This is a genomic window from Pedobacter sp. PACM 27299 (assembly GCF_001412655.1).
Taxonomy (GTDB): domain Bacteria; phylum Bacteroidota; class Bacteroidia; order Sphingobacteriales; family Sphingobacteriaceae; genus Pedobacter.
On record NZ_CP012996.1, the window covers coordinates 2,825,904 to 2,883,574 of the forward strand.

Consider the following 57,671-nt stretch of genomic DNA (forward strand, 5'->3'; position numbering starts at 1 on the left):
TCTTTCTGTTCACTGTTAATTTACCTTTGATATAAACGATGTTATAACTGCTTAAACCTGTTCCAACAGCTGCTGAAGCAACAATGTCATAATCAGAGCCTGCAACACTTGCATTTGCGGCTGCACCAAGGCTGTTTAGGCTTACTGAGGTAATGACGTCTCCATTAATCAGACCATTAGCTGTAAATTCAGTACCAGTAAATACAGGTAAATCACCATAGGCTTTACTCAGATTTGAAGCGGTGATGGTCAGTGCTTTCTGTGTAATGGTCAGTGTGCCATCCGGATTATTAACTGTATAATTAGCTAACCTGTTATCCGGATCGATTAATGTGGCAACAGTTGGATATGTACCTGTTGCAGCGGCTGCCGGTGCACCAAGACTATTCCTGGTAATGGTGATATTGTCACCGTTTTGAATTCCGGTAATCGTTCCTGTGAAGTCAAGACCGTTGAGTACATCACCATAGACTTTAGAACGGTTATTGTTCACAATCGTCAGCGTTGCAGTATTTACGGTTAATGTTTGCTGCACATTTGCTGCTGCATTAAAGATGGTATTACCAGGCTGACTTGCAGTAATCGTTGTACTTCCTGATTTCAATATAGTGGCCATATTGCCTGTAATTGATACAATGGAAGGGTCAGTCGCAGTGTAGATCACTGGAAGACCGGCTGATGAATTTAGATTTCCAAGGCTGAAGACGATGTCTCCGTAAGTTTTTGCAGCAATCGCATTGAAAGTAATGCTTTGATTGCCTCTTGGAACCTGTGAAACATCTGTGCTTAATGCACTTGAATTACCAGCCTGATCGACTGCCTGAATGCGGTAATAGTAAGTGGTGCCGTTTGTTAACCCAATATTGGTGTAGTTAGTTGTACCTGCAGGTATATCGGCGAGCAGTGTGGTTGGCGCAGCACTTGTGCCATAAAAGATACGGTATTTAGCCAGGTCACTTTCCGTATTTGCAGCCCAGTTCAATATGATTTGTGTATCACCGGAAACTGCTGCAAGGTTGGCCGGGATGGCCGGTGCGGTTCTGTCTAATGTTACCGAACCCGTACCTGTAGAAACCGGGGTTCCTGCATTTCCTGCCAGATCACTAAAGCTGATGTTATAAGCCACTAAGCCATCCGGATCTGCGGCAGTGAAAGTGTAAGTTGCCGTCCAGTTGCTTCCTGAAGCAGTTGGCACCACAGCATGACCTCCAATAGTCACAACCGGAGTTTGCAACACTTCACTTGCTGTAAAGGTTAATGTAGCCGTGTTTCCTGCCTTTGCAATTGTAGGAATGGCATTGTCAGACAGGATGTTGACATTAGTTAAAGTAGGCAAAACTTTATCTAAAGTTACCGAGCCTGAACCTGTAGAAACCGGGGTTCCAACATTACCAATCAAATCCTGGAAGCTGATCTGGTAAGGCACCAAACCTTCTGGATCTGCCGCTGTAAAAGTGTAAGTTGCAGTCCAGTTATTTCCAGATGCAACAGGTGTTACACTATGACCAGCGATCGTCACTACCGGAGTTTGGATGGTCTCACTGGAAGTAAAGGTTAAAGTTGCAGTGTTGCCAACTTGTGCGAAGACCGGATTGCTGTTATCGGATATAATATTTACTCCGGCTAAAGTAGGTATGCTATGGTCAAAGGTGTAAAAATCACCAGTGAAACCTGCTGCAATACTATTTCCGGCAACATCGGTAATTCCTGTTCCAGTGTTGTTCAGGTTCAGTCCGATTGTTCCGTCTCCGGTGATGGAATTCACCGTTACACTGAAAACTCTGTTGTCAGAATGGGCAATGTTTGCAATTGTTCCTGTAGTACCTGAAAGTACAGTCGCAAAATCATTTACATCCACATTAAACACGTCTTTAGTGAAAGTTACCGTATAGTTTACACTTGTTGCCAGTGTCGGGTTAGGATCTGCAAGCGCGATACTAATTACAGTTGGAATTGTGGTGTTAATGGTGATTATTAATCCTGATGAAACTATACTGCTGTTACTAGCTGCATCTGTTGCTTTTGCGGTGATGGTATGTACACCTTCAGTTAAAGTACTTGTAGTAATAGACCAGTTTCCACCAGTAGCAACACCGGTTCCAAGTACAGTTGTACCATCGGTATCGTAAAGTGTGACTGTTGATCCTGCTTCTGCAGTACCTGTAAGTACAGGTGTAGTTACATTGGTTAGGTTATCGCTGTTAGATACCCCGCTGTCACTTGCTGCTGCCAGAACCGGAGCAGATGGTGCGTTAGGCGCAGAAGTATCAAAGTTCAATAACGGAGTTGTGCCTGCACCTCCGTTGTTACCTGCCGCATCTGTATAAGTAGCTGCTGCTACAGTGATGCTTGCTATACCTGCATTTGTTCCTGCAGTTGGCGTAAAAGTTGCCGTACGTGTTAGTCCTGAACCTGAAATTGCGGCTAATGTACCTCCCGTTACCACCACATCTCCGGTTGTTCCGTCCCATGCAAATGTGGTTCCCGGATCTTCAGAGAAAGTAAAGGTAATGGTAGCTGTTTCATCAGATTTCAATTGCGCTGCATTACTGGTAATGGCCAGGGTAGGCGAAGTCAGATCAATCGTGATGGCAAGGCCAGTAGAAGCTAAACTGGTATTACCAGCGGCGTCTGTTGCTTTTGCGGTGATGGTATGTATTCCTTCAGCCAATGTGCTTGCAGTAATCGACCAGATTCCTCCAGTAGCAACACCCGTTCCAAGCACATTGGTGCCGTCGGTATCGTAAAGGGTTACTGTTGATCCTGCTTCTGCAGTACCTGTAAATACAGGTGTAGTTACATTGGTTAGGTTGTCACTATTCGAAAACCCACTGTCACTTGCTGTTGCCAGAACAGGAGCAGATGGTGCATTAGGCGCAGAAGTATCAAAGTTCAATACCGGAGTTGTGCCTGCGCCGCCGTTGTTACCTGCTGCATCTGTATAAGTAGCTGCTGCTACAGTGATGCTTGCTGTTCCTGCATTTGTTCCTGCAGTTGGCGTAAAAATAGCCGTACGTGTTAGTCCTGAACCAGAAATTGCAGCTAGTGTACCTCCAGTTACCACTACATCTCCGGTTGTTCCGTTCCATGCAAATGTGGTTCCCGGATCTTCAGAGAAAGTAAAGGTAATGGTGGCTGTTTCACCAGATTTCAATTGCGCTACATTACTGGTAATGGCCAGGGTAGGGGAAGTCAAATCAATCGTGATGGCAAGACCGGTAGAAGCTACACTGGTATTGCCAGCGGCGTCTGTTGTTTTTGCGGTGATGGTATGTATTCCTTCAGCCAATGTGCTTGCAGTAATTGACCAGTTTCCACCAGTAGCAACACCCGTTCCAAGCACAGTGGTGCCGTCGGTATCGTAAAGCGTAACTGTTGATCCTGCTTCTGCAGTACCTGTAAATACAGGTGTAGTTACATTGGTCAGGTTATCGCTGTTAGATACCCCACTGTCACTTGCTGCTGCCAGAACTGGAGCAGATGGTGCGTTAGGCGTAGAAGTATCATAGTTCAATACCGGAGTTGTGCCTGCACCGCCGTTGTTACCTGCTGCATCTGTATAAGTAGCTGCTGCTACAGTGATGCCTGCTGTACCTGCATTTGTTCCTGCAGTTGGCGTAAAAGTTGCCGTACGTGTTAGTCCTGAACCTGAAATTGCGGCTAATGTACCTCCCGTTACCACCACATCTCCGGTTGTTCCGTCCCATGCAAATGTGGTTCCCGGATCTTCAGAGAAAGTAAAGGTAATGGTAGCATTTTCACCAGATTTCAATTGCGCTGCATTACTGGTAATGGCCAGGGTAGGCGAAGTCAAATCAATCGTGATGGCAAGACCAGTAGAAGCTACACTGGTATTCCCAGCGGCATCTGTTGTTTTTGCAGTGATGGTATGTATTCCTTCAGCCAATGTGCTTGCAGTAATCGACCAGTTTCCTCCAGTAGCAACACCCGTTCCAAGCACAGTGGTGCCGTCGGTGTCGTAAAGGGTTACTGTTGATCCTGCTTCTGCAGTACCTGTAAATACAGGTGAAGTTACATTGGTCATGTTATCGCTGTTAGATACCCCACTGTCACTTGCTGCTGCCAGAACTGGAGCAGATGGTGCGTTAGGCGCAGAAGTATCAAAGTTCAATACCGGAGTTGTGCCTGCACCGCCGTTGTTACCTGCCGCATCTGTATAAGTAGCTGCTGCTACAGTGATGCCTGCTGTACCTGCATTTGTTCCTGCAGTTGGCGTAAAAGTTGCCGTACGTGTTAGTCCTGAACCTGAAGTTGCAGCTAAAGTTCCACCTGTCACCACCACATCTCCGGTTGTTCCGTTCCATGCAAATGTGGTTCCCGGATCTTCAGAAAAAGTAAAGGTAATGGTGGCTGTTTCACCAGATTTCAATTGCGCTACATTACTGGTAATGGCCAGGGTAGGGGAAGTCAAATCAATCGTGATGGCAAGACCGGTAGAAGCTAAACTGGTATTGCCAGCGGCGTCTGTTGTTTTTGCGGTGATGGTATGTATTCCTTCAGCCAATGTGCTTAAAGTAATTGACCAGTTTCCACCAGTAGCAACACCCGTTCCAAGTACAGTGGTGCCGTCGGTATCGTAAAGCGTAACTGTTGATCCTGCTTCTGCAGTACCTGTAAATACAGGTGTAGTTACATTGGTCAGGTTATCGCTGTTAGATACCCCGCTGTCACTTGCTGCTGCCAGAACTGGAGCAGATGGTGCGTTAGGCGCAGAAGTATCAAAGTTCAATACCGGAGTTGTTCCTGCACCGCCGTTGTTACCTGCCGCATCTGTATAAGTAGCTGCTGCTACAGTGATGCTTGCTGCACCTGCATTTGTTCCTGCAGTTGGCGTAAAAGTTGCCGTACGTGTTAGTCCTGAACCTGAAATTGCAGCTAAAGTTCCACCTGTCACCACCACATCTCCGGTTGTTCCGTCCCATGCAAATGTGGTTCCCGGATCTTCAGAAAAAGTAAAGGTAATGGTGGCTGTTTCACCAGATTTCAATTGCGCTACATTACTGGTAATGGCCAGGGTAGGGGAAGTCAAATCAATCGTGATGGCAAGGCCGCTAGAAGCTAAACTGGTATTACCAGCGGCGTCTGTTGCTTTTGCGGTGATGGTATGTATTCCTTCAGCCAATGTGCTTGCGGTAATTGACCAGTTTCCTCCAGTAGCAGCACCCGTTCCAAGCACAGTTGTACCATCGGTATCGTAAAGGGTTACTGTTGATCCTGCTTCTGCAGTACCTGTAAATACAGGTGTAGTGACGTTGGTCAGGTTATCGCTGTTAGATACCCCGCTGTCACTTGCTGCTGCCAGAACTGGAGCAGATGGTGCGTTAGGCGTAGAAGTATCAAAGTTCAATAACGGAGTTGTGCCTGCACCGCCGTTGTTACCTGCCGCATCTGTATAAGTAGCTGCTGCTACAGTGATGCTTGCTGTACCTGCATTTGTTGCTGCAGCTGGGGTAAAAGTTGCCGTACGTGTTAGTCCTGAACCTGAAATTGCGGCTAAAGTTCCACCTGTCACCACCACATCTCCGGTTGTTCCATCCCATGCAAATGTAGTTCCCGGATCTTCAGAGAAAGTAAAGGTAATGGTGGCTGTTTCACCAGATTTCAATTGCGCTGCATTACTGGTAATGGCCAGGGTAGGCGAAGTCAAATCAATCGTGATGGCAAGGCCAGTAGAAGCTAAACTGGTATTCCCAGCGGCGTCTGTTGCTTTTGCGGTGATGGTATGTACACCTTCCGTTAAAGTGCTTGCGGTAATCGACCAGTTTCCTCCAGTAGCAGCACCCGTTCCAAGCACAGTGGTGCCGTCGGTATCGTAAAGCGTAACTGTTGATCCTGCCTCCGCAGTACCAGTAAGTACAGGGGTAGTGACATTGGTAACGTTGTCACTATTCGATATCCCACTGTCACTTGCTGCTGCTAAATCAGGAGTCGATGGTGAAACAGGAGGGAAGGTATCGTAAGTCAGCGAAGGCGTCGTACCTGCACCACCATTGTTACCTGCCAGATCTGTATACGTACCTGCTGCTACGGTGATACTTGCTGTACCTCCGTTTACCAGTGATGTTGGCGTAAAAGTTGCCGTACGTGTTAATCCTGAACCAGAAATTGCAGCTAGTGTACCTCCCGTTACCACCACATCTCCGGTTGTTCCGTCCCATGCAAATGTGGTTCCCGGATCTTCAGAGAAAGTAAAGGTAATGGTGGCTGTTTCACTGGCTTTCAATGTTGCTACATTGCTGGTGATGACCAACGTAGGTGAAGTCAGATCTATGGTAACTGGAAGCCCGGTTGAAGCAAGACCTGTATTCCCGGCTGCATCTGTTGCATTTGCAGTAATGGTATGCACACCTTCGGTTAAGGTGCTTGCGGTAATTGACCAGTTTCCTCCAGTGGCAACACCAGTTCCAAGCACAGTTGTACCATCGGTATCGTAAAGGGTTACTGTTGATCCTGCTTCTGCAGTACCTGTAAATACTGGAGTAGTGACATTGGTAATGTGATCGCTATTGGATGGACCGCTGTCACTTAGTGTAGCTAAAGAAGGCGTTGATGGTGCTGCTGGGGCTGTAGTATCGATAACGAAATCTTTATTTCCCCCTAATGAGCCTGCGGTACCCGGTACTGGTAAAGTCAGGGGAGCGGCCGCACCAAGGCTATTCTGAATGGTTCCGCCTGCAAGGGTAAGTGAGCCGATCGCGGCATAATCTAAATCAGCGGAAGTTTCTCCAGGGCCAACGGTGTAATTAAAGGTAAGTGTCGTAGTCCCAGATCCAGTGGTATATAACCCTTTTCCACCACTATTTAAAGCGAGTTCTGGGGTTCCTGTTACGAAGACTGGCTGATTAAACGTAACCGTTATGGGGATGACAGCTCCTGCTTTATAAAGCGTAACTGTATTTGGAGAGTTCACATCAATTATTGAAAAAAACAATAAAGTTTGATGTAAGCCCTGCGTAAATACGGGGTTTGAGCCTATTGTCTCAATGACCGGCTCCCCAATCGTGAAGTTTATAGTGTTCCCACCAGGCAACGGGAAGGTGCCGCCACTGGAACTAATCGTATGGCTATTTGCAGACTGAGCATTTGCAGTTAAGCTAGCTAAAATCGCAACCCATAACAATATAATTGTTTTAAGGTATCTCATGATAATAAGTTTAATGATCTGCTTAACTGATTTATTCAATGCTAAGTCCGGCACTGGCATAACCTACTACCGTATTGAGTAGACTTAATCCTGACGCTGTAGCCGAAAACACCAATATATAGCGTGTTTGAGCCGTTACTGGGATACTCAATCCAGTTGTGATTCCATTAGCTGTTGTACCTAAAGAAATGATACCCGTTAATGGAGGGGCTAAAGTCACTAAAGCACCAGGCACAGCGGTGAAAGAATTATTAGGTGTGGTGCTTTGATAAAGTTGTGCGTTGATGGATACCGTTGTACCAATTAATGATAAAGCAGCTGTAGTACTAAAAAAAGCGGACATACTTTTTATTGTACCGGATCTCGGCGCAGAAAAGGCAAAGTTTAAAAGCGTTCCCGCTGCACCTGTCAAATCAATAGTTCCACTGAGCAGATTTACACCACTGGCACTACTTCCAAAGCCAACAACACCGGTTGTACCAACCAGTCCTCCTGCAATTGTAGTCATAGTCAATGGTAAGCCAGAAGCAAATGGAATAATGGCCCCACCATTTACAGGAGCAGAGCTATCATTGGCATCGGTAAGTCTTACCCAGGCTCCTGTTTTAGAATAATAAAATCCTTTAGGTGCAGTCGTCTGATAAACCAGCAAACCGTCACTTGGAGTAGCGATTGATGAAGCTAAACTTACCCTTGGAATCAAAATCCCTTTGGTACTTGACCAGATATCCAATACCGCGTCATTTGCAGGAAAAGTTCCTGTTCCAGCGCCAATTCCGACACCTCCCGTATTGTTGTTTAAGATATTGGCGCCGGTAAGTGCCCATCGGTTATCCTTGCTTGTTTCTGCACTTAAAGAGTTTAAAGCATAAGGGACACTGACCAGTTCGACTGTACCAACCACAGTGTATGTCGATCCACCTGTGATGTCCGCTTCAATCTTAAGGTATTTACTTCCTGTGGTCCATGGAATGGTAGCAAATGTACCGGTAACTACACTTCCTGTTCCTATTTGTAGATTTACAAGTCCGTATGCATTGGTTGTAGGTGTTTGTGTTTCTGAATATAATGCAGCACCGACGGGCCCATTTTGAACGGTCAGCCTCATGCCCACAGCCTGGTTGGGTACAGGCTGACCGGTCGCATTTCGAATGACGGCCTGATAGTTTATTTTTTGTGGGGTTTGTGCAAAACTGTTGAACACAATTAGTAATAATACCAGTAAAGTAGTAGTTGCTTTTTTCATAACAAATGGATAAGAGTAATTAATTTATATGATGATTATACGTTTTTCAGCGCTTATTCAGATTTCATTAATTACTTTGAATTAATGATTTATCATTTGTTTTGATACTTGATGTTGTATAAAATTATTTAGTTTAATATAATAAAATGCTATTTTTACGTTCTAGTTGTCTAACTATTGAATAGTTAGAAATCATTATATGCTTTTAAGAGACCTTTTTTTGAGCGAAATAAACGGTTGGCATTAACCCAGTTTCTTTCTTGAATGCATTATAAAACGTAGCAGTACTTTTAAATCCGCATTCCCTGGCAATAGACCCAATTTTCATTCTTTCTGCCTTAATTGGATATTGATCCATAAAAAACTGAATCCTGTATTCATTGATCCATTCTCTGAAATTTTTACCTACGAGGTTATTGAGGATAAATGAACAATGGTGTACAGGAATATTGAGTTTTCCAGCCAGGTCTATGATTTGAAAATCTTCCATCAGGTAAGGTTTCTCGATGTCCATTACTTCCCGCATTGCATTTGAATACTGCAGCAACTGATCAGGTAAGAGGCTGATTTTTTTTAGTTGAATTGTCTCTGGTTTTGCTGTTTTAACTTTTTCTTCTCGCTCAATTTCTAATTCCTCGTTAATTTTCGCTTCTGCTGTTTCTTTCCGAACAGGTATTACAGTATCCAGGCTCACCGACACAAAAAGATAGCCATAAAGCAATTTTGGATGGTGGAAGATGAAAATCATAATGCTCAAGAAGACCACGCCACTCATCAGCATAAATGATCTGCTAATGTCAGGCTGGGACATATTCCAGAATAAGAGCGGGAGAAAACTAATCAGTTGAAAAAAAGTACCCACCATTAGAAAAAACAACAACCATTTTTTACGGGGACAGTTCTGGTCTGTATGGAAGATTTTTGATTTTAACACTACATACCAGGTCAATATTAAATAAATGATGGTTAACGCTGGTTTGCCCAGGTAGTAAAAAGCTGCAGAGAAAAGCCCGGTACTTTCGGTGATGAAAAGCTGTTTTTTTCCTTCAATCTGAATTGCAACAGAACTCCAGTTTGTAGTGGTGTTTTGTCCCCAGGGGAACACATGTACAATTGCAAAAACGGCCGGAACTAAATGTAACCATTGGACTTTCGACAACCTTGAGTTTTCATGAATGAAGCTGGTCGTATATAAATAAAAGCACGCAGGGCTAATGTACCAAAATGGTGTAAAAAACTGGTATAAGTTTGGGAACAGCTGCTGTTGTTCTGAATGGATCAATAAGGAGATGAATACTTGACCGAATTTGGAGAATAAAAGGATGGCAAGCAAGTAGTTTAAAAGCTTATTTCCCTGTTTAGCGAGAAAAAGGTGCATTGAAAACAGCAGAAAGAAGAAACAGCTTGCGCTGTGAAAAAAGAGAGAGAGCGTCATAACATTAGGAGCTATGAAACGAATTTAATTCAAATTATTGTAATAAATAGCTAAAATATGTGGTTAATACTTATCGATGAATAATAGGCAAAAAATATTATTTTTTAATATAAACTATTAAGGTCTTCTATTTTTTTAGTAGTATATGATAATTATTTAATTTATCTTTTAATTTATAAATATGAATATTTATTTACAATAAGGAATATTTGTCTTTCTGTTTTTTCTTTTTGCTGGTCTGACTGAAAGATGAATGAATGAAATGAACAGGATTACCACCTACTATTTTTAGATCTCTTGTAGATAAAGGGACTAGCACCCACGACAATCCCCATTAATCGCAAAAATCTCAACGGCAATATAAATATGGTATTATAGACGGACACTAAAAGTCCTCTGGAATAAATAACGCTATTCTACCGGTGCTATAATAAAAATACATTTAATCTTCGCAAAGTACGTTATGTTACTTGTGCGATCTTCAAAACCTACAGTAACTTATAGTCCATCCAAAACAGAATTTGATTTTTTGCAAGTTCTATGGCAAGACGGCCCATCGACCCTGCGCTTTGTTCACGATAAATTGATCCAGCAAAAAGGCGAAGTGGCCTATACTTCAACGCTCAAGCTGATGCAAACTTATTTCATTTATATTTTTAAATGCGGACAAATCATGATTTGTATAAGAAATCGATAATATATCGTTAAACTCTTTCGTTCTTTTCTCTATCATGACTCTTTGAGCAGTTTTTCCTGCTCCACGAGGCGCGTAAATGATATTTGATACTGGTTGATATAGATCATCCCATATATCTTCAAAATAGTCTGGTTTAATAAAAAAAATTGCATTCCAACATAATCAATACTAACGCTCAATAAAATGAATAACTATAATGGTCTGATTTTTTACTTAATTTCAGGTTTATCTGTCATATCGCTAATAGCATGATGTCACCCTTTTTTGAGCCCTACTTAAATGACTTTTAATGGTTGTTGAGCTCAAGCACCACTTTTTTGTTAATAGAAAACAAAAAAAGCTGAATATTTAAAGAGTAAAGTAATCAATAATGATAAAAATATATGTTTTAGCTGTATTTGGATTCTGTACAATTCTTTATCCACCAAAGACTTCATCTTTTCATTGTGATCTTTGACGGCTCTAGTAAAGTATGCGAGCCATCCATTTTACCCAGGTATCTGCATTTAATGGCATCTGAAGTTATCATGATACCGAAACTTACCAACTCCTGATGTGCCTGATAAACGGAACCTTGCAGTTGATCCAAATATGAATTAAGCATTTTCACATCTTCTTTAGTTCCGATCAGTCGGTTGGATCTCTTGCTCCAACGGCTGGGGTTACAATCCCTCAGGTCGTGATTTCTGCACGTTTACAATCAACCGTAATTCTCGTGTAAATATGGGTGTTGCCACTGATGTAGTTCTTTTGCTTTTTCAGATAGAAAAGCAGGCTGAAGTTCGTTTTTTAATGATTAAGGGTGAAACAAAAATAGCTTTGCAGTTTAACGCTTACAAAATGTTCAATCTGTAACTATCTGTTCAGTAGTTGGATATGTGCCGTTCGGTGAGTAGGGTGAATTTTCCAAATGACTCACCGAATCGCTCAATTTTTTATCAGAATCGGTGCAAGTTTTGGTACCCCCGTAAAAGTAAAAAAGCCGTTAATCATGCGATTAACAGCCTTTTGTACGTTTTGATTTTGAATCTTGTGATCCCGCTGGGATTCGAACCCAGGACCACTACATTAAAAGTGTAATGCTCTACCAGCTGAGCTACGGAATCATTTATTGTTCCCTTGTTTCGGGAGTGCAAAGATAGAAAATTTTCCTAAATCAGTACACGCTACACTTAAAAAAGTGCACTAAAATTAAAATAATTTCGTAATGCACTGAGATACAGCTGAAATATTTTTACAACAAATGACCAATTGTTTCTAATAGGAGCAGAATACAATTCCTGTCGACTTGAATCATTGTTTATACACCCCGATAAAATCATAAGTTTAAAACACAATAATTACATTCCAACCTTTTCCAACCCCTAAAAACATACCTGTTAGAAAATAATTGACCGGAAATTACCTAATACTGCAAACAAATTGCCACTCTTCTTCATTATCTTCTTAGCCAATATTAAATTAATACGTATCCAGAGCTGATCAAGAATGTAAAGCCCAGGTAAATTTTCCCGCATTTTGTTCATTTAGATAGGAATTAACGCATTCTGCCAGAAAATAACGTGATAATAATTTGGAAATGAAACTATAAACAGACAAATTTGTGAAAGAAAACGAAACTAATTGAAAGTTTCATTTTGTTAAAAGCGCTACTATGGACAGACTTAAATTGATACAGAATCTAGCAACCGGCGAAAAATGGGACGTGGTCATCATTGGCGGGGGAGCTACAGGTTTGGGGATCGCAATGGACGCGGCTACACGTGGTTATAAAACGTTATTAGTGGAACAGGCAGATTTTGCTAAAGGAACCTCTAGTAAAGCAACCAAATTAGTGCACGGCGGTGTTCGTTATATGGCTCAGGGAGATCTCGGCCTGGTGCGTGAAGCTTGTCATGAAAGAGGTTTGCTATTGAAAAATGCCCCTCATCTGACTAAAAATGAATCATTCGTCATTCCAAATTATACCTGGTTCGACAATATTAAATATACCATAGGATTGAAGTTTTACGACCTGCTGGCAGGTAAACTCAGCCTTGGTGCCTCAAAATATATCAATAAGGAAAAGACCATTGCCGCATTACCTTCTATTAAAAGAGAAGGATTAAAAGGTGGAGTGGTTTACCATGACGGTCAGTTTGATGACACCCGACTTGCCTTAAATATCGCACAGACTGCAATAGAAAATGGCGCAACGGTACTCAACTACATGAAAGTAGAAGGTTTACTGAAAGACAACAGTAAGAAAGTAAACGGCGTAAAAGTGAAAGATATTGAAACCGGAAATACTTACGATGTCCTGGGAAAAGTGGTGATCAATGCAACCGGTGTATATGTAGATAATATTCTGCAAATGGACAGACCGGAAGCACCACATCTGGTACGCCCAAGTCAGGGGGTGCATATTACGCTTGATCGTTCTTTTATGGAAGGAGATAATGCGCTGATGATTCCTGAAACTGACGATGGAAGGGTGCTATTTGCAGTACCTTGGCATGATAAACTGATTGTAGGAACTACAGATACACTAAGAGATCATCCGGAGCTAGAGCCTCAGGCCTTAGATCAGGAAATCGAATTTATCCTTTCTACAGCAGCAAAATACTTTAGGAAAAAACCAACCCGTGCGGATGTACTTGCTGTTTTTGCAGGTTTACGTCCATTGGCAGCCCCAAAACAGGAAGGCTCAAAAACAAAAGAAATTTCCAGAAGTCATAAAATCATCGTTTCAGACTCTGCAATGATCACCATCACCGGTGGTAAATGGACTACCTTTAGAAGGATGGCTCAGGATACAGTAGACAAAGCGATTGAAAAAGGATATCTGCCAGCAAAACCTTGTAAAACAGAACAGCTTCACATTCATGGGTATGTGGCTTCTCCAGATAAATCAGATCCACTTCATTTTTATGGAACTGATCTTGCAGGGATCCAAAAGCTGATACAGGAAAATCCTGCACTTGGGGAAAGATTGGTTCCAGCCTATCCATATACGAAAGCAATGGTGGTATGGGCCGTTAGAAATGAATATGCGCGAAGGGTAGAAGATGTGCTGGGACGTCGTTTCAGACTGCTGTTCCTGGACGTTAAAGCAGCCATTGCAGCAGCACCGGAAGTGGCCAGAATCATTGCTGAAGAGTTAAACCGCGATCAGATATGGGTAGAGAAAGAAGTGGAGGACTTTAAGAAACTCGCTAAAACCTACACCATATTTTAAATCAATACCAGAGATAATTTTAAACTTATTAATTCCAATAACACCATATAAAATGGAGCCAGATCAAAAATTCATTCTAGCCCTCGATCAGGGGACAACAAGTTCTCGAGCCATTATCTTTAACCATGATGGGGAGATCGTTGCCGTAGCGCAGAAACCATTTGAGCAATTCTTTCCGAAACCAGGTTGGGTAGAACATGATGCAAATGAAATCTGGTACTCACAGTCCTCTGTCGCAGCTGAAGTAATTGCCAAATCTGATTTAAACGGATTGAATATTGCCGCAATCGGTATCACCAATCAAAGGGAAACAACGATTGTATGGGATAGAGAAACCGGAATTCCGGTATATAATGCGATCGTTTGGCAAGACAGACGTACCTCAAAATATTGCGACGAGCTTAAAGAACAAGGCTGGACAGATAAAATAAAAGAAAAAACAGGGTTAGTCATTGATGCCTATTTCTCCGGAACTAAAGTGAAATGGATTCTGGACAATGTGAAAGGTGCAAGAGAAAGAGCCGAGCATGGAGATCTGTGTTTTGGTACCGTGGATAGCTGGTTGGTTTGGAAATTTACCCGTGGGGCAATGCACATCACCGATGTTTCCAATGCCAGCAGAACGTTGATGTTCAACATCAATACCATGGAATGGGATAAAGAACTATTGGAATTGCTGACCATTCCGGAAAGCATGCTCCCAGAAGTCAGACAAAGCTCTGAAGTATATGGAAATACAGTCACCACACTTTTTGCTTCCAAAATTCCTATTTCTGGAATTGCAGGAGATCAGCAGGCTGCATTATTTGGCCAGATGTGCGTAGATGAAGGGATGACTAAAAATACGTATGGTACTGGTTGCTTTATGCTGATGAACACTGGTCATAAACCTGTATTCTCAAAAAACAACTTGCTGACTACCGTAGGCTGGAAAATTAATGGCAAAGTCACTTATGCTTTAGAAGGAAGTGTTTTTGTAGGTGGTGCAGCGATTCAATGGCTGCGTGATGGTCTCGGTATTATCAGAACTTCGGCAGAAAGTGAAACTTTATCCGCTTCAGTAAAAGACAATGGCGGTGTTTATTTCGTGCCAGCGCTGACCGGTTTAGGTGCGCCATACTGGGATCAATATGCACGTGGTGCGATATTTGGCATCACCAGAGGGACGACTGCAGCACACATCGCCCGCGCAGCATTGGAAGGAATCGCTTTCCAAGTTAATGATCTTTTGAAAAGTATGGAATCCGATTCCGGAAAGAAATCGAAAGAATTAAGAGTAGATGGTGGAGCAGTAGAAAACAATGCATTAATGCAGTTTCAGGCAGATATTTTCGGCAGCGATGTAGTCAGACCAAAGATTTTGGAAACCACAGCATTAGGCGCCGCTTATCTTGCTGGTCTTGCCGTTGGTTACTGGAGCAGCGTAGAGGAGATCAAGAAACAATGGAATATAGAAAAGAAATTTGAGCCAACGATGGAAAAAGATCAGGCGAAAAACTACCTTCACTACTGGAAAAAAGCAGTAGAAAGATCAAGAAATTGGTCTGAAGAATAAATATCCTACTTAATCCAAATGGAGAAAGGAGGGAGTAGGACTAGAGAATTAACATCTTGTTTTACCAAAATTTTAATATCATGAAATATAAAATCTTAGTGAAAACCGCTGTATTCGGACTTGTTTTAACAACAAGCGCAATGAGCGTAAGCGCACAAAAAATCAATGAAAAAGAGCTAAAAGTAAACGTAGATAAAATCTCAACTGCCACACAGCAGCTGAAGAATCTGGAGCCGGTTACTTTTAACTACGACACGAAAAAATTCAATTATCTGGAGCTGCCAACAGGTGGTCAATATGGCTTTTTAGTGAGTAATGTACTCCCTGAATTTCCGCAAATGGTAACCGAAGTGTCCAAACAATATAATGCCGGAAAAAATGATTCTAAAGTAGTAAAATACAATGAGGTACAGTCAGAAAATCTGATCCCTGTACTGGTCGCAGCGATCAAAGAACAGCAGGCAGAAATTGAGCTTTTGAAGAAAGAATTGAATCTTTTAAAAGAGAAATCAAAGTAATATTTTAAAGCGCTGCTATTAAAAAAAGATAGCTTTCCTGGTACCCATAGAGCGCCAGAATACTAGCCACCCAATAAGTTTCAATGCTTATTGGGTGTTTTTTTTATCAGACGCATTTACCGTATTTTTTACCAGAAGTAAATCTCTTCAACGCTTGTGTTATGGCTGTTGAATTTCTAAACATCCTTTAAATCGCTCTGTTTCATCTGTTTAGGGAACGATTGCACAGTTTTTTATCGCTCATTTTAAATTTTGGTGTTTAATTCTTTGTAGATTTGTTTAAAGGCAAAAGAAATTAACCTAACCAAATATATGAGCAAATTCTATTTATCACTGGCCCTGCTGTGCCTGTTTTGCAGCGCAGTCTACGCCCAGGACCGGAAGATTTCTGGCCAGGTGTCTGATGCCAAAAATGGGGAAACATTGATCGGCGTAACCGTCCAGGTCAAAGGAACTTCCCGCGGAACAAGTACCGATGCAAATGGCAAATTTAGCTTAAGTATTCCCGCAAATATCAGCAATCCCATACTCCTGCTAAACTATGTAGGTTTTCTGAAACAAGAAGTAAAAGTCGGTACGCAGAGTAATCTCAATATTAAAATGACAGCCGAGCAAAACGACCTGAATGAGGTGGTTGTGGTAGGTTATGGTACCGTGAAAAAACGGGATTTAACTGGTTCTGTAGTGTCCATCAAAGGAGATGAGATTGCAAAAGTGCCTTCCGCCAATCCATTGGAATCTATTCAGGGAAAAGTTCCTGGGGTAGACATCACCAGAAGCAGCGGCGCAGCATCCTCAGGTGTAAATATCAATATCCGCGGAACTCGCTCCATCACTGCTGGAAACGGACCGTTGATCATCGTAGATGGTGTGCAGTATTCCAGCATCCAGGATATAAATCCCAATGATATCGCTTCTATGGACATTTTGAAAGATGCTTCCTCCACAGCGATATATGGGTCGAGAGGGGCAAACGGAGTGATTCTGATCACCACCAAAAAAGGAATCTCAGGCGAAGCGACCATTTCTTTAAATTCTTATTATGGCGTCTCGAAAGTATCCAGATACCCATCTGTGATGGATGCACAGCAGTATATAGCATTGAAAAGAGAAGCCAACCGCAATACCGGAACCTGGAAAAGCCCGGCAGATGATGCCTCAATTTTTAGTACAGCAGAATTTAATGCGATTCAAAATAACCAGTTTTTGGATTACCAGGACCTGCTTTTCCATGATGGCCACCAGCAAGACCACCAGATCGGTGTGCGTGCAGGAACAGAAAAGACAAAGGTCTACTTCTCCCTGGACTATATGAACGAAAAAGGCGTGTTAAAAAAAGACAAATCCGACCGCTATTCGGCACGTTTAAACGTAGATCAATCTATTGGGAAAATATTTACCACCGGATTACAAGCGCAATTCACCCATTATGAACAAGAAAACCGCAGGGATCCCTTAAATCAAGCCAATAAAGTACCTCCATTAGGAACGATTTATGACGATGCTGGCAGCTTTATGTTCTATCCGCTTTTTGGCACATTTGTAAATCCACTGGCGGACGAACAGCCAGACATTTATACCAGTGAGTCGGTCATTAACCGGACAATCTTGTCAGCATACATGGAACTGAAACCAATAGAAGGCTTGGTGATTCGCTCTAATCTGGGTGCAAACCTCAACACAGATCGCCTGGGGACGTATGCAGATCGTTATTCCCTGGATCGTAATGGCTCCAATCCTAAAGCAACTTATGCGGCTTCCAACGGACATTTGATCAATATTGAAAACTTTGTGACGTATAACAAGCAGATCAAAGAACATGCCTTTACCCTAACTGGAATCAATAGTATGCTGTTCAATAGGGCCGATAATGTGAGCGCCTCCGGTGAGAATCAGCTGCTCAAATCGCAGTTGTTTTATGGGCTCGGAAATACCATCAATCAGGCGGTAAGTACTGCCTACACTATGAATAACCTGCTTTCCTTCGCAGGGCGGTTAAACTATGCTTACAAAGGAAAATACCTGCTGACCCTAACCGGACGTACAGACGGTTCTTCGAAGCTCGCTGAAGGTAACAAATGGGCGTTTTTCCCTTCAGGTGCGATTGCCTGGAGAGTAAGTGATGAAAAGTTTTTGAAAGACAATGAAGTGATCTCTGACCTGAAATTAAAATACAGTTACGGGATCGCAGGAAGTGACAACATCAGTCCATATTCTACAGAGAGCAGCTTGTCGAAAATTGCCTTTGCCTATGATGATGCCGCGGCACCAGCTTACACCTATACGCCAAGAACAGGGAATAAACAGCTGAGCTGGGAAAAAACAAAGACCAGCGACTTCGGGCTGGAGATTTCCTTCTTGAAAAACAGGATCTCTGCAACCGTTGATTACTATGATTCAAAAACTTATGATTTGCTGCTGAACAGAAGTCTGCCGCCCTCTACAGGTAATGGCAGTGTGATTCAAAATGTGGCCAAAACGGGCAACAGAGGACTGGAAATCTATATCGCCTCAAAAAATATCCTCAGCGAAAATTTCCAATGGACAACCAGTCTGAGTTTTAGCAGAAATAAAGAGCGCATTATTGAACTGGCTGGCGGCGCTCAGGCAGATGTGCTGAACAACTGGTTTGTAGGTTCTCCAATCCAGTCTTTTTACGACTATGAAAAGATCGGAATCTGGCAAGCCGATCAGGCTGCTGAAGCCTTGAAATATGGACAGAAACCAGGCGATATCAGGGTGAGAGATTTGAATGATGACGGTAAAATAGACGGTACTAACGACCGTAAAATATTAGGAACCAATCGCCCAAGCTGGAGCGGTGGATTAGAAAATACGTTTACCTACAAAGCATGGGACTTAAACATCTATGTGTACGCCAGAATGGGACAGATGCTATATGCTGATTTTCTTCGCCGCTATGATCCGCAGGGCGTCAATAACAGCTCTACAATCATCGATTACTGGACGCCGGAAAACCCAACAAATGCCTACCCGAGACCAAATAAAAACACCTCATTGGCTTCTACCTTATACTCTTCGAGTTTAGGTTATGAAGACGGTTCTTTTCTGAGGGTCAGAAACATTACCCTCGGTTATTCCATCCCTAAACAGACATTGGAAAAAAGCTTTGTCAAAAGTTTAAGGCTGTATTTCACCGCAAGAAACCCACTTACCTATACCAAATCAAGCCTGTTAAAGGAGTATGATCCGGAAAGAGGAGGGTCAGAAGGAGCACCAATGACGAAGCTCTACACCTTTGGTCTGAATGCCAGCTTTTAAAAGGAATTATTATCAAGAAAAGAGAACTCATGAAAAATTATATCATTAAAGGATTAATACTGCTTACCGGATTCACAGCCCTGTCTTCCTGTAAAAAGATGTTAGAAGAAAAAGATCTTTCCGGAATCACAGCGGAAAGCGTGTTCACGACACCAGCAGGCTTTGAAACCCTGGTCAATGCCGCCTATTCCTATCAGCGATGGTGGTATGGAAAAGAAGAAGGGTATGGCATGGCCGAAATGGGAACAGATTTATGGATGAGCGGTGCAGGAGATGTCAGCACAGATCTAACTCAATACATCAACCTTCAAGGGACAAATGCGGCGGTCACCACGGAATGGCAGCAGCTGTATGCCGCTGTAAATCTATGCAATGCAGGAATCAACAGGATCGGTGGTGCTGGTCTGGATCCTGCCACAAGAGCCATCAGAGAGGGGGAACTAAAATTTCTCCGGGCCTTTTACAACTGGCACATTGTGGAATCATGGGGTGGCGTACATTTTACACTCGAAGAGACCAAAGGCGTCATTACTACCGCCAATAAAACACCGGTAGCAACATTTAATAAGCAGATTATTGAAGATTTATTATTTGCGGTAAGCAATCTGCCAGCTACCACCAAAGACTATGGCAGAGCGACAAAACCTGCCGCACAAGCATTACTGGCGAGGATGTACCTCACGCAGAATAAATATCAGGAAGCAAAAGATATGGCACTTAATGTGATTGATGGAACCTATGGTTTCTCACTTTTGTCCGCTTATGCAGACCTCTGGAAAATGCAGAACCTGAAAAATAAAGAAGTCATTTATGCCGTTAATTATTCTACAAATCTTTCTTTGAATGATCTGGTAGATCCCATCTTAAATCCTTTAGGGCATAGCAGGGGCAGCAACAGCAGTCACATGTTATTTGCTATGAAATATGATGACCAGCCAGGAATGCTGCGCGATATCTTAAATGGAAGACCCTTTGACCGCTATATGCCTACCCGCTTTTTACTGGATTTATACACTGACGATGATGCCCGTTATGATGGCTCATTTAAAACCGTATGGTATGCCAATGGAACCACCAGGCCAGCCGGGATGAAATTGGGAGATACGGCCATTTATGCAACAAAGAAAGTGTTTGCACCAACAGGGAAATTATATAAAATCTACGACAGAAATGCCGTTTACAATGCAAATGGTACAGTTAAAGACCAACTGCATTATGTAACCTTGAACAAGTTTGATGACCCTACCAGAAGCAGCATCAACGAGGCCCAAAGTGCCAGGGATGTTTTTGTGATTCGGCTCGCGGAATTATACCTTATCGCTGCAGAAGCTTCCCTGCAATTGCAAAACCCAGGAGATGCCGCTAAATATATTAATGTGCTCAGAACCAGAGCAGCGAAACCAGGAAAGATAGCCGATATGCAGGTGTCTGCAGGACAAATGACGCTTGATTTTATCCTGGATGAACGTGCCAGGGAATTTGCAGGAGAACAAATCCGCTGGTTCGATTTGAAAAGAACCGGAAAACTTCTGGAACGTGTAAAAGCATATAATCCAAATGCGCTGAACATTAAGGATTTTAACCTGGTTAAGCCAATTTCAAGAACTCAGATTGATGCAGTGAGTAATAAAGATGAATTCAGTCAGAATACGGGATATCAATAACCTAAACAGTTCGAGGAATGATATTGAGCGCCTCAAATTTAAAAACGTTAATGATAGTTGCCCACTCTATGGCTGGCCTACTGCTGATGCTGGGGACGCCAAATAATGGCAGCCCGTGATGATTTGAATTACTTTGTAACAAAAGAAGCCTTAGACCTTATCCGTTAATTTTTCCCGGAAAGACAGGTCCGTATCTGACTGAATTTAGGCCTGTAAACAAGAAAGCCTCAGAGAAATCTGAGGCTTTCTTATACGGTCATTCAACCAATTAATTGGTCTCTTTTGTAATGTTAATGGTTTTTTCCATCACCGCTACAAGTGTATCTCTATATTGAATGAAGGTCGACTGGCGTGCTTCATCTGTTTCACTTTCTTTTACTGCTTTTCTGCTTTCTTTGATTTGCTGAAGCTCATTGGTATATAAATCCATAAACAATTCAGGTTCTTTATTTTTTAGAATCCTGATGGTATGCGAGTATTTTTCATGGCTGTCAACGAGAATAGCGAAGTTTTTCTCATTATAAATATCCAGACCAACAATTTTTCCTGATAGCTTCTCCAGCTTTCCTCTTTCTTTTGCGTAACCCATAATTGCCACGAATATACCAGTTTTGTGGAAGATTATATAATTCCTTTATTTTTTACTTATTCAAGCCAGAAGTGAATTCGGTAAACAGATGATATAATGCTGCCTATGTTAAAATAGGACGCTCGCTGTTAAAATAAGTTAAAAGAAATACTGGAGGTGGAAATACTACTAAATTTACCAATTCCAATTTTTAAAGATTAAAGCCCTTATTATGCGTCCTCAATTTTTCTTTTTTTCCGTAGTTTCTTTTCTTTTGACAAGCTCATTATTGGTTCTTTTGACAAACTCCGTACTGGCGCAGGAAATTAATGGGACAGTTGCGGATCAGGAAACCCGAGAATTACAGGAATATGTGGAAATATTTAATATCAGCAACCATCAAAAGACAGTCAGCAATAAGAAAGGGGAGTTTAAAATCCCTGCAATGCCAAATGATATCCTGGTTTTTGTGCAGCCGGGTTACCGGACAGATACTTTGTTCCTGGTCAATTTAAAACCAGTTAAACGATATTTGCAGCAAAATAGATACGATTTACAGACCATAGAAATCAGAGGAACAGCCTTTAATCCAGAAGAGGAATATGCGGATGCCTATCGCGCTGCGAAAGCTTTCAGCCTCAATGTGAACCGCCCATTGTCATTCAGCCCTTTAACGTATTTTAGCAAAAAAGGAAGGTATGCCAGGAAATTCGTTCGCCGGATGAAAAAAGAACCGAATGAAAGGGCCATAGACGAGCGTTTCAATAATTTTTCAGTGAAAGCAATCTGCCCATTAGCAGGCGCGCAATTGGATTGCTTTATGGTGATGTACAGGCCAACTTTCAAAGCGCTGGAAAAGATGGATCCTGATGGTTTGAAATTATATATTATGGACGCTTATAAGGAATTCAAAAAGCTTCCGGAAGAGCAGAAAACGCTGCCTTCTTTAAAATACAGGTAGATCTACTCATTTTTAAAACATAATAGTTGTGCGCGGTTTATTTAGGGGAAATAATGATTAATTTAAATACGTAGTTTCGCCGGAACAATACAACCTGCTGAGGGTAAGGACAGGTGGCTGCTCTAATTTTTTTACCTCTGCTTTCCCACTGGTACAGGATCAACACCGTAGAAGGCCGGTTTCTACACCAATGGCGATACAAAAAGAAGAAAATTCAATCACTGGATGTCCATTCCATAAAAAAATGGCAGCAGAATAAATAAAACCAACTTCCAGCAGCTCAAAATCAACCGGTTTTGGGCTACCGTTTTAAAGCGATCTAAGGCTTGATGTGGTTAGAGTAATCCAGGTGTAAAACACGCCGCTGTTGTTGTCTTGTGACGCCGTATTCTGCCCTTAAAATCCAACTAAAAATACCTTCCGAATCCTTTCCTTATTCCAATGTTTATGCCTAATTTCAAGCCATAAACAAGAAATAATCAATTAAAACTACCGCTCATTCCGGAAATAGTGGCTCAGTTTTATTTTTAGTAACCTGCTTCATTTTAGCATCAGTTTATAAAATCCTGATAGGGGGAATGGGCATTGCTATGGGCGGAAAAATTATTATGACAGTAAAACCCTTATTCAAAGACGCATTAAAATTTTGGTTCAAATTAGGATGGATCAGCTTCGGTGGAACCGTTGGCCACATTAATATCATGCATGATTACCTCGTTGATCAAAAGAAATGGATCAGCAGCAGTCGTTTCTTTCATGCCCTGAACCTTTGCATGCTGCTGCCCGGGCCGGAAGCGCAGCAGCTGGCCATCTATATGGGCTGGCAGCTTCATGGTAAAAAAGGTGGTTTGGCAGCAGGAATCCTATTTGTGCTGCCCGCCATATTGATCCTGCTGCTGTTGAGCGTATGCTATGTTTATTTTGGCAATCAACCGTTGATGTTTGCCATGTTTGATGGCTTCAAACCTGCCGTAATTTCCATGATCATAGTGGCGCTGCTGGGAATCGGAAAAAAAGCACTGCGCACACCTTATCATGTGCTGCTCGCAGCCATCGCTTTTTCCTGCATTTTCTTTTTTAATACTTCTATGGTATTTATCATTCTGGGAACTATCGGATTGGCAATCGCCCTCAACTTTTTATGGCCCGATTTAATTCGTCAGGAGCAAATCAATGAAAAGCAAGTGCTGGTTCCCGAAAATGAGTACCATTTCAACAAGAATTCATTAGCCCTTGGAACTGGAACTCATTGGAAAAGTTCAGTCCTGCAAATCCTGGTATTTATACTGATCTGGATGGCACCTTCTTTTCTCTTATACTACTTTACAAGTGATTTTCCCTTTTGGAGAGAACTGACTTTCTTTTTCTCTAAAACGGCTTTTCTGACCATTGGAGGCTCTTATACAGTGCTGCCTTATGTGGCGCAATATGCGGTTACCAAGCTCCATTGGCTCAGTAAAATGCAAATGATAGATGGTTTTGCATTGGCTGAAAGTACGCCTGGGCCCTTGATCATTGTGGTTGCTTTTGTAGGGTTTATGGCAGCATACCATCATTTTGAGGCCTCCATTACCATGGGGATTCTGGGTTTACTGCTGACGACCTTTCACACTTTTTTACCTTCATTTCTTTTCATATTTGTAGGCGGACCGATCATTGAAAAAGTGCATGGGAATACTGCTATTACCAATGTCCTCAGTTTCGTTACTGCTGCGGTAGTAGGAGTGATTCTTAACCTTACGCTATTCCTGGGGAAAGATGTGGTATTTCCCGAAGGAGTCAGATTTGAAAACCTGGATATAGCCGCGATCATCTGGGTGATCATCACCTTGATCCTAATGAAAAAATATAAAGTAAATCAGCTGATCATCATTGGAATGAGCTTAATCTTTGGCCTGCTTCATTATGGACATATTATTTATTAACAGGTGTTATGGTGTGGTATCTGATTGGGGCTAAGCGTGTTGGTCGTTGGTTTTTGAGTCGTAAATGAGCCCTTATGCTTGCGCTTTGATTTTTTTGGAATAATAAATGCTTATTAATAAATGATCAGGAATGAAAAATAAATTCTTGTCTACAAAATTAATTAGCGGTTATGAAAGTGAAAAAGAGAATTTTATTGACAGGAGCATCAGGAACTGTAGGTTTTGAAGTATTAAAACAACTGGTTCTGCAAGCAGATAAATATGAGATCACCGTCTTTGATCAAAAGACAAAAAACTCGGCTAAGCTATTGTCTCCTTATGAGCAACAGGTAAAGGTAGTTTATGGAGACCTAACCAATGCAGAAGAGGTCGCGGAAGTTTGTATAGAAAAGGATTTTCTGATTCATCTGGCGGCGATTATACCACCATTAGCAGATGAACAACCAGAGCTGGCCCATGAGGTAAATGTGAATGGAACCAGGTACCTGGTTCAGGCTTTAAAGCAATATTCTCCGGATGCGTTTTTGATGTACAGCTCATCGATTTCAGTTTATGGAGATCGTTTAAATACGCCCTGGATTAAAACTTCAGACCCTTTATCGCCAAGTCGGGAAGACCATTATGCAGTCACCAAAATAGAATCGGAACAGCACATTCGAAACAGCGGACTGGATTTTTGTATTTTCAGACTGGCTGCAATTATGGGTACAAGTAACCACAAGCCCTCTGGTATTATGTTCCACATGCCTCTGGCCACTTCTATGGAGATTTTAACACCCGAAGATACTGCCAGGGCTTTCGTCAATGGACTGGCAAAACGCAACGAATTATCTGCTAAGACTTTTAATCTTGGTGGCGGAGCGCTTTGCAGAATCAGTTATCAGGATTTCCTTAGCCGCTCCTTTGAAGCCTTCGGTTTAGGTGCCCTGGATTTCCCTTCAAATGCTTTTGCAGAGAAGAATTTTCACTGTGGATATTATGCGGATGGTGATGAATTGGAAGAATTGCTCCATTTCAGAAGGGATACATTGGAACATTATTTTACAAAGTTAAAGCAATCCGTATCGCCCATAAAGAAAACAATAGCCTCGGTATTTAGAGGTTCTATTAAACGTCATCTGCTGAAAAAATCAGAGCCTTTTCATGCTTTACTGCATAAGGACAAAAAGATGTCTGCGCGGTTTTTTAATGAATTATAGCTAACCAGGGAACAGGTTCGCTATTTATAGAAAGAATGCTGCTTTTAATAGGCATGAGGCAGCACATCAATTAAATGAATGATCACAAAATGAAAACTTATATGAAACATATCATAGGAATTGCATTGCTTTTTGCCGTTCAATTCGGCTACGCACAGAACGGACCACTTAAAATAACGGTCACCAATATCCATCATCTGGAAGGAAATATTCAACTGAGCTTATACAACAGTAAAGCTTCATTTATTAAGCCAGGTAAAGAGTATAAAACCATGATCAAGGAGGTGAAAGCAGGAACAGAGACTTTTACTTTTAATGATTTACCTGCCGGAGAATATGCGGTGGCACTTTATCATGATGAAAATGGGGACGGAAAATGTAACACGAATATGCTGGGTATCCCTAAAGAAGGCTACGCTTTCTCTAGAAACTTCATTCCTAAATTGTCTGCGCCAAAGTTTGAGGATACCAAGTTTAAACAAGAGCCGGGCACCAATATGGTGATCAAAATGCACTACTAGTGGAAGAACTGGACTCAGTAGATAAATGATCATTTATCTACTGAGTCCAGTTCCATTATAAATGACCCGCTATTCTGTATTTGCCCTTATCCTGAACAGATCAACATTAGAGATTAAGAACTTGTTTTGCAGGGCAATTTTAGCCAGCCTGGTGTTCACCAGGCTGTTTTCCCTGGAGTTTAAAAGAAATACCGAACTTTCTCCCATTAAAAACAACCTTTCTTCAAACTGCAGCATCTGATCATAATCACTGACCATTGAATTGGTAATCGCCATTTGCTGCTGTATCGATTTGATTTCCGTCTGTTGCGCAGTAATTTTGTTCTTCAGCTGTAAGCGCTCTAGATTGAGGTCTAGCTGACTGTCGGATATTTTGAGTTTTGCCAGTTTCAAAGCACCTCTTTCTTTTCTCAGGAAAAGCGGTACACTAAACTTCAACTCAAACTTATAATTGCCCAATTGAAAGTCATTAAAATAGGAGGGATCAGATAAATAACTGTAGCCAACATCTAATTTCGGCAATAACATATTGCGCTTTAATTTCTGCTCAATAGTTAGGATTTCTATTTTCTGCTGCATGGCCATCAGCTTGGGATGGCTGGCTAAAACATCATTGTCGGGGATCAGCGCATCAAAATTGAGTGCGAGTTTTAGGTCGCTTTCCAGCTCTGCTTCCGGAACCATCGTTTCCTTTAATTCCATCGGAATGTTTTCAATCCATAAGTAATTGGAAAGCTCCAATTTCGCTTTAGCCAATTTTAACTCGGCTTCTGTTAAATTTAACTGCCTGTTTTTAATGACAATTCCTGCCTCAATACTGTCTACTGCTGCTTTATCTCCCGCCTTAATCAGTTTTTTTACCCCTTCTGCCCGTTTCTCGGCAAAAGTCAGGTACTCCTGGTAAAGCTTGGCCTCATCATAGGTTCTCTTCCAATTGATATAAGCAGTAGAAGCATCGTAAAGGATGTTTACCGCTTGTAACTGACGTTCAGATTTGCTCAGCTTGAGCTGGATTTTAGCAATCCGAATGTCGGCCATCCGCTGGTTAATCAATAAGCCCTGCGCTAAAGGAACAGTGATGCCTAAGGCTGTCAGGCCGTTGTCTGGCGTTCTGTTTTGTGGATTCAGGTAATTGCCGTCATTGCTGTCGAAACCCGCTTTCACTTCTATGCCATACCAAGTGGGCACTTTAAAACTGCTGTTAAATAAGGAATAATACTCGGTTCCTTTAAACTGTTTATTGCTGAAATCGACTTCCAGTTTAGGGTCAAATCCACCACGAGCCATCATGAGGGCAGTCTCCGCTTTACTCAGCAAAAGATCTGCCTGCTTCACTGCCGGATGGTACTTTTTTACATAACCCAGGAACTCCGTAAAAGTCAGCACTTCTGGTTTGAGCTCCTGTGCGAGGCCCGGCAAAGCGAAGAAAAGGCAGCTGAGCAGGATTAATATTTTGATTTTCATACGCTTACTTTTTATCCGTAGCAGGTTTTTCCGATTGATAATAGTTGGGAGGGAAGCCATTTAAAGTTCTCCAGATTTCGAACCATACAGGCACGGTTTCCAGCAAAGCAATGGTTTCCGCGCCGGAACCCATACTCAATTGCTTTGGCCATGGGTCTTCCTCCGGATCTGGTGCGATCAATACCCTGTACTTGCCATTTGGGCTGATAAAATTCTCTATGGCCACAATTCTTCCACCAAAAGTACCATAAGACATGTCTGGCCATCCGGAGAATACGATTGTTGGCCAGCCATCAAACCATACACGGATCTTCTCACCTTTTTTCAAAAGGATCATGTCTATCGGGCTGACAAATGTCTCTACCGCAAACTCATATTTTGCCGGCATAATGCTCACAATCGGCACGCCTTCTTTTACGGTTTCGCCTAATCCAGATTGCAGGGCACGGTTTACATAACCATCCTGTGGCGCTTTGATGTAATACATGCCATTTCGGATGCTGTAATTTGCATATTGATTTTCCAATTTGCTCAGCTGCCCGGAAGCATCGGCCTGATTGCCAAGGGTGGTGTATTTATCGCCATTGGCTTTAGATATTTTCTCTGCATATTCTGCAGAAAGACGCTCCACTTCCAGACGGGCATTGATCAGCTCATTCCTGGAAGTCAATAGTTTGTTTTCCTGAGTAGTTACTTTTGCCTGTACATCTTGTAGCTTTAATCGCTTTTCTTCCACATCGGTGAGCGGTTTCAATCCTTCTTTTTGGAGCTGAATAGAACGCTCTGCTTGTGTTTGGGCAATTTTAAGCTGTATTTTAACGGCTTCAAAATCCATACTGTCGCTTTCTATTTTCAAAAGAGACTGCCTGATTTTATTCTTTGCCTGCTGGTGTTTTAAGCTTTTTTCACCTTCTAAGGCGCTCACCTGAGCATTTAGGGCAGCCACTTTTCCTTGATAAGACTCCAGTGCCATTTTCTTGGCATCCACTTGATTCTTCGTGTTTTCTAATAGGTTTGGGTCAAAATAATCTTCCTTTACTTCAGAAATAAAGATGATGGTATCGCCCTTTTTCACATAATCTCCTTCTTGTACATACCATTTTTCAATCCTTCCGGCGATGACTGTATTGATGGTTTGCGGCCGCTGATTGGGTTTTAAAGCCGTTACAGCACCAGAGCCGGAAATGTTTTGTGTCCAGGGTAGAAAAAGAACGATGATCCCAATGATGCATATCGCTAGTATCAAGCGGTTCAATATTTTATAATGAGGTCGGTTGCCGAGGTTTTTAACCGCACTATAGCGGTCTAATATATGCTGCTGCGTATTTTTCTGATCAGATAAATTTAGCATGTTCTTATTTCTTTAGGTCGTTGATGATTTTTCCGTTTTTCATAGTAATAGACCTGTTGGATTTCAACTTCCAGGTAGGGTTTGCAGAGGAGACAATCACCGTCCATTTCTGATTTTCAGCACAAATGAAGTCGATGATGGCATCTGCGCTATCTTGATCCAGACGGTCAGTCGGGTCTTCATAAAGCAGGATCGCCGGTTTATGAATAATGCTTCTGGCCAGCATGATCTTCTGCGCATTGGATGAAGAAAGCTGCTTGCCTTCCGGGAATATTTTAGTGTCCAGCCCTTGAGGCAGGGTTTTAATATAGGCGCTCAGCTGTACCGCATCTAATGCCCATCGGAGATCCTGTGCAGAAACAGAAGGGTCATTGAAGGTAATGTTCTCCAGGATACTGCCTTCAAAGGGGCTTTGTCCTTGAATGATCATCCCAATCTGCGCGCGGTATTGGTTGATATCGATCTGGCGGAAGGTATCGTCATTGATAAATAATGCACCTGAAGTAGGTTTTAATAAGCCGGAAAGCGTACGGATTAACGTGGTTTTTCCAGAGCCATTTGCGCCATTCAGGATGATTTTTTCACCGGGCTCAATTTTCAATGAGATGTCTTTTAACATATCGGTTTCGGCGCCAGGGAATCGAAGTGATACCTGATCTGCTTCCAGGGTAATGCGGTCGTAAAGTGGCTTGCCTTCGGTTTCCGAGAGGGTTTCAATTTCCATATCCGTCACTTTTCCAATCTTTTCCACAGCGGTCAGTACATCGTAGAAGGTCTCCAGACCCAGTACGATTTTCTCTACCGAATTGATCACCAACAAAATGATGATCTCGGAGGCAACAAACTGACCGATGTTCATCTGCTGATTCAGTACCAGGTAACCTCCAATTAGGAGCAATCCGGCAGTGATGATTACTTTAAAGATGATCAGCTGTGCATATTGCCGCTTGATGACGTTGAAGTGTTTTTCGCGGTAATCCAGGTAGTTGTTGGTTAAGCTGTTGTTTTTCTGAAGGGCAAAGTCGAAGTTTAATGCTTTTTTGAAACTGTGTTTGTTCCTGGCAATCTCCTGCAGCCATTCTGCAGCGCGGTATTTATACTTGGATTCACTCAAACTGGTATCCAGTCCCTTGGTATAAGAAAATTTAAAGATCAGGTATAGCATAGCCACTAGTAATACGCCAAACAGGATGAAGGAAGGGTGGTATAAAGACAGCAGAATGATCCCAAATCCTATTTGCAGCAGGGCTGAAGAGTAATCCAGCATGAGCTTGGAAACACCCTTTTGAATGGTCAAAGTATCAAAGAAGCGATTGGCGATTTCCGGGGGATAAAGCTCATGGTACAACTCATCGAACTTGATTTTCGGAAGTCGGTAGGCAAATTCAAAAGAAGAACGGACAAAGATTTTCTGCTGTAGGTTTTCTGTGATCCGCAATTGCATGAGCGATAGAATTCCTACAAAAGCAACCCCCGTGACTACCCCGATCACCAGGATGATCCAGGAAATGCTGACCCTGCCGCTTTGCAGGAAATTTACAATCGCCTGGATGCCTAATGGCAGCGACAGACTGATGAGTCCGGCAATGATGGCGTATAAAAATATTTGAGTTACATCTTTTTTGTCAAGCTTGAGCAGACTGAAGAATCTTTTTGCTGGGGTCATGGTTTTGGGCTTAATATGCGCTGGATAAGGTCTGTATAATAGGCAGTAGGACTGGTGCTTTCATTGCAGTCTGTAATGGTTTTGAAGTGATCTTTCAGGAAATGCTGGTGTAATGCGCCTTCCACGATGCTCGAAATTAAGCTCTTCGGGAAAGGATATGCCGGATCAATCAATACCACCATTCCTACCATTCTGCTGATCACTCTTTTGTAAATCAAAAAGAAGCCCTCTTTGTTTTCTTCATCTACCTCTTTGGTTAAAAAAGTCTTGGTAAATTCCGCAATGATGACCTTATTCAGCAAGGCTTCATTGATGTAAGGGGTATTCAGGTCGTCCTCAATTTTCTCCGTCACGAGTTCCAGCGCTTTGAGCAGTTGGTCTAAAGGAGCGGCAATGTTGGCGGTAGCAAAGACCATTTTATACTCTATCCAACTCCAGTACCAGGAGGAGAAGTAGACCAGTAATTTATGCTTGTTTTCAAAGTAACGGTAGATTGAACTCTCATTTGAACCGATGCGTTCCCCAAGCTTTTTGAAGGTGAAGTTGTCAAAGCCGATTTCATCCATGATGATCAGACTATGCTTGATGATTTTCCTGCCAAGCGTAGTGGTTTCCGGATCTTTCACATAGATCTTGTCGTTCACCTGGATTTTTATATTTGCGAGTAGCTGATCCATAATAGCTGTGTTTACTGCAAATGTAATAGTATTACTATCATAAATATGAATAATACTTCTATTTTTTAAGAAATCCGCTTTTAATTAGCTTATAATGGCCTATAAGCTGATTGGTGTTTTGATCAATTCTGGAAGATTATACGAAATCTGCTATGGAGGAGAAAGCCTGAGCGGATTACAATTCTTAATGATTTATTTGTATTTTACAATCGTTATGAACCTTTAAAGAAATAAAATGATGCTCAACCGAAGAAACTTTATCCGAAATAGTGCTGGCGCATTAGGTAGTACAATCCTGCTTTCTGCACTCGATAATCCTGCTTATGCGCTTTATGAGCGAACAATTGGGGCTAACGACCAGATCAATATCGGAGTGATTGGGATCAACGGAATGGGCTGGTCGGATTTAAGAGCCGCGCTGAATGTACCGGGAGTAACTTTAATCGCCTTGTGTGATTCGGATCAGAACGTGTTGGACAAAAGGATGGGGGAGCTGAAAGGCTTCAACATTGATGCTGCAAAGGTGAAAGCGTATAAAGATTATCGTGCCTTATTGGAGAATAAAGACATTGATGCGGTGATCATTGGAAGTCCGGATCATTGGCATGCTTTGATGATGATTCATGCTTGTCAGGCAGGTAAAGATGTGTATGTAGAAAAGCCGGTTGGGAATTCAATTCTGGAATGCCGGACAATGGTGGCTGCACAGCAGAAATATAATAAAATAGTGCAGGCAGGGCAATGGCAGCGGAGTCAGCAGCATTTCAAAGATGCGGTTGATTTTGTACAAGGCGGACAGCTCGGGAACATCAGGACGGTTAAAGTCTGGTGTTATCAGGGTTGGATGAAGCCTGGGCCCGTAGTTCCGGATACCGCAGTTCCTGCTGGAGTAGATTATGATCTATGGTTAGGGCCAGCAAAAAAACGTGCCTTCAATTCCAGCAGGTATCACTTTAACTTTAGGTGGTTTTGGGATTATGCCGGTGGACTTATGACAGATTGGGGCGTACATTTGATCGACTATGGCTTATTGGGGATGGGCTCACCAGTTCCGAAAAGCATTTCTGCATTAGGCGGACGTTTTGCTTACCCTGATTTATATGAGGAAACACCAGATACCCTGACTACCCTTTATGAATTTGATAAATTTAATATGGTTTGGGATTCTGCAATGGGCATCGATAACGGTTCTTACAACAGAGATCATGGCATCGCCTATATCGGTAACAATGGAACGCTGATTCTGAATAGAGGAGGATGGGAAGTCATTGAAGAAAGACAAAGCGGTAATAAAGTGAGTAAACCTTTTGTGAAAGCCTCAGATAATGGACTTAACAACCACATGCTGAACTTTTTTGCCAGTGTCAGGTCAAGGAAAAAAGAAGACTTGAATTGTGATATTCAGGCGGCAGCACATGTGGCCAGTATCGCCCAAATGGGCAATATTGCGTATAAAAGCGGAGAAAAACTAACCTGGGATGCCCAGAAAAACCAATTTACCGACAAACAAATTAATAGTAAATACTTAATGGCAGCCTACCATAATGGTTATAACTTGCCGAAAATTTAAAATATGAAGTTTCTTTTTACCACTGCCGGGTTTGCACTGATGGCCCTGATGTCTTATGGACAATCAAAGTTTGTACGTTTAGAAACCAGCAAAGGAGATATTACCCTGATGCTGTATGACCAGACTCCTAAGCATAGGGATGCCTTTGTAAAAACCATTAGACAAGGTTTGTATGATCAGGCTGCTTTTAACCGGGTGATCAAAGGTTTTGTGAGTCAGGGTGGAGAGTTGGATGAGACGATCCTGGATAGGGAAAAATTGCATCCTGAAAAACCATTAGCACGCATTCCTGCGGAGATTGTTCCAGGGCTTTTTCATAAAAAAGGCGCATTAGGTGCCGGTAGAAACGACAACCCAGAACACAGCTCTTACCTGACACAGATTTACCTGGTCGCAGGAAAACCGCAGACAGACGAAGAACTGAATGCAATGGAGAAAAAGAAAGGCCACCAGTTCTCGGCCGCAGAAAGAACAGCGTACAAAAAGATTGGAGGAATTCCTCGTCTGGACCTTGATTATACGATATTCGGGGAAATTGTAGCGGGAATGGAAGTGGCAGATGCCATCAATTCAGTGCCAACGAATCAGCATGATTTACCCTTAATACCAATTACATTCAGCCCTAAGCTGTTGTCTAAGAAAGAGGCTGCAGTCATCAGGAAAGTATTGGATTCCCATGTAAATTAACGCATTTTTGAATTTCGACGTTGAAATCTTAAGAAGAACATGGATGTAGTTAAATCACTGGCTATTTTTATACTGGCTGGACTTTGCGAAATTGGGGGAGGTTACCTGATCTGGTTGTGGTTAAAAGAAGGAAAGCCTTTATGGTATGGATTGGTAGGCGCCATCATCCTCGTAGGATATGGGATAGTCGCAACCTGGCAAACTGCTAATTTTGGAAGGGTATACGCCACTTATGGTGGGGTATTTATTGTGCTGGCCTTACTGTGGGCCTGGAAAGTGGATGGCTTTAAGCCTGATAAATGGGACATTATTGGCGCTTCAATAGCACTTGTTGGCGCCTGCATCATCATCTATATGCCAAGAAGTATCCACTAAACCTCTATAGCTGTAGCGAAAAGCAGGTGGTTCTCGTTATAACAGGTAAGAACCTAGTTTAAATCAACCAAATTCCAAATTATGATGAAAAGATCCGCTGCTTATGTTTTAATGATTGCAGGTGTTACATCCCTGTCGGCTTGTCTCAAAGAAACCATGAACGATGACCGCAATCCTGGCTGTGATCCGCCCAGTTCCAATGCGTTTTTTCAAGTCCTGGATAAAACTTCCGGTGCCAACCTATTTTTTGGTGAGCATGCAAAGTATAAAATTAATGAAATTAACGTCTATAGAACGAAAGATAAGACCTTTAAGGAGCCTTTGCGTTTAGCTCCTGTTGGAGGTGACATTCTGGCATTTTCGCTTGCTTTTGATTATCAAAAGCCTATTGATACCCTGCTGATTAAAATCGCAGATACCCCAGTAGATTCCTTGTTTTATACGGTGAAAAAACCTGAAAATCATTGCAACCCGTACGAGATGCTGAATGTTAAATTCAATAAAGTCGATATCATTAGAGAAAAAGGGCTTTTTATATTTAAGAAGTAAGGAATTTATAGTCGTATTGCTTTAAAATATCCCCATTTACAAGGTGCCAGTAGACGGCTGCCTGGTAAATGGGGATAAATGTTTTTATTCAGGGTTCATTCTTCCGCTGACTTAATAGATTTTTAGGTTTTTCCAATCTCCTCCGGAGCCATCCCCAGCCCAATAACCGATCATTTTTCCAGTAGTCTGTACCAGAGGTTTCAGCTCCAGAATGGCCTGCTCATTCAGGTAAACTTTTATTTTGTCTGTACTAACCTCGATCTTTACATAGAACCATTGGTTAGGGTCGATGTCTGAACACACCGACTGCTCATATTGATTTGGAAATTCAGCACGAAGTTTCGGCCAATCATATTTTAGGTTGGCAATGTATTGTACAGCATGGCATTTTCTGATCGGGCCTGTACTGCGAAAGTTAAATGGCCGAAAGTAAATCGCCTCATAAGTGGTGTCATTAAGCCCATGAAAAGCAATTCCAGGAAAGCTGCCTTGAAATTTGTCTTTTCCTCTGGGCTCAAGCTTGATGGTTCCAGTGCTAAACTTCTTATCGGTTATCCAGGCAATTTCAACTTTGTCCATTTCATTCAGCTGTATTGCTCCCGACTGCTTGTCGACGCTAATTTTGGGGTTAACTACCTTACAACACATTATTGTTTCAATGTCTTTTTTTGCGCTATGCAAATTTCCACTGACCATTTTAAGTAAATTTGCAGGATAGGGAATAATTATAACGATAGGGGTTTTAAGATGAAGATACTGTTAATAGAGGATGAGATAGCGGTAGTTTCTTTGATCAAAAGAAGCTTAATGGATGAAAATGTTGACTTAGATATAAGTGTGGCCATGGACGGCCTGACCGGGTTAAAAATGGCAGGAATGAACCAGTTTGACCTGATCATTCTGGACGTTATGCTGCCTGGGATGGATGGACTGGAAGTTTGTCGCAATATCAGGTTAACAGATCCTGATGTACCGATTATCATCCTTTCTGCCTTAAATCAGACAGAAGATATTGTGGCTGCTTTTAATCTGGATGCCGATGAATACCTGACTAAACCCTTCAAAATTGACGAATTAAAAGCCCGTGTGTTTCGCAAATCGCGTAAAACGGGAACCGTTCGTACTACGCCTGCAAACCTCCTGACCATCTCAGATTTAGTGCTGGATAAAGACAGTAAATCAGTGACCAGGGCTGGAAAAGTGATCGTGCTGACTGCTACTGAACATCGACTGCTGGAATACCTGATGCAGCACATGAACAGGATTATTACCCGTGTGGATATTCTGGAAGAAGTTTGGGGCATGAATTTCAACCTCAGCACCAATGTGGTGGATGTTTACCTGAATTACCTCCGCAAAAAGATCGATAAGAATTTTAGTCCTAAATTGATTCATACCGTGATAGGGATGGGTTATGTACTCAGAGTCCAGGAGAATCATGAAGATTAGAACCAAAATTATCCTGCTGTCTTCGGCAATCGGGAGTTTGATCCTGGTGTCTTTTGCCGTCTATGTTTCTTATTTTACGGCGAAAACCCTGGAGAGTAAATTTTACATCCGTTTAGAAGAAAATGCCCGGATGCTGGGTACGCATGTCTTCAATTCGAAAAGTTATAAAGACAAAGGTTATTATGAGTTGAGCAATCAGTTCATCAACCAGTTCTCTTTGGGCAGGAATTTCCTGGTTCGGGTAGAGAAAAACAGGAAGCAGCCCCGTTATGAACCGCTTTTGCCGATGAGCAATGCTTTTTTTGAAGAAGCAATTGAAAAAGGAAAAGCCGAACTCATGATGGGTGATACGGCTTATGTAGCACTATTTTTTGAAGACAAAGACCACGATAAAAATCTGGTGGTGGTTTCTTCAGCAGTGGATGATTTTGGGATTGCAGAACACAAGGACCTCAATCGCGCACTGATTTCGGGCATCGTGATTTTCTTATTCTTCATCTTTCTGATCTCTTTTTATTTTGCAGATAAACTGTTAAATCCCATCGCTTCCATCAATAAACGTATTGGATTGATCAATATCAGTAACCTGAACCTGCGGCTATCCACTAAGAAAACAAAAGAAAAGGATGAGATTGAAGTTTTGATCACCAATATTAACGATATGCTCAGCCGACTGGAGATTGCAGTGAAGTCTCAGCGCAGCTTTATCAGCAATGCCTCACATTCTTTGAGAACCCCTATGACCATCATCAGCGGTGAATCTGAACTCGCCCTGCACAGTCTGGATCCGAAACATCCTGCCCATTACTCTTTAGAAATGGTGTCCAGAGAAGTGGATCGGATGAACCTGATCGTGAACAACCTGCTGCTGCTTTCCAGAACAGGCTATGATGGCAAAGTGCAAAACATGAGCTATGTCAGGATTGATGAACTGCTTTACAATGTAAAGGAATCTGAAGGATACCTGAACGATAACCACCGGATATTTCTTGATTTCTCCAATATTCCGGAGGACAGCAACCTGTTGACCGTATATGTCAACCAGGATCTGTTTTTCATCGGGCTTTCCAATATCATTTCCAACGCCTGTAAGTATGGCAATGAAAAGGAAGTGAAAGTGAGTATTGAAGTAGACCATTCGAAGATCATTATACGAGTAGTAGATCAGGGAATAGGGATTCCTGATCAGGATAAACCGCATATTTTTGAATCCTTTTTCCGCGCCTCCAATGTGGGCAGTATTTATGGAAATGGCCTCGGACTAGTACTTGCCAAAAACATCTTTGAACTTCATGACGCTAGTCTGACGATCAATTCTACGGAAGGAAAAGGCACAGTAGTGACTATAACCTGTCCTATAGCGGTTCTCTAATCTCACACTTATTTTTTCCTAATATCGCGTTAATATTCGCTTTAGCGCGTTATTAGGTCTGCCGCCTATACTTGTATGATTAAGTATAGCGATATGAAAATCAGAACCAGTGTAGGTATAGTTTTATGTGTAGTTTGTCCGGCAGTAGCCTCGGCACAAACGCCAGTCGATACCACAAAAAATATTTCCCTTGATACTGCAAAACAAGCGAGCCCTTCCATTTTTAACCTCCATATCCTTGGCCGTACTTCTTTAAACATCGGCCAAAATAAAGAACGTGCTTTAAATGCGGGTTTCAGAATGGATGAAACCCGGCTATTACTAAGCGGCCATGTAAACCCAGACCTGTCTTATAAAGTCCGTTTCCGACTAAACAAAGCTTTCACGACCACTACCCAGGACAATGGTTCGAGGGCCCTGGATTATGCGCAGCTGAATTACCGCTTCGGTAAACAGAAAGATTGGGAACTGATTCTTGGTAAGCAAGCTGCTGCTGTGGGGAGCTACGAGTTTGTCAACAACCCGGTATATGAATATATTTTTACTGATTACGTAGACCGCATCCTGAACCTGTTCGTGGTTGGGGCTACTTTCTCTTACACCGCAAATCCAAACCATAATTTTCAATTGCAAGTGTATAATACTTCCACTGAAACTTTCGATCAGCTGATTAAAACTGCTGGATACGGAGCAGGGGAGTTCAAGCAATCTGAACGTCCGATGGGTGCCTATTTCACCTGGCAGGGAAATTTCTTCAATAAAGCATTCCATACCAAATGGTCTTATAACTATAACCAGCTGATTGCAGGAGCAGATAACCATTCCATTTCCCTGGCCAATATGTACCAGTCTAAAAACACAAAAGTGTATTTAGATCTTCAGTATTCTGATTATGGTGTAGACCATACGATGCTGGCTTCCAATCCAATTCATGCGTTTATCGGAAATAATGGTGCAGATAGGATCATGCGCAAAGATGTGGTGTATAAATCAGCAGTGCTGAGATTTGATCAGCAGCTGAGCACACATTGGGGTGTATCTGTAAAAGGGGCTTATGAGACTGCAAGCGCATCCAAAGACAAAGCGATAGGGCATGATTTCAGAAGAAACTGGACCGGCTATGCGGCTATGGAATACAAGCCAATTGCCAATCAGGACTGGAAACTTTTCGCAGGATATATCGACCATAAAATCAGTTATAAAAACCGACTTGGAATGCCTTCGGAAAAAAACAACCGTTTCATCCTGGGTACTTATTTCAACCTGAAAGCGATTTAATCAAAAGCCATCCAGCGAGCGTAATCTTCAATAAATAAGATCCGGAAAAGGCAATTGAGCGAAGCATGACCTCGCAAAACCAATACCGGGGATCCAACAGATAATAAATTTAATACTATAATATTTTATGCGTTTAACACCCAGAGAAACCGAAAAATTGATGCTGCATCTTGCAGGTGAGCTTGCCAGCAAGCGTCTCAAAAGAGGCGTGAAGCTGAACTACCCGGAATGTATCGCCTACATCAGTGCAGAGATCATGGAGAAAGCAAGAGATGGAAGAACTGTATCCGCGCTAATGGATTACGGAACCAAGTTGTTGAGTAGAAAACAGGTAATGGAAGGCGTTCCGGAAATGATCCACGATGTGCAGATTGAAGTGACCTTTCCAGATGGAACAAAACTAGTAACCATTCACAATCCTATTCGCTAATCTTTAAAATCATAAGCAATGATACCAGGAGAATACATTATAAGAAAAGAAGACATCAAGGCCAATGTTGGGTATGAAACATCGCCATTGTCTGTGACCAATACAGGAGATAGACCGATACAAATAGGTTCTCATTATCATTTTTTTGAAGTGAACAGACATTTACAGTTTGATAGAGAACGCGCTTATGGGAAAAGATTAAACATCCCTGCAAGCACTGCAATCCGTTTTGAACCCGGAGAAAGTAAAGACATCATCCTCGTAGAGATTGGCGGCAACAAAGAAATCCACGGATTTAATGGCTTAACCAGCGGCAAGTACACGGATGAAAAAGTGAGAACGGCGGCGATCGCAAAAATGAATGCAGAAAAGTATAAAACCGTAAAATTAAGATAAGATATTATGGCAGACTGGAATAGAAGAGAATGGATTAAAGTAGTTGGGATGACTGCCATGGGCAGTGTAGTGGGTTTAAGGTCTTTAGGACTGGACAAACTTGGCCTGGATGCAGGTTCCGTTAAATATATAGATGGCGAACTTTACATTCCCAGAGCAAAATATGTAGCGCTTTTTGGCCCTACCACAGGTGATAAAGTAAGATTGGCCGATACGGATTTGTTTATTGAAATCGAGAAAGATTTCGCCGTATACGGAGAAGAGAATAAGTTTGGCGGCGGTAAAACCATTCGTGATGGAATGGGGCAGTCGGCACGTGCATTAGCAGATGAAGGCGTATTGGATTTCTGTATCACAAACGTGATGGTGATCGACCATTGGGGAATTGTGAAAGGTGATGTGGGGATCAAAAATGGAAAGATTGTTGGAGTAGGAAAAGCCGGAAATCCTGATGTTCAGGATGGCGTAACGGAAAACATGATCATTGGTGCTTCTACAGAAGTACACAGTGGTGTGGGAATGATCCTGACGGCTGGTGGTATTGATACCCACATTCACTTTATCAGTCCACAGCAAGTAGAAACAGCCTTATACAGTGGGGTAACGACCTTCATCGGTGGTGGTACAGGACCAGCAGATGGTACCCATGCAACTACCGTAACTTCGGGTAAATGGTACATTGAGAAAATGCTGCAGGCATTTGAAAACCTGCCGATCAACGTAGGTTTATTCGGTAAAGGAAACGTATCTACCATGGCACCTATCGAAGAAATGGTAGAAGCTGGTGCATTGGGTGTAAAGATCCATGAAGATTGGGGTGCGAATCCAGTGACCATCGATATGGCCCTGAAAGTGGCTGATAAATACGATGTTCAGGTGGCCATCCACTCTGATACATTAAACGAGGCTGGTTTTTTGGAAGATACCGTGCGTGCGATTGATGGCCGTGTAATCCATACTTTCCACACCGAAGGTGCGGGAGGAGGACACGCGCCAGACATTATGAAGATCGCGATGTATCCAAACATTTTGCCAGCATCCACCAACCCAACAAAACCTTACACAATCAATACTGCAGAAGAGCATTTAGACATGCTGATGGTATGCCATCACTTAGACAAGAATGTGAAAGAAGATGTGGCTTTTGCGGATTCCAGAATCCGTCCTCAGACCATCGCTGCAGAAGATATTCTACAGGATATGGGGGTATTCAGCATCATGAGCTCTGATAGCCAGGCCATGGGCAGAGTAGGTGAAGTGATTTCCCGTACTTTCCAGACCGCTCATAAAATGAGAATTCAAAGAGGTCCATTAAAAGAAGATGAAGGAAAAGGTAATGACAACTTCAGGGTGAAACGTTACATCTCTAAATATACGATCAATCCAGCGAAAGCACATGGTATTGATACTTATGTAGGTTCTATTGAGCCAGGTAAAATTGCCGATCTGATTTTATGGAAAGCAGAAATGTTTGGCGTAAAACCTGAGCTGGTGATCAAAGGAGGAATGATCCTGGGTGCTAAAATGGGAGATGCCAACGCCTCTATTCCAACACCTCAGCCGATCATCTATAGAATGATGTTCGGTAACCATGGTAAAGCCTTGTCTAACATTTGTTTCAACTTTGTTTCCAAGGTCTCTTTAGAAAATGGAGCGATCGCCAACTATGGCCTGGCCCGTACCAGTTTACCGGTAAAAGGGTGTAGAACGGTCATGAAAAAAGACATGGTACACAACGATGCGATGCCAAATATTACTGTAGATCCGGAAACTTATGATGTGCGTGTAGATGGTGTGATTGCCACTTGCGAGCCTTTAGCAGTACTTCCTATGGCACAACGTTATTTCCTTTTCTAAGATGATAAAAGTAGACCGGGTAATTGCCAACCTATACGACGATGCGAAAAGCTACTCCAACTGTAAGATTGACGTTTTGCAATTGGAATGGTATGATACCACAAAGCGAATCCTGCGCATGCTAACGGATGGGGGACGCGAAATCGCGATCCATCATCTGGCACAGGATCAGCTTTTTCATGGTGATATCCTGCATCAGGAGGGGAAAAACATCATTGTAGTGCAGATCATCCCTGGCCCTTGTATCGTGTTTCAGCCGCTCAGCTTTAAAGATATGGCGATCGTCTGTTTCGAAATTGGCAATAAGCACATCCCGGTCTTTATCAATAAAGACAAAGAAGTCATCATCGCATTCGAAGAACCTTTGTATCAGTTTTTGAAAAGAGGGGGATTCAAACCGCGCAAAGAAGATAGAATAATTGAAAGAACCTCTACCCTGATGATCCATAAATGGAGTTCATCAGGGCAGGTAATTTCTTTAGCAAGTAAATAACATGAACGCACTACTGACCTTATTACAGATCAATGATTCCGCATTTCCAATCGGCAGTTTTACACAGTCGTACGGACTGGAAACCTATGTCAGCATGGGGATTGTGAAAGACAGCAAAGCCGTGAAAGTTTATGCGGAAACCATGCTGAAACATAACTTTTATTACAATGATGCCGCATTTTTCATGATGGCCTGGAAGATGTGCGACAGCAATGCCACAAAAGCCAGGGTTCAGGAACTGGATGATTTAATCAGCGCCTATAAAGCGCCTTTTGAAATCAGGGATGCCAGCAAGAAGTTGGGCATTCGTTTTCTGAAAGTGACGGAAAACCTGAAGCCGATCCCGAGGTGTACAAAATACCTTCAGGTGATCAAAAGCGGGGAGCTCCATGGGCATTATGCAATGGCTTTTGCGATGTATGCGCATGCGGCTAAAATCCCCATGAAAGACGCATTACATGCTTTTTACTACAATACGCTCAACGGAATCGTGACCAATTGCGCTAAACTGGTGCCGATCAGCCAGATGGATGCACAGAAGATTTTGTACAACCTGCATGGCCTGATAGACGAACTGGTGGAAAAACAAGAAAGCATGCCTGAAGAATTATTAGGCAGCTGCTGTATCGCTCAGGACATCAGGTGTATGCAGCATGAAAAATTATATACACGGATTTACATTTCATAATGACATAAAATGGCAAAGAGAAAATATGTGAAAATAGGGGTCGCAGGACCAGTTGGGTCGGGAAAGACCGCATTAATTGAAAGATTAACGAGAACCATGTGTGAGGATTATAGCATCTGCGTGGTGACCAATGACATTTATACCCGTGAGGATGCGGAGTTTCTTCAGAAAAACTCCTCCCTGCCAGCAGAAAGAATTGCTGGTGTAGAAACGGGCGGATGTCCACATACGGCAATCCGGGAAGATTGTTCCATGAACATTGAGGCTGTGGAAGAACTTGCCGAGAAATTTCCTGATGTGGAGATCATTTTTGTAGAGAGTGGAGGGGATAACCTGACCGCTACTTTTAGTCCGGATCTGGCCGATGTGACCATTTTTGTGATTGATGTGGCTGAAGGAGAGAAGATTCCAAGAAAAGGCGGCCCGGGAATTACCAGGTCAGACTTGCTGCTGATCAACAAGATTGACCTTGCACCTTATGTAGGGGCCGACTTATCCGTGATGCAGCGCGATGCGACACGCATGCGTGGAGAACGTCCTTTTATCCTGACCAATATGATGACCCTGCAAGGTTTAGATCAGGTACAGGACTGGATTAAAAAATATGCTTTGCTAGAAGATTAAGAGGGAGAAATCATGGATAGTGCAATTAAAATCAGCGTTTGCGTAGAAGAGGGAAAAACGGTCATGAAAGACAGCTTTTTCAATATGCCTTACAAAGTAGTGCCTTATGGATCTCAGCGGGAACATCAGCATTTAGAGCTGATCATCATGAGTTCCTCACCGGGGATTATGGACGAAGATCATTTGAAAATAGATATTGACATCGCAGATGAAGCCGTCCTTCACCTCTATTCCCAATCGTATAATAAGCTGCATCCCATGAAAATCGGAGCTGCGCAGCAAACGCTGGTGAAGGTAGGTAAGGATGCATTTTTTCAATACATCCCATATCCGATTACTCCTTTTAAAGATTCGATATTCCATACTGTAAATGAGGTGTACCTGGAAGAAGGAGCCAGCTTAATCTGGGGCGATATCATCTGTGCAGGACGTGTACAGCGGGAGGAGATTTTCCAATATGCAAGACTGCACAGTACCACCAAAATTTACCGGTCAGGCAAAATCGTTTACATCGACAACCAGGTGCTCGTTCCTGCCGCACAGCCGATCGATAAAATGCTCTTTCATGAGGGATATACCCATCAGAGTACCTTGATCATCGCGTCTGAATATGCGGCAGAATTTAAGAAGGAGCTGGATGAAATCTTTAACGGGGGATATGAAGACATCAGCTTTGGATTTACCATGGCCGCGAATCAAATGATACTATTCCGGGCATTGGGAAACAACGGAGACCTGCTTTATAATTTTATGAGAACAGTAGCTAACATCTGCATGGACTTTTTGGCGCATAAAAAGCCTGCAGCGGAGGAGCTCATCGAAAACTAGTTATTATGCATGAAATAGCCATAGTGAAGGATATTTTTAGCACACTGGAGCAAGCGTATCCAGAGACTTATGAAAATATCAGTAAAATAAAAATACAGGCGGGCTTACTCTGTAATGTCCAGCCGATTCTTATTCAAAACGCCTTTGAGGCATTTGTTTTAGAAGAATCGAGGTTCAGGGAGACGGAACTGGAGATTGAACTGCTGCCCATTATTGCGTATTGTAAAAGCTGTACTTCCAACTTTGAAGTGCGGTTTCACAAGTTTGTATGTAGCTGCGGACAACCTTCAGATCAGATTGTGCAGGGGGAAGAACTTCGCATTAGTCAAGTAATTTTTAACGATCAAATCACCATATAATTTAACCTTCAAATCACCATATAAAATGACAACAACACCGAAAAGTAATCAAATGCCGGTAGGATCGGTACAATGCGACAATACTACCTTGAATTTGTTGAAAGCTAATGATTATGTAGCTAAAGCAGTTCGTGATAAAATACCTGGAATCTGTGTGATCAACATCTGTTCTTCTCCGGGTTCTGGAAAGACGACCCTGATGCAGGAAACGGGTAAGCGCTTAGGTAATGACCTTAAAATCGCCGTATTGGTGGGTGATCCTGAAACTGAAAGAGATGCGATCCGCATGCGCGAAGTTGGCATCAATGCTTTGCAGATCGTAACTGGCGGCATGTGCCATATCGAAGCGCAAATGATTTTACAGGCATTAGACCATATCGACCTGACCGATTGTGATTTGCTGTTTATTGAGAACGTAGGTAACCTGGTTTGTCCGGCAGCTTTCGATCTTGGAGAAGATTACAGGGTAACAGTACTGGCTTCTACGGAAGGAGACGATAAACCGAAGAAATACCCGCGTATGTTCTTAACCAGTGAATTGATGTTGGTATCTAAAGCAGATTTACTGCCTTACGTTCCTTTTTCAGTGGAAGCGGCAACGAAAGATGCCAGAGAAGTAAACCCTAACCTGGACGTGATCTCTATCAGCAGTCTGCAGGATACAGGAATGGAGGAATGGTGCAACTGGTTGAAAGCCAAAGTAGCCGCAAAGAAAACGAAGCATGCTCAATAAAGAAATCATCAGGATCGACAAACTGCCTGTTCTGCAGCCTTTGGGGCAGCAGGAAGAGGACAGTTTGATCCTGGAATGGTATGAAGTCAATCGTACGCTGATCAAAAGGGAAACCCTGGCAGGCCGGAAAGTTCATCTGGATAAACCCAGTTCAACAGTCCTTCAGCAAGGCACCCTGATTTATCAGGATGATGCGGTTGTGATTCGGATTTTTATTAAACCTTGTACCTGTATGGTCCTTCATTCCAATGATTTGGAGGTGGTAGGGCTATTTTGCTTTGATGTGGGAAACCGACATCTGCCGATTTATATGATCGATGACCATAAGATCGCGATTGCCTATGACGGGCGGCTGTTTCCAGCACTGCAGCAAAAATATGGAGCTGCGGTAAGCCTGGCCAATTTCAGGTTGGATCCTTCACAGATCGTGAATTGTTATGGGAATATATATGAGCAGATGCCTAAAAACAGGAATTAAGTTTGCTGGAGCAAATCAACAGGAGGATAATATAGCAAAGGCGAATGGTAAAGTACCAATCGCCTTTTTGTTTTTTGAGGAAATGCTTTTCATCAAATGTCTAATTCAAAAGCGAACTTTTTTTCACTATTTCTCTTATTTCCTTTTCAAAATAATAAGCGATCTCAAAATTTTCATTTGCTTGATTTTCCATCACGATGACGCTGGTATTACTTTTAGGATAGTACAGGTTAACAGCAGTAAATCCTGCAGCTGGATGAAAACCGGTATGTCCAAATTCCAGTATTCGATCCTGGTCATTTATGCGCAGTCCGTAGCCATAGCCAATAGGCTTTTCACTAAACAGCTGATGGACATTGGTGATCACATAACTGGTCATCAGCTGATAAGTGGCAGGCTTTAGCAATTTTCCTTTATGCAGGCATTCATTCCATTTTGCAAGATCGGGCGCTGTAACGATCAAATGACTTCCCCAATATTGATCGGGTTCAAAACGTACCTGGTCATTTAGGCTGAATGTCCCGTCTTTTTTTACTGTATGCCCTTTGACTAACTGTTTTTTGGAAGCTGCTGATGGATAAAAACTATTCTTCATTTCACAGCTTTTAAACAATTCGGTGACTAGCTGATTAAATGTTTTCTGGCTTTGTTTTTCAAGAACCAATCCCGCTACAGCATAACCAGCGTTGGAATAACTGAATGCAGTGCCGGGTTTAAATTTCAATGGCTTGTCCATATCTTCGCTATACAGTCCCGAAGTATTGTTGAGTAGATGATGCATGGTCACCGTGTCTGCCCAGGAATATTTCAAATCTGGCAGATACTTTCTGATTGGCGTATGTAAATCAATTAATCCTTTGTCTACTGCCTGTAAAATCAAGGTTGCAGTGAATTGCTTTGCCAGCGACATGGTAGAAAATTTATCCGAAATTTTTACTGGAGTTTTTTGGTTAAAATCAGTATAACCGTAAGCCTTTGCATATTTTATTTTCCCATTTTGCTGGAGGAGTACTACACCATTGAAACTTCTTGGATGTGTGGTTTTAATTAAGCGATCTATTTGACTGGAATAATCATTGTTTTGACCAAAAGTATAGCAGCTGGTCATCAATATGGATAGGAGAAATGGTAAAACTTTTTTCATTTAATTGATTATTTATTCATGATGTCTGCAACACTATTCAAAAACTTTTCCTGTTGATCTACAAAAGGATAGTGGGAGCAATTGTCTATGGTATAAAAATTCGAAGCGCCTGTGATCATTTTTAAATCGGATAATTGTTTGTTAGAGAAAACACCATCTTGAAGTCCATAAATTGCGGAGAGCTTTACCTTTTTATTCAAGAGGTTTTTAAGAATGGATTTCGTGTCAATGTTGACACGTGATTCGTTTTCATAAAACAGTGTCGGCGCTTTATCATTGCGGATGTTGGATTTAGAGAAGCTGCTGTTTTCGTACTGCTCATTCACTCTTTTTGATTCTTCAGTAGGCCTTGGCATTTTGAAAAAACCATAGTGGGAGGCGACCTCATAAGTCTGTTTCCGATACTGTTCACTTTTCTTATCGAAGGATTTAATCGTGGAAATCTTATGAAGGATAGCGCTGTCCTTCTTTTGCTCTGCAAGTTTTAGACTGGTGTTCAGGATATGGTCATAAGATTCCTGCTGCGAAAACAGCGCTCCAACTAAGATCAGCCGTTCTACTTTTTCCGGATTGGCGTTTGTAAACAAAGTGGAAACAAGGCCACCGAAACTATGGCCTAAAATACTCACTTTTTTCAATCCATATTGTTTGATTAGCCCATTCAGATCCAGAGCAGCTTCCTCAAATGTCAGTTTTGCGTTAGGATCAGCAGAGCGGCCTTCGCCTCGTCGATCATATACGATGACATAATAACCTTTTTTAGCCAGCGCTGCTGCAGTAGTACCTTCAAATAAGGTGGAATTACCTCGAGGGCCTCCGTGAACATATATTAAAGCTGGATTTCCTTTTTGACCGTAGGCTTTCGAATAAATTTGCTGAGCAATGGAGCTTTCAGTTTTGAGGGATAAAACAGTGATAAAAAGAAAGAATGCGATTTTTAATTTGAGGTTACTGAGGTATTGGAACACAAGAAGGAGGTTAGACATTTGATGGTTATGCGTTAAATAGTTTGGGAAGATAATAACTATACGGCTAAATTCTTAGGAATAATATGAAATGGAGGACTAGAGCTGGTCAGTACTATGTTGGGTAAATACTTAATTTATGGTTTGTTAAATACCTAATCCATTGTTTGGTAGACATTTAGTGTGCTTGGGGGAAGTCCAGAGGAAACTTCTTAGATGAACCCTGATTGTCTTTTCTTATTTGTAAGTTTTTCTTGTGTTTTTGCTGTAGGTTGCTAGGGCCTATGGCCGTCAGTTTGCCTAATCAACCTCGCAGGTGCTTTCTTTTAACTCACTAAAATAACTTTATAAAATTCGAACACAATTAGGTTTTGATAGGTGTTATCTCCTTATTTAATAGTATATTAGTATTAATTAATTCAGCTTAATTAACGCTCAAATATGGCAATATGTGCAGCTGGTGTTCATGGACACCCTTCTGGAAAAATAGGAAAACTGGTTTTTTATACTTTAAATGGTCAGCCGGTCTGTCGTTTGATCGGCAGAGCAGGAAAACCGACTCTAAATCAAATGGCCAATCGCCAGGGAATGTCGGTAACGATGGACCTTTTGAGGCCGATGGCTGATTTTATTAAGGTCAGCTTTCAACTGGAAGCAGAAGGGACGACTAAAAATCCGCATAATCTGGCCACTTCCTATAATAAAAAGCAGGCTTTAACCGGCGTTTATCCAAATATTCAGGTCGATTATACGAAAGTTATCCTCAGCAAAGGAAGCCTGGAAATGACAAAGGAATCGAGGATCAGCAAAGGCGAAGAAGGAATTAATTTAAGCTGGGATGTGGGTATTGCCGAGAATGGTGCTGAGGACGATATATTGATGGTGATGGTCAGTCATCCAGCTAAAAAAAAGGCAAGTATGTTGTTGAATGCAGCGAAAAGGAAGGATGGGAGCTGTTTTATCCCACTTAGCGAATCGAAGATGAACAGTCAGATGGAAGTATACATTTGCTTCAAATCTGCCAATGGGACATTAATTTCCGATAGTGCTTATGTTGGAAACCTGAACGGCCTTGAGGAGACTGAAACAGAAAAAATAGAAAAAAAGAATTATAAAACCGTTAAAGCCCGATATGAACAAGTTGCGGCAGATTATCACCATAAAATAACAGATCATGCGGAAGGAAAAATTGAGTCCAAGGCCTTCCGGCATTTAGAAAAGGAGTATCTGGTTTTGAAAAAGAAACTGGAACACCTGCCGGGAGCTAAAGAGGGGATATAGGAGCAAAAAATGGCCTTTCAGGATAAAAATCCCTTCAGGCCAATAGATGTTTAGAATGTATATTTTATGGCGGTCATCAAGTTTCTCGGACTTCCGGGAAAGGCTCTGGTATAGTCAAATCCACCCACAAAATAGTATTTGTCGAACAGGTTGTTGGCATTGATAGAGAAAGTCATTTTGTCCAATTTGTAATATACGGCGGCATTTGCTATAAAATAGGAAGGCCAGAATTTCCATTCCAATTCTCCAGACTGGATGTGCTGCACCGTATTTTCCATTCTCTTTTTGCCTACGTATTGTCCGCCAATACCAATTCCTAAGCCTTGCAGGGCACCATCGCGTTGGGTGTATTTTGCCCAAAGCGCGGCCAGGTGTTTCGGCGCATTGGCATTCACCATTCCTTTTTCCAATTTAAGGTCACTTTCCATCACTTCTGCCAGGTTGAAAGCGTAGTTGGCGCTGATGTTTAAGAATGGGAACAGGTTGCCTTTCAGGTCAAACTCCAGACCCTGAGATTTTACCCTACCATTTTGTCTGTAGATCGGGTTGCCATTATCGGCAATTTGTCCGGTGTTCACGAGCATGTTCTGACGCTCAATATGGTAGAACGATACAGACGAAAAGAGGCGCTGGTTAAAAAACTCGGTTTTCAGACCAGTTTCTACCTGATAGCTCGTCTGACTTTTGAAAGGTTCCGTACGCCCATAATTCTCTGGATTGCGGACGAATTGAGGGTTTATGGGGATGAAGCCCTGGCTGTAGCTGACGAAATAATTGAACTGCTGGTTGATGGCATAGTTCAATCCAATCCTGGGTAAGAAAACGGATTGCTTTACTTTTTCATAACTGGCCCCTTCAAATTTACGCTGGTCGCCATAATTTTCATACCTCAACCCGAATAAGATGTTCAGTTTTTCTCTCCAGCGGATTCTGTTTTGTATAAAAACTCCGGTGGTTTGGTAAGAAGAATTCAGGTAGTCGACAAAGAACTGTGCCAATGGCAGTCGGTTGTATAATGCCGGATTTCTCAATTCATAAGTGGGGTTGCTGAGGTCAAATCTTAAAGGCACCACTTTTCCATCTATCGTTTGGCTTCTGGCTTCCCATTGGTGACCACCTTTGTCGGTTTCATAACCTACATAATCCAAACCAGCAACCACATCAAATTTGAAATCTTTTACACCGCCTTTGTAATGCAGGTATGCGGAAACATTGTCTGTAAATTCTTTGGTCTGCTTTTGAATGTAACGCATGTTCATGATCGTATTCAAAGGCGCATCCGCAAAGGTATTCAGGGTACGGTGTTCCGACAGGTTTTCCGCATAAATGAATTTCATATAATTGGCATTGAAAGAGAGTTTATCGTTAATGCGGTGATTTAGGGAAGCATTCAGGGAAATGTCATTCACCTTAAAATAATCACTCGGCTGGCTCAAGGTAAAGCTGCGCTTCAATGCGTAAAAATCTCCACCTCTGATGCCCATTCCTCTGTCCAGGTAACCATCAAAATTGCTGTAATTAATTTCCGCATTGATGGTGGTGTTTTCGGTCGGCCTGAAGGTGAAAGTAGGTGCGATCATAAAGGACTTACGGGCATTGATGTCCCGGAAAGTATTGGTGGTTTCATGTCCGAGGTTTAACCGGTAAAGGATTTTCTTTTCCTCGTCCAGCGGACCGGTAAAATCCATCATGGTACGGATGGTGTTAAAAGATCCTGCGGCAACTGCGATGCTGTGTCTGCGGTCTTCCAGCGGCTTTTTGGTGTTCATATTTACGGTTCCCCCCGGACTGATGTCCCCAAATAATGCCGCACCAGGGCCTTTCAGGATTTCTACACTTTCCAGGTTGAGCGTTAAAGGAACCCTGAAATAACTGGTCCCATAGCCATATCCGGAACGGAGGCCGTTGACCAGTCGGAAGCCACTTTCATTGCCATTTCTAAATCCCCGGATGGTTAAATCGTCATAAGCAGAGAACTGCGTGACACCCGGTAAGTCAGCTACCACATCGGTAATTATAAAAGCCTGTTTATCTTCCATCAGCTCCTTAGTCACCACAGAAATGGTTTGTGGGATTTCGGTAATTTTAGATTCTATTTTTGAGCCGATAAAGCTTTTCGTATTGACGTAAGATTGTTTCTTTCTGCCCATGACTACAACTTCTTGTAATTGATCGTCAGAACTTTTCAAAGTTACTTTCATCTCAATTTCTTTTTGTGCTTCATTGATGGAAACCGAGAGGGTATAGGGTTGAAATCCGACTCTGGTAAAGATCAGCTGATACTCACCATAAGGGAGGTTCTGGAAGGCGAATGCCCCATTTTGGTCACTTTTCCTTGGGCTGGAAATGTTGGAGATGACTGCACTATTTGGAACGCTGGGCACACCAGGCTCAATGGAAACAATTGGCCCACTGGAAATGCGAATGTTGACGTTGGCAGCAGGGATGCCCTGCTCATCCTGGATCAGGCCTTTAATATGGCCTCTTTCCTGAGCCTTTGCCTGATGGGTAAAAGATAGGCTGCTCAAAAAGCAAAGAAAGGAAATTAAATAAATGTATTTCATATTATGATATCAATTGTTGCATGTGAATGGTATGGAACGGCGCGTCTTGATCTTGAATTAAGAATTCAAATCCCATCTTTTCCCAGAATAATTGTGCGCCATCAAGGAAGGGATGCGTGTGTAAATAAAGGTGTTTTACCCCTTGCTTTTGGAGTTGGGTATGGAGCTCCGCGAATAAGTTCCTTCCGATGTTTTGATGACGGTAGGAAGGAAGTACGTACAAGCGGCAGACTTCATAAGTCAGGCCTTTTGAAGCGAGCTGAAATTGGCCGAATCTATGGTCATAAGGAATGGCTGCGATACAGCCTGTAATCTGACCGGTTTTAGTGGTTGCAATTAAGAAAACCCCTGCATTTCCGTTGTTGTAAGTCTCTTCAAAAGCCTGTAAATCTTTAGGCAGATGGTCATGACAAAGCATAGGAAATAATTCTTTTCTGGAACGGGCAGAAAAACCTCTTGCACGGGCTATTTGTACGCCTTTCGGACTGGATATATTGGTCACAGTGTGATCAGTAATTAGAGAATAAGCCATATTAGAATTGAGGAATTAGGATTGTTTTATCTTTCACCTGAACCCTCATTAATGGGGTGTCATAGAGTTCTTCATAGATGTTTGCCGAAAAATTCTCTGCTTCCAGCAATTTGCTGTGGTAAGCTTTTTTTTCTGTAATGAAATAAATATGATCCGCATAAATATTGGCCATATTCGGATCGTGCATGATACAGATCACCGTGTGACCACTGCGGGAATAAGCTTTTAACTTCTCTAAAACCAAGGTTTGGAAATGGAGGTCTAAATGGTTGGTCGGTTCATCGAGAACGAGGATTTCCGGACCCTGTGCCATCACGCGGCTGATCAATACCAATTGACGTTCTCCACCGGAAAGGTCGGTATAGGATTTATTTTTCAACGCTGAAATCCCCATGTTCAGGAGTGTCTGCTCCACGATTTCATGGTCCTCTTTGGAGGGGCCAAACCGATAAAAGGCTGCTCTTCCGGTGAGGATGACATCATATACCGTGAAGGGAAAGATGCTTTGGTGAAACTGAGGAAGAAAGCCAATGGTCTTCGCTAAAGTCTTTTGTGCGATACCTGAACGCTCTTTTCCCATCAGTTTAATGATTCCAGAAGGCTTAGGATACTTACCGGTAATCAGGTTAAACAAGGTTGATTTTCCACAGCCATTCCTGCCAAGGATGACGCTAAACTGGTTAGCCGCCAGAGAAAGGGAAACGTCATCCAGTATTTGTCTGCCTTGTATGGAATAAGACAGGTTTTCTATTTTTATCGCAGCTACACTCATGACCAGTTGATTTTTCGTTTCTTAATGAGGAATATAAAAAAGGGTGCACCGATGATCATGGTGAAGATTCCGATCGGGATTTCGTAAGGAAATACGGTCCTGCAGAAATTGTCGATGATCAGTAGAAATGTGCCACCAAAGAAGATGTTTGCCGGCGTGGTTTTGGTGTTGCTGGCACCGACCAGCATGCGGACAATATGTGGTACAAATAATCCGTAAAGGCTAATTATTCCTGCACTGGCTACGGCAACGGCAGTCACGACTGTGGTCAGTAAAACTGCAATGACTTTGATATAAGTTGGATTGACGCCCACCGCTCTGGCTTCATCATCTCCAAGAGATAAAAGGTTCAGTTTCCAGCGGATTAAATACAGGCCAAATAAGCCGAGACTGATCGGCAACACACTTTGCTGTACTTTATGCCAGGAACTGAGGTGTAAACTACCCATTGTCCATTGGATGATCGCTTGTAATTTAAAAGGGTCACTCAGGTATTGCACCAAGGCAAGACTGGCGGAAAACATCCCGGATACAATCATTCCTGCCAGAATAATGGTAATTGAAGAAGAGTTTTTTGTATAGCCAAAAATATAGGTCAGCGATACGGCTGCGGCTCCGAAAATAAAGGCGGAGATGTGGATAGACAGTAAGGGAATTAAGATGGCCAATGAGGCTCCAAAAGCCGCTCCTGAGGAGATCCCCAAAATAAATGGATCTACCAATGGGTTTCTAAAAACAGCCTGTAGCACCCCTCCGGAGGTAGCTAGTGCGGCGCCTACTAGGAAAGTCATTAGTGCTCTGGGTAACCTAATGTTAAAAATGACATTTTCAACCACCAGCGGACTGGCATGATCAGGGTCAATCAAGCTCCTGATCCAGTCCCAAAAAGCGGTAATTCCAATATGATCGGAAGAGCCAATCAGTAAGGAGATGATTAGCACAGGGATCGGCAAACCATAAATAATGGTGTTGATCAGTATACGGCGCAGCATCATTGTAAGATCAGTTTAGCTTTTTCCTCCCCATACAATGCAGACAGGATTTCTAACTGTTCTGCGTTAAGGGTAGCAGCGGCTGCTGTTGGGTAACTGTAATGGTGGATGGCAATGGAAGCCAGGACAATTTTCAGCGTATGTGGGTCGTATAGGAAGGGCGGACTAAGATTGAATACTTTTTTCTCTTTCAAAGCGGTTAAAGAAGACAGTTCTTTTTGCTGGTACAACACGCTTTCGTCTGTATTCCATAACAGCAGGATGTCTGGATTCCAGCTGATCAATGTTTCCGGACTGATATTTGGCGCATCAATTTCATAAGGACAGGCATTTTCCAGTCCGGCCATTTCAAAGCAGTCGTTGATCAATCCTTTTCTGCCGGTAGTCGAATAAATTCTTCCGCCAGACCAGGCATAGTAAATCGTCTTTTTGTTGCGGATGTTTTTATTTCTTTCCTTTAGCACCTGTATTTTGCGATCCGTAAAGGCGATTAATTCTTTAGCCCTGGTTTCTTTTCCAAGGAGGATACCCAGGTTCAGGACTTCCTGATTGAGTTGTCCGAAGTTTTGAGAAGTGATGCCGAATACCGGAATTCCCAGTTCCTTCAGCATTTGAATCGCATCCGTTTGATTGGATTGGATAATCACCAGATCTGGATTTAGCTTGATGATGGTTTCCATACTCATTCCGCTCTCCGATAAAGTAGGGCTGGCGATCAGTCTGGCTTTGATCCTCGGATCAAGTTTTGATAAATAGGGGAATACATTCGGATCGGTATAGCTGCGATTGGGAACCCCAACGATGGCACTATCCGCATGCAGCATGTAAAGTGCATCCAGGGCTGCGGGAACTAGAGAAACGACTCTTTCTGCCGGTTTAGTCAGGCGGATGGTATCTCCAAGCGCATCCAAAGCAATTATGGGGTAAGTGGTGTCGCTTTTTTTGCGCTGATCAGACTGACAGGAGCTGAATAATAAAGTAAATATCAGCAGGGAAAATATACAATGGTAAAGTGTCTTTTGCATATTACAATTATATAATGATGATATGTGAGGGGGATAAGTTGAATATTAGAGCGAACTTAGAATCCAAATTTTAGCATGCGATGTAAAAACAGCTGATTTATTGCCAAATTATTTATAATATTGATTCCTATAATTCAACATAAGGGGAAAATCAATAATGGCAGTCAAACCACTGTACAATGAAGCGTATGTGCTAAAAAAAATAGCTCAAGGTGACGAACGGTCATTTGCAGAATTATTTCATTGGTATTCAAAGCCACTTGCCGAATTTGTATTTAAGCTCACGGATTCCCTGGAAGTCACGGAAGAAATCATTCAAGATTCCTTTATCAAAATCTGGCTGAAGCGGGAAATGCTCCCGGACATTCAGAATTTTAGTGAGGTTTTCTGCCTTCTTATTTGACAAAACGACTTTCAGCACCAATGGCTATAGCGCCGCTGCCGGACAAGCTTTGTCTTCTGTGCTCAGTATGGATACCAGGGGAGTGGCAGTTAAATCTTCTACAGAATTCTCTCTGATCGATCTGGGGCTGGGTGCTGCCCATACCCATCGCTTTAAAAACAGTTCTTTAATGCTGGGTGGAAATTATTACAACTTTTCTCCCTACCATAAAATTGTACCCCAGAACACGCAATGGAAAAAGGATCCTGAGCAAAAGCAATTGTCGATGCATTATAAATACAAAACCTCGGAAACCGGGATGTTCAAGGTCTTTGCTGATTACAGTGATACCCGGCTGTCCTTCTATATTGATAACCCAAATTATCCGGACAAAGACCTGCTGTTCAACAGGAATGAAAACCTATATGCCAATGTGAATTATCAGGATTTTATCGCTGGAGACTGGAAATTGTTTGCCGGAGTATCTTACAATAAAACCCTGGAATCAGGGCAGGTCAGTACAGCGGAATCAGGATCGAAAACTACGGAGGGGGCTGTGCTGTTCAATACCTCACCGTATTTTCAGAACGATGAAGTATGGCATCAAAAGTTTTCCCTGAGCAGGAAATTTCGGGGAAGTTCGCAGGTCAATTTTGGCGCTGAATTATTTGAGAATTCCAGAAGTGAAGGTTATGCGGAGCTGTCCAGAAAATACAGTGATGTACTCGCAGCGGGTTTTGCAGAATCAGAACTCTATTTTACGGATCAGCTCAACTTAAAATCCGGCTTGAGACTGGAGTCTTCCAACTACCTTCGTCAACTGAATCTGGCCCCTCGTACCGCTTTATATTATCAGTTTCATCCGGCACATAAAGTGGTGGCTTCTTATGGCTGGTATTACCAAAAACCTGACGATAGTTTCCTGACACAGACTGCTGGTCTGGACTACGAGAAATCCATTCAATATGCCTTAGAATATGAATTTAAGGTGCTTTTCAGAACATTGAAATTATCGGTTTATCAGAAAGATTATCAGCAGCTGGTTAAAATTGAAACACCGGTGTTTTCTGGATTTCAGGCTTATGGCCCACCCTTGAAAATAGAAGCATTCAACAATAATGGGAAAGGTTATGCCAGAGGTGTGGATGTCTTTTGGAAAGACAAGCAGAGCATCGATTTAATAGAGTATTATGTTTCTTATTCCTACCTGGATACTAAAAGAGATTATATTGATTTTGAGGCTTCCGCCAGGCCTGCTTTTGCACCTCAGCATACCTTTAATCTTGTGGCCATGAGGATTACTTCAAATGCGCGCTGGCAGTTTTCAGGAACCTATACTTTTAGTAGCGGCAGGAGTTATTATAATCCTTTAAACCCGGTTTTTATGGGTGATAGAACACAGCATAACCACAACTTTAGCATTGGCATTAACGATCTTCCGACCTGGATTAAAGGTTTCTCTGCCTTCAATCTTAACCTGAATAATGTATTTGGATTTAAGCAGGTGTATGGCTACCGATATGCTTATAATGGCAGCAGGAGAACCGCAATTCTGCCTCCTGCCAGGAGAAGTATTTTATTGAGTTTTTTAATGAATATTGATGGAGATGAATTTAACCATTAAAAAAGTTTAACAGGAATTGCAGGTTATCCTGGGTGTGCATGACTGCGGTATTCTGCAGGGTTTCTGCTGTGATCTCGATCATGCGCGCCCTCATTTTCAGTTCAAAAGAGGCGATGGCCTGCTGGATCGTTTCAAATTGACCGAGGCAGAGCGCTTCATAAAGTTCTAAAGCATCCGCCAAAGCCTGGTTTGCACCTTCTCCTGCATAAGGCGGGATGCGATGTGCTGCGTCTCCAATCATCGTCAGGTTTGCCAGGCTTTCCCAGTTTTGATCGGTCGGATAATGATACATTGGTCTTGGCATGATCCATATTTCATCTGTAGTAAAGAGCGATTGCCATTCGCTGCTCCAGTCTGCAAATTCCTGCTGGAACCATAGTGCTACCTGTGATTTATCGTTAAAGTCTATATTGGATTTGGCTAGCCAGTTTTCTGATACCTTCAATCCGATGAGAAAACTTAATGTACCATCAGCTTTGGGACCAAAGAAGATCGTTTTACCATTTTCCAAGGCGAATAATTTACCTCCGCTGGCGAGCTGCCAAAGTGCTGGAGCATTCTTTTCCGCATTATAAATGTTAACCTCAATAGCGGTAACGCCGGAATATATAGGTGGAATATCCGTGAGGTATTTCCTGACCTTAGAATTGGCACCATCTGAGGCAATCACCAGGTCTGCATAGGCGCTGCTGCCATTGTCGAAGGACAATTCCCAGCCAGCTCCGGCAGGCTTCATCTCCTTGAATTTCGCATTCCAAACGATGTCATCTTCTTCCAGGGAGGCGATCAAGAGGTCGCGCAGCGGACCACGATCGATTTCCGGGCGGAAATGTTCATGGCCAAAGTTTTCATTAGTTGCTACTGCATGGTCGTTTAATAAAACTTCCATCTGGCTGTTGATGATTTTCATTTTATCAGCTCCGGGACGGTAATGTTTTTTAAATTCTTCCAGCAATCCTGCAACTTCCAGTGCTTTCAGGCCAGTTCCTTCATGAAGGTCTAAAGTAGAGCCCTGCTGACGGACATTTCGATCGGCATCTCTTTCATATACTTTAACCTGGAGGCCTTGTTGTTTTAAAAGCCTGGCCAGTGTCAATCCGCCGGGGCCTCCGC

At 42.3% G+C, this 57,671-nt stretch carries 46 protein-coding genes and 1 tRNA gene (2 of these 47 cut by a window edge); 28 read left to right on the forward strand and 19 right to left on the reverse strand.

Features of this window, described 5'->3' with window-relative positions:
- The 5 genes from AQ505_RS11850 to AQ505_RS11865 form a co-directional block, all read right to left on the reverse strand.
- Window positions 1–7,165 carry the 5' portion of an Ig-like domain-containing protein gene (locus tag AQ505_RS11850; protein WP_197286364.1) on the reverse strand. It extends 1,370 nt beyond the left edge of the window, so the window shows 7,165 of its 8,535 coding nt (coding positions 1–7,165); its start codon is at window positions 7,163–7,165; its stop codon lies beyond the left edge, outside the window.
- A gap of 31 nt (window positions 7,166–7,196) precedes the next feature.
- Entirely contained in the window at window positions 7,197–8,411 is a 1,215-nt protein-coding gene (locus tag AQ505_RS27170) for an exosporium glycoprotein BclB-related protein (protein ID WP_082461509.1), read from the reverse strand.
- Between the two features lie 205 nt (window positions 8,412–8,616).
- Window positions 8,617–9,789, reverse strand: a complete 1,173-nt coding sequence (locus AQ505_RS11860; protein ID WP_062548376.1) for a helix-turn-helix domain-containing protein — start codon at window positions 9,787–9,789, stop codon at window positions 8,617–8,619.
- Window positions 9,790–10,976: 1,187 nt separating this feature from the next.
- Window positions 10,977–11,147 carry a hypothetical protein gene (locus AQ505_RS26645; protein ID WP_197286365.1) on the reverse strand — a complete coding sequence of 57 codons (171 nt, stop codon included), beginning with the start codon at window positions 11,145–11,147 and terminating at the stop codon, window positions 10,977–10,979.
- A 429-nt stretch (window positions 11,148–11,576) separates the two neighbouring features.
- Window positions 11,577–11,649: transfer RNA gene (locus AQ505_RS11865), tRNA-Lys, on the reverse strand.
- A gap of 548 nt (window positions 11,650–12,197) precedes the next feature.
- Here AQ505_RS11865 and AQ505_RS11870 point away from each other — a divergent pair.
- The 5 genes from AQ505_RS11870 to AQ505_RS11890 all read left to right on the forward strand — a co-directional run bounded on the left by AQ505_RS11870 (window position 12,198) and on the right by AQ505_RS11890 (window position 20,779).
- Window positions 12,198–13,760 (forward strand): glycerol-3-phosphate dehydrogenase/oxidase, encoded by a 1,563-nt coding sequence (locus AQ505_RS11870; RefSeq protein ID WP_062548377.1) that lies wholly within the window; start codon window positions 12,198–12,200, stop codon window positions 13,758–13,760.
- Window positions 13,761–13,812: 52 nt separating this feature from the next.
- Complete coding sequence (glpK, locus tag AQ505_RS11875) at window positions 13,813–15,315, forward strand: glycerol kinase GlpK (RefSeq protein ID WP_062548378.1); 1,503 nt, start codon at window positions 13,813–13,815, stop codon at window positions 15,313–15,315.
- Window positions 15,316–15,395: 80 nt separating this feature from the next.
- Complete coding sequence (locus AQ505_RS11880) at window positions 15,396–15,833, forward strand: tail fiber domain-containing protein (RefSeq protein ID WP_062548379.1); 438 nt, start codon at window positions 15,396–15,398, stop codon at window positions 15,831–15,833.
- A 312-nt stretch (window positions 15,834–16,145) separates the two neighbouring features.
- Window positions 16,146–19,115, forward strand: coding sequence for a SusC/RagA family TonB-linked outer membrane protein (locus AQ505_RS11885; RefSeq protein WP_062548380.1), 2,970 nt, complete (start codon window positions 16,146–16,148; stop codon window positions 19,113–19,115).
- A gap of 29 nt (window positions 19,116–19,144) precedes the next feature.
- Window positions 19,145–20,779 (forward strand): RagB/SusD family nutrient uptake outer membrane protein, encoded by a 1,635-nt coding sequence (locus tag AQ505_RS11890; RefSeq protein WP_062548381.1) that lies wholly within the window; start codon window positions 19,145–19,147, stop codon window positions 20,777–20,779.
- Window positions 20,780–21,047: 268 nt separating this feature from the next.
- On the opposite strand, the gene AQ505_RS11895 is transcribed toward AQ505_RS11890, so the two are convergent.
- Window positions 21,048–21,368 carry a hypothetical protein gene (locus AQ505_RS11895; RefSeq protein WP_062548382.1) on the reverse strand — a complete coding sequence of 107 codons (321 nt, stop codon included), beginning with the start codon at window positions 21,366–21,368 and terminating at the stop codon, window positions 21,048–21,050.
- Window positions 21,369–21,645: 277 nt separating this feature from the next.
- On the opposite strand from AQ505_RS11895, the gene AQ505_RS11900 reads away from it, so the two are divergent.
- The 4 genes from AQ505_RS11900 (at window position 21,646) to AQ505_RS11915 (ending at window position 25,953) form a co-directional block, all read left to right on the forward strand.
- A complete protein-coding gene (locus tag AQ505_RS11900) occupies window positions 21,646–22,308 on the forward strand; it encodes a hypothetical protein (protein ID WP_157262329.1) in 663 nt (220 codons plus the stop codon).
- Between the two features lie 578 nt (window positions 22,309–22,886).
- Complete coding sequence (gene chrA / locus AQ505_RS11905) at window positions 22,887–24,233, forward strand: chromate efflux transporter (protein WP_231635082.1); 1,347 nt, start codon at window positions 22,887–22,889, stop codon at window positions 24,231–24,233.
- A gap of 170 nt (window positions 24,234–24,403) precedes the next feature.
- Entirely contained in the window at window positions 24,404–25,432 is a 1,029-nt protein-coding gene (locus AQ505_RS11910; protein WP_197286366.1) for an NAD-dependent epimerase/dehydratase family protein, read from the forward strand.
- Between the two features lie 101 nt (window positions 25,433–25,533).
- Complete coding sequence (locus AQ505_RS11915) at window positions 25,534–25,953, forward strand: DUF2141 domain-containing protein (protein WP_062550991.1); 420 nt, start codon at window positions 25,534–25,536, stop codon at window positions 25,951–25,953.
- Window positions 25,954–26,022: 69 nt separating this feature from the next.
- On the opposite strand, the gene AQ505_RS11920 is transcribed toward AQ505_RS11915, so the two are convergent.
- Genes AQ505_RS11920 through AQ505_RS11935 form a run of 4 tightly spaced genes read right to left on the reverse strand, consistent with a single transcriptional unit; the run spans window position 26,023 to window position 31,111 of the window.
- Entirely contained in the window at window positions 26,023–27,417 is a 1,395-nt protein-coding gene (locus AQ505_RS11920; protein ID WP_062548384.1) for a TolC family protein, read from the reverse strand.
- Between the two features lie 4 nt (window positions 27,418–27,421).
- Entirely contained in the window at window positions 27,422–28,768 is a 1,347-nt protein-coding gene (locus AQ505_RS11925; RefSeq protein ID WP_062548385.1) for an HlyD family secretion protein, read from the reverse strand.
- Window positions 28,769–28,772: 4 nt separating this feature from the next.
- Window positions 28,773–30,434 carry a peptidase domain-containing ABC transporter gene (locus AQ505_RS11930; protein ID WP_062548386.1) on the reverse strand — a complete coding sequence of 554 codons (1,662 nt, stop codon included), beginning with the start codon at window positions 30,432–30,434 and terminating at the stop codon, window positions 28,773–28,775.
- Window positions 30,431–31,111 carry a TetR/AcrR family transcriptional regulator gene (locus tag AQ505_RS11935; RefSeq protein ID WP_062548387.1) on the reverse strand — a complete coding sequence of 227 codons (681 nt, stop codon included), beginning with the start codon at window positions 31,109–31,111 and terminating at the stop codon, window positions 30,431–30,433. Before AQ505_RS11935 ends, AQ505_RS11930 begins: the two co-directional genes overlap by 4 nt.
- A gap of 235 nt (window positions 31,112–31,346) precedes the next feature.
- Between AQ505_RS11935 and AQ505_RS11940 the strand changes: the two genes are divergently transcribed.
- From AQ505_RS11940 to AQ505_RS11955, 4 genes are all read left to right on the forward strand, one after another.
- The gene (locus tag AQ505_RS11940; RefSeq protein WP_231635083.1) at window positions 31,347–32,681 is read left to right on the forward strand and encodes a Gfo/Idh/MocA family protein; all 1,335 of its coding nucleotides are present in this window, start codon (window positions 31,347–31,349) and stop codon (window positions 32,679–32,681) included.
- A gap of 3 nt (window positions 32,682–32,684) precedes the next feature.
- On the forward strand, window positions 32,685–33,368 hold the full coding sequence (locus AQ505_RS11945) for a peptidylprolyl isomerase (protein WP_062548388.1): 684 nt from the start codon (window positions 32,685–32,687) through the stop codon (window positions 33,366–33,368).
- A gap of 39 nt (window positions 33,369–33,407) precedes the next feature.
- A complete protein-coding gene (locus AQ505_RS11950) occupies window positions 33,408–33,743 on the forward strand; it encodes a YnfA family protein (protein ID WP_062548389.1) in 336 nt (111 codons plus the stop codon).
- 81 nt (window positions 33,744–33,824) lie between these two features.
- The gene (locus tag AQ505_RS11955; RefSeq protein ID WP_062548390.1) at window positions 33,825–34,292 is read left to right on the forward strand and encodes a hypothetical protein; all 468 of its coding nucleotides are present in this window, start codon (window positions 33,825–33,827) and stop codon (window positions 34,290–34,292) included.
- 111 nt (window positions 34,293–34,403) lie between these two features.
- Here AQ505_RS11955 and AQ505_RS11960 read toward each other — a convergent pair whose 3' ends face one another.
- A complete protein-coding gene (locus AQ505_RS11960) occupies window positions 34,404–34,871 on the reverse strand; it encodes a hypothetical protein (RefSeq protein ID WP_157262331.1) in 468 nt (155 codons plus the stop codon).
- A 168-nt stretch (window positions 34,872–35,039) separates the two neighbouring features.
- On the opposite strand from AQ505_RS11960, the gene AQ505_RS11965 reads away from it, so the two are divergent.
- The 13 genes from AQ505_RS11965 (at window position 35,040) to AQ505_RS12025 (ending at window position 45,277) form a co-directional block, all read left to right on the forward strand.
- Window positions 35,040–35,741: a response regulator transcription factor gene (locus AQ505_RS11965; protein WP_062548392.1), complete on the forward strand. Its 702-nt coding sequence runs from the start codon at window positions 35,040–35,042 to the stop codon at window positions 35,739–35,741.
- Window positions 35,731–37,113 (forward strand): sensor histidine kinase, encoded by a 1,383-nt coding sequence (locus tag AQ505_RS11970; protein ID WP_062548393.1) that lies wholly within the window; start codon window positions 35,731–35,733, stop codon window positions 37,111–37,113. The genes AQ505_RS11965 and AQ505_RS11970 overlap by 11 nt, the downstream gene beginning before the upstream one ends.
- Window positions 37,114–37,206: 93 nt before the next feature.
- On the forward strand, window positions 37,207–38,391 hold the full coding sequence (locus AQ505_RS11975) for a porin (RefSeq protein ID WP_197286367.1): 1,185 nt from the start codon (window positions 37,207–37,209) through the stop codon (window positions 38,389–38,391).
- Between the two features lie 127 nt (window positions 38,392–38,518).
- Window positions 38,519–38,821 (forward strand): urease subunit gamma, encoded by a 303-nt coding sequence (gene ureA, locus AQ505_RS11980; protein ID WP_062548395.1) that lies wholly within the window; start codon window positions 38,519–38,521, stop codon window positions 38,819–38,821.
- An 18-nt stretch (window positions 38,822–38,839) separates the two neighbouring features.
- Window positions 38,840–39,217 (forward strand): urease subunit beta, encoded by a 378-nt coding sequence (gene ureB, locus AQ505_RS11985; protein WP_062548396.1) that lies wholly within the window; start codon window positions 38,840–38,842, stop codon window positions 39,215–39,217.
- Window positions 39,218–39,223: 6 nt separating this feature from the next.
- On the forward strand, window positions 39,224–41,074 hold the full coding sequence (ureC, locus tag AQ505_RS11990) for an urease subunit alpha (protein ID WP_062548397.1): 1,851 nt from the start codon (window positions 39,224–39,226) through the stop codon (window positions 41,072–41,074).
- 1 nt (window position 41,075) lies between these two features.
- Window positions 41,076–41,567 carry an urease accessory protein UreE gene (locus AQ505_RS11995; RefSeq protein ID WP_062548398.1) on the forward strand — a complete coding sequence of 164 codons (492 nt, stop codon included), beginning with the start codon at window positions 41,076–41,078 and terminating at the stop codon, window positions 41,565–41,567.
- A gap of 1 nt (window position 41,568) precedes the next feature.
- Window positions 41,569–42,255, forward strand: a complete 687-nt coding sequence (locus AQ505_RS12000; protein WP_062548399.1) for an urease accessory protein UreF — start codon at window positions 41,569–41,571, stop codon at window positions 42,253–42,255.
- Window positions 42,256–42,264: 9 nt separating this feature from the next.
- The gene (ureG, locus tag AQ505_RS12005; protein WP_062548400.1) at window positions 42,265–42,879 is read left to right on the forward strand and encodes an urease accessory protein UreG; all 615 of its coding nucleotides are present in this window, start codon (window positions 42,265–42,267) and stop codon (window positions 42,877–42,879) included.
- 12 nt (window positions 42,880–42,891) lie between these two features.
- Entirely contained in the window at window positions 42,892–43,707 is an 816-nt protein-coding gene (locus tag AQ505_RS12010) for an urease accessory protein UreD (RefSeq protein WP_062548401.1), read from the forward strand.
- Between the two features lie 5 nt (window positions 43,708–43,712).
- Window positions 43,713–44,066 carry a hydrogenase maturation nickel metallochaperone HypA/HybF gene (locus AQ505_RS12015; protein WP_062548402.1) on the forward strand — a complete coding sequence of 118 codons (354 nt, stop codon included), beginning with the start codon at window positions 43,713–43,715 and terminating at the stop codon, window positions 44,064–44,066.
- A 25-nt stretch (window positions 44,067–44,091) separates the two neighbouring features.
- A complete protein-coding gene (hypB, locus tag AQ505_RS12020) occupies window positions 44,092–44,799 on the forward strand; it encodes a hydrogenase nickel incorporation protein HypB (protein WP_062548403.1) in 708 nt (235 codons plus the stop codon).
- On the forward strand, window positions 44,789–45,277 hold the full coding sequence (locus AQ505_RS12025) for an urease accessory protein UreE (protein ID WP_062548404.1): 489 nt from the start codon (window positions 44,789–44,791) through the stop codon (window positions 45,275–45,277). The genes hypB and AQ505_RS12025 overlap by 11 nt, the downstream gene beginning before the upstream one ends.
- A 100-nt stretch (window positions 45,278–45,377) precedes the next feature.
- Here the strand turns inward: AQ505_RS12025 and AQ505_RS12030 are convergent, their stop codons facing one another.
- Both AQ505_RS12030 and AQ505_RS12035 read right to left on the reverse strand, forming a co-directional pair.
- Entirely contained in the window at window positions 45,378–46,421 is a 1,044-nt protein-coding gene (locus AQ505_RS12030) for a serine hydrolase domain-containing protein (RefSeq protein WP_082461515.1), read from the reverse strand.
- A gap of 8 nt (window positions 46,422–46,429) precedes the next feature.
- Window positions 46,430–47,407, reverse strand: coding sequence for an alpha/beta fold hydrolase (locus AQ505_RS12035; RefSeq protein ID WP_082461516.1), 978 nt, complete (start codon window positions 47,405–47,407; stop codon window positions 46,430–46,432).
- Between the two features lie 420 nt (window positions 47,408–47,827).
- Here AQ505_RS12035 and AQ505_RS12040 point away from each other — a divergent pair, with 420 nt between their 5' ends.
- On the forward strand, window positions 47,828–48,667 hold the full coding sequence (locus AQ505_RS12040; RefSeq protein ID WP_062548406.1) for a DUF6266 family protein: 840 nt from the start codon (window positions 47,828–47,830) through the stop codon (window positions 48,665–48,667).
- Window positions 48,668–48,717: 50 nt separating this feature from the next.
- Here the strand turns inward: AQ505_RS12040 and AQ505_RS12045 are convergent, their stop codons facing one another.
- The 5 genes from AQ505_RS12045 to AQ505_RS12065 are packed head-to-tail and all read right to left on the reverse strand — an operon-like array spanning window position 48,718 to window position 54,552.
- Window positions 48,718–51,231 (reverse strand): TonB-dependent receptor, encoded by a 2,514-nt coding sequence (locus AQ505_RS12045; protein ID WP_062548407.1) that lies wholly within the window; start codon window positions 51,229–51,231, stop codon window positions 48,718–48,720.
- Between the two features lies 1 nt (window position 51,232).
- Window positions 51,233–51,763, reverse strand: a complete 531-nt coding sequence (locus AQ505_RS12050; RefSeq protein ID WP_062548408.1) for a GNAT family N-acetyltransferase — start codon at window positions 51,761–51,763, stop codon at window positions 51,233–51,235.
- A 1-nt stretch (window position 51,764) separates the two neighbouring features.
- A complete protein-coding gene (locus AQ505_RS12055; protein ID WP_062548409.1) occupies window positions 51,765–52,535 on the reverse strand; it encodes an ABC transporter ATP-binding protein in 771 nt (256 codons plus the stop codon).
- Entirely contained in the window at window positions 52,532–53,530 is a 999-nt protein-coding gene (locus tag AQ505_RS12060) for a FecCD family ABC transporter permease (protein ID WP_231635084.1), read from the reverse strand. Before AQ505_RS12060 ends, AQ505_RS12055 begins: the two co-directional genes overlap by 4 nt.
- Window positions 53,527–54,552 (reverse strand): ABC transporter substrate-binding protein, encoded by a 1,026-nt coding sequence (locus AQ505_RS12065; protein ID WP_062548410.1) that lies wholly within the window; start codon window positions 54,550–54,552, stop codon window positions 53,527–53,529. Before AQ505_RS12065 ends, AQ505_RS12060 begins: the two co-directional genes overlap by 4 nt.
- Before the next feature lie 377 nt (window positions 54,553–54,929).
- On the opposite strand from AQ505_RS12065, the gene AQ505_RS12075 reads away from it, so the two are divergent.
- A complete protein-coding gene (locus AQ505_RS12075) occupies window positions 54,930–56,558 on the forward strand; it encodes a TonB-dependent receptor plug domain-containing protein (protein ID WP_062548412.1) in 1,629 nt (542 codons plus the stop codon).
- Here AQ505_RS12075 and AQ505_RS12080 read toward each other — a convergent pair.
- Window positions 56,548–57,671 carry the 3' portion of an FAD-dependent oxidoreductase gene (locus AQ505_RS12080; protein ID WP_231635085.1) on the reverse strand. Its footprint extends 82 nt past the window's final position, so only the last 1,124 of its 1,206 coding nucleotides appear in the window; its start codon lies beyond the right edge, outside the window; its stop codon occupies window positions 56,548–56,550. The two genes, AQ505_RS12075 and AQ505_RS12080, sit on opposite strands and share 11 nt — an antisense overlap.

Bases quoted from the DNA above. Each gene is read 5' to 3' on its own strand.
- AQ505_RS12055 (WP_062548409.1), bottom strand. From the start codon at position 52,535: ATGAGTGTAGCTGCGATAAAAATAGAAAACCTGTCTTATTCCATACAA.
- AQ505_RS11880 (WP_062548379.1), top strand. From the start codon at position 15,396: ATGAAATATAAAATCTTAGTGAAAACCGCTGTATTCGGACTTGTTTTA.
- hypB (WP_062548403.1), top strand. From the start codon at position 44,092: ATGACAACAACACCGAAAAGTAATCAAATGCCGGTAGGATCGGTACAA.
- ureG (WP_062548400.1), top strand. From the start codon at position 42,265: ATGGCAAAGAGAAAATATGTGAAAATAGGGGTCGCAGGACCAGTTGGG.
- AQ505_RS12030 (WP_082461515.1), bottom strand. From the start codon at position 46,421: ATGAAAAAAGTTTTACCATTTCTCCTATCCATATTGATGACCAGCTGC.
- ureC (WP_062548397.1), top strand. From the start codon at position 39,224: ATGGCAGACTGGAATAGAAGAGAATGGATTAAAGTAGTTGGGATGACT.
- AQ505_RS12015 (WP_062548402.1), top strand. From the start codon at position 43,713: ATGCATGAAATAGCCATAGTGAAGGATATTTTTAGCACACTGGAGCAA.
- AQ505_RS26645 (WP_197286365.1), bottom strand. From the start codon at position 11,147: ATGCTTAATTCATATTTGGATCAACTGCAAGGTTCCGTTTATCAGGCA.
- AQ505_RS11930 (WP_062548386.1), bottom strand. From the start codon at position 30,434: ATGACCCCAGCAAAAAGATTCTTCAGTCTGCTCAAGCTTGACAAAAAA.
- AQ505_RS11945 (WP_062548388.1), top strand. From the start codon at position 32,685: ATGAAGTTTCTTTTTACCACTGCCGGGTTTGCACTGATGGCCCTGATG.
- AQ505_RS12025 (WP_062548404.1), top strand. From the start codon at position 44,789: ATGCTCAATAAAGAAATCATCAGGATCGACAAACTGCCTGTTCTGCAG.
- ureB (WP_062548396.1), top strand. From the start codon at position 38,840: ATGATACCAGGAGAATACATTATAAGAAAAGAAGACATCAAGGCCAAT.
- glpK (WP_062548378.1), top strand. From the start codon at position 13,813: ATGGAGCCAGATCAAAAATTCATTCTAGCCCTCGATCAGGGGACAACA.
- AQ505_RS11965 (WP_062548392.1), top strand. From the start codon at position 35,040: ATGAAGATACTGTTAATAGAGGATGAGATAGCGGTAGTTTCTTTGATC.
- AQ505_RS12010 (WP_062548401.1), top strand. From the start codon at position 42,892: ATGGATAGTGCAATTAAAATCAGCGTTTGCGTAGAAGAGGGAAAAACG.
- AQ505_RS12040 (WP_062548406.1), top strand. From the start codon at position 47,828: ATGGCAATATGTGCAGCTGGTGTTCATGGACACCCTTCTGGAAAAATA.
- AQ505_RS11910 (WP_197286366.1), top strand. From the start codon at position 24,404: ATGAAAGTGAAAAAGAGAATTTTATTGACAGGAGCATCAGGAACTGTA.
- AQ505_RS11935 (WP_062548387.1), bottom strand. From the start codon at position 31,111: ATGGATCAGCTACTCGCAAATATAAAAATCCAGGTGAACGACAAGATC.
- AQ505_RS12035 (WP_082461516.1), bottom strand. From the start codon at position 47,407: ATGTCTAACCTCCTTCTTGTGTTCCAATACCTCAGTAACCTCAAATTA.
- AQ505_RS11960 (WP_157262331.1), bottom strand. From the start codon at position 34,871: ATGGACAAAGTTGAAATTGCCTGGATAACCGATAAGAAGTTTAGCACT.
- AQ505_RS11920 (WP_062548384.1), bottom strand. From the start codon at position 27,417: ATGAAAATCAAAATATTAATCCTGCTCAGCTGCCTTTTCTTCGCTTTG.
- AQ505_RS11955 (WP_062548390.1), top strand. From the start codon at position 33,825: ATGATGAAAAGATCCGCTGCTTATGTTTTAATGATTGCAGGTGTTACA.
- AQ505_RS11995 (WP_062548398.1), top strand. From the start codon at position 41,076: ATGATAAAAGTAGACCGGGTAATTGCCAACCTATACGACGATGCGAAA.
- AQ505_RS11860 (WP_062548376.1), bottom strand. From the start codon at position 9,789: ATGCACCTTTTTCTCGCTAAACAGGGAAATAAGCTTTTAAACTACTTG.
- AQ505_RS11885 (WP_062548380.1), top strand. From the start codon at position 16,146: ATGAGCAAATTCTATTTATCACTGGCCCTGCTGTGCCTGTTTTGCAGC.
- AQ505_RS11925 (WP_062548385.1), bottom strand. From the start codon at position 28,768: ATGCTAAATTTATCTGATCAGAAAAATACGCAGCAGCATATATTAGAC.
- AQ505_RS12060 (WP_231635084.1), bottom strand. From the start codon at position 53,530: ATGATGCTGCGCCGTATACTGATCAACACCATTATTTATGGTTTGCCG.
- AQ505_RS11940 (WP_231635083.1), top strand. From the start codon at position 31,347: ATGATGCTCAACCGAAGAAACTTTATCCGAAATAGTGCTGGCGCATTA.
- AQ505_RS11915 (WP_062550991.1), top strand. From the start codon at position 25,534: ATGAAACATATCATAGGAATTGCATTGCTTTTTGCCGTTCAATTCGGC.
- AQ505_RS11950 (WP_062548389.1), top strand. From the start codon at position 33,408: ATGGATGTAGTTAAATCACTGGCTATTTTTATACTGGCTGGACTTTGC.
- AQ505_RS11970 (WP_062548393.1), top strand. From the start codon at position 35,731: ATGAAGATTAGAACCAAAATTATCCTGCTGTCTTCGGCAATCGGGAGT.
- chrA (WP_231635082.1), top strand. From the start codon at position 22,887: ATGGGCATTGCTATGGGCGGAAAAATTATTATGACAGTAAAACCCTTA.
- AQ505_RS12000 (WP_062548399.1), top strand. From the start codon at position 41,569: ATGAACGCACTACTGACCTTATTACAGATCAATGATTCCGCATTTCCA.
- AQ505_RS27170 (WP_082461509.1), bottom strand. From the start codon at position 8,411: ATGAAAAAAGCAACTACTACTTTACTGGTATTATTACTAATTGTGTTC.
- AQ505_RS12065 (WP_062548410.1), bottom strand. From the start codon at position 54,552: ATGCAAAAGACACTTTACCATTGTATATTTTCCCTGCTGATATTTACT.
- AQ505_RS11895 (WP_062548382.1), bottom strand. From the start codon at position 21,368: ATGGGTTACGCAAAAGAAAGAGGAAAGCTGGAGAAGCTATCAGGAAAA.
- AQ505_RS11870 (WP_062548377.1), top strand. From the start codon at position 12,198: ATGGACAGACTTAAATTGATACAGAATCTAGCAACCGGCGAAAAATGG.
- AQ505_RS11975 (WP_197286367.1), top strand. From the start codon at position 37,207: ATGAAAATCAGAACCAGTGTAGGTATAGTTTTATGTGTAGTTTGTCCG.
- AQ505_RS12045 (WP_062548407.1), bottom strand. From the start codon at position 51,231: ATGAAATACATTTATTTAATTTCCTTTCTTTGCTTTTTGAGCAGCCTA.
- ureA (WP_062548395.1), top strand. From the start codon at position 38,519: ATGCGTTTAACACCCAGAGAAACCGAAAAATTGATGCTGCATCTTGCA.
- AQ505_RS11890 (WP_062548381.1), top strand. From the start codon at position 19,145: ATGAAAAATTATATCATTAAAGGATTAATACTGCTTACCGGATTCACA.
- AQ505_RS12050 (WP_062548408.1), bottom strand. From the start codon at position 51,763: ATGGCTTATTCTCTAATTACTGATCACACTGTGACCAATATATCCAGT.